We start from the raw sequence: 57671 nt of genomic DNA, 5'->3' as shown, positions 1-57671 counted from the left end.
GTTGAACAGCTGTCGGACAAGGCCGGGCGCTTCCACGACATTTCGTTTTCGGTGAAGGCCGGCGAAGTCTTCGGCATCGCGGGCATTGTCGGCGCCGGCCGCACGGAGCTGGTTCAGGCGATTGCCGGGTTGAGTGCGGTGAATCACGGCAAGGTGATGCTGGGTGACCGGCACCTGCCGGCCAACAACGTGTTGGCGGCGATCCGTGCCGGCGTGGTGCTGATCCCCGAAGACCGCAAGTCCGAAGGTGTGGTGCTGAGCCAGACCATTGCCGAAAACCTCGCCTACTGCAATCTCGACAGCCTGAGCTCCTGCGGCGTCATGGCCAATCAGCGGGTACTGGCGTTTGCCCAGGAGCGCATTGCGACACTGGGGATCAAGGGCCTGGCGGAACAGATGCTCGACAAGTTGTCGGGCGGCAATCAGCAGAAAGTGGTCATCGCGAAATGGATCGCGCGCAACCCGAAAGTCATCATTCTCGATGAGCCGACCCGGGGCATCGACATGGGCGCGCGAGCGGCGATTTACGAGTTGATCATCGAACTGTCGAAGACCGGCGTGTCGGTGATTGTCGTGAGCTCTGACCTTGAAGAAGTCATCGGTTTGTCCCATCGGGTGATGGTCATGGCGCGCGGTTGTTCCCAAGGGATTTTGCACCGACCGCAGATCGCGCCCGACACCATCATGACCCTGGCCACCGCTTGATAACGGGCTGTCACTGAGGAGCTCCATCATGTCTACCCCGTATCAACCGCTACCTTACCGGCCCTTTACCGAGTTGCTCGACTTGCGCGGTAAAACCGCCGTCGTCACCGGCGGTGGCAGTGGCATCGGGTTCGCCATCAGCCAACGGCTGGCCGAAGCCGGGGCCAACGTGCTGATCGGCAGCCTGGCGCCGGAGCGTTGCCATGAACTGATCGAAGCCGGTTTTGCCGTTTCGTTCCTGGCCACCGACGTCTGTCGTCCCGCCGACATCCAGGGCCTGGCAGACACCGCCATCGAGCGTTACGGCCGTCTCGATATCTGGATCAACAACGCGGGTGTTTATCCGCTCAAGGCCGTTGACGACATTGATCCGGGTTTCTGGGACGAACTCCACGCCATCAATACGCGTGCGGTGTTTCTGGGGGCACAGGCCGCTCAACGGCAAATGCGCAAGCAGGCGAGTGCCGGAGCGATCGTCAATCTGTCGTCGATTTGCGGTCACCGGCCAATGGCCAATCACTGCACCTACGACGCCTCAAAAGGCGCGGTGCTGGCGATGACGCGAAGCCTGGCCAAGGACCTGAGCGCCTTCAACATTCGCGTCAACTCGGTATCCCCCGGGCTGACGGCAACGCCAGGCAATCTGGAGCCGGAGCTGCTGGCGCAACACCGACAGAACAACGTGTTGAACAACATTGCACTGGGGCGGCCGGCAGAGCCCTTCGAGATCGCCAATGCGGTGCTGTTTCTGGTGTCGCCACTGGCCTCCTACGTGACGGGTATCGATCTGTTGGTGGACGGCGGCTGGTTGCTGCACGGCAGTTGAAGAGGCGCGGCTGATTGCGCTTGCTCAAGCCGATCGCCGCGAAAAATTGAACGCATCCCTTGAACGTTGCGACTTGCAGCGCCGGCACTGGCACGCCTGCAAAACGAGCGCACGTCCTGAAAGCGGTGTGCTGCGCATAGAAATCAAGCAGCGCACCGATCACTGAAAACAGCAGGAGAACGACATGAAACTTGCCATGTTCATGCAGCCCCTTCATCACAAGGGCTGGGATTATCACGAGATGTACGATCAGGATATTGCCTGCGCCGTCCACGCCGACGCCGTCGGTTTTGATGAGCTTTGGGTTGGCGAGCACACCTCGCAACGCACGGAGCCGGTGACCAATGCCCTGCAATTCATGTCCAGCCTGATTCCGCTGACCCGGCGCATGAAATTGTGCACCGGGGTGCTGAACCTGCCGCATCATTTTCCGGCGCGGATTGCCGCCGATGCCGCGATGTTCGATCACATGTCCAAGGGCCGTTTCATCATGGGCATCGGCCCGGGTGGCCTGGCCTCGGATTTCGAGGTGTTCGGCAGCAACGGCAAGGACCGTGGGCAGATGATGGTCGAATGCTACGAGATGATCCGCGCCATCTGGAACTCAAGCGCCCCTTACGAGTTTTCCTCGGAACACTTCCAGGTCAGCCTCAAGGACTCGGTGAATCACGAGCTGGAAATCGGCTACATGCCGACGCCGTTCCAGAAGCCGTTCCCACGGGTTGCAACCACGGCCATGAGCCCGTTTTCCGGAACGGCGAAACTGGCCGGGGCCAAAGACTGGGACCTGATGTCGGCCAACTTCAACCCGACGGCGACCGTGGCCTCGCATTGGCTGGCTTACTGCCAGGGCGCCGAAAGTGCCGGGATCAAGGCCGATGCGAACAACTGGCGCGTGGCCCGCTCGGTGTTCGTCGCCGACTCCCAGGCCCAGGCCGAAGACTACCTGGCGCAAGACAGCTGCACCCTGCGCCGTTACTTCGATTACATGATCGATAACCTGTCCTCCAACAACTACACCAAGATCTTCAAGACCCGCCCCGACATGACCGACGAGGAAGTGACGGTCGATCACTGCATCAAGGAGATGGTGATTTACGGCGACGTGAATTCCGTGACCGAACAACTGGTCGCGTTCAGTGAGCAGACCGGGCCGTTCGGCACCTTGATGACTGCCTTCCACGAGTGGGATGACGAAGCACTGTGGCGGCGCTCGATGGAGCTGACGGCGCAGCAGGTCATGCCCCGTCTGAACGACTACATGACACCGCGTTTGAAAGCGCAGTAATCGCCTTGTCGCGATTGCGTGCGTGTGTACGGCCACGTCCCGGACGTGGCCGCAACTTTGGTAATGCGCCTGGACACTACACATGACTGATTTGACAAGACAGGACCTGCGCGAAGGTGATCGCGCGTTCGAACTGACCGCCACTGAACTGGCTCGCCTGCGGGAAAAAGCCCAGTTCATTCGCCTGGAAACCATCCGACTGATCGAGATCGCCAAGGTCGGTCACTACACCTCGGTTTTTTCCGCCGCCGAGTTGTTCGCCGCGCTGTATTACGACGTGATGGACTTGCGGTTTGGCGAGCCGAAATGGCCTGATCGCGACCGCTTCATGATGGGCAAGGGGCATGCGGCGGTCGGCCTGTTTCCGGTGCTGGTGGAATGGGGCTTCTTTGCGAAAGAGATCCTCGATAACTACACGCGCCTCGGCAACCCGCTGGGCGATCACCCCGACATGCGCAAAGTGCCGGGCGTGGATTTCTCCTCCGGTTCCATCGGGCACGCCTTGTCCGGCGGCCTGGGCATGGCATTGGCCGGGCGCATGCTTGGCAAGTCGTTCACCACCTACGTGATGCTCGGCGACGGTGAAATGCAGGAAGGGCAGGTCTGGGAAGCGGCGCTGGGAGCGGCTCACCACAAAGTCCACAACCTGGTGGCGATCATCGACCGTAACGGCTACCAGCTCGACGGCAATGTCGACGACGTCATCGGCATCGAACCGCTGGCGGACAAATGGATCGCCTTCGGTTGGGAAACCCACGTGGTCGACGGGCATGACCTGGCGGCGGTCACCCGTCTGTTGCGTCGCCTCAAGGCCGATACCACTCGCACGCAGCCGGTCTGCATCATCGCCAACACGGTGAAAGGCAAGGGCGTTTCCTACATGGAAACCGAGCCCGGCTGGCACCTCGGTTATCTCGATCCGGAAGATGCGCAACGTGCTATCGACGAAATCAAAAGCAAGGTGATTTAACTCATGAATACCGCACCTCTGTCGAACAACTCCTGGCAGTACCGGGAACTGAACAGCCAGACACCCAGCTTGAATGCCTTGTCCGATGCACTGATCGAACTGGTCGAGCAGGGCGAGCCGATTGTCGCCGGCACCGCTGACTTGCAGTACTCCAACGGCCTGTCGAAATTTGCGCAGCTGCACCCGGAGCGCTTCGTGCAGTTCGGGATTTCCGAGCAAAACATGGTGTCGGCGGCAGCCGGCATGGCGGCGGTGGGGATGAAGCCGTTTGTGGCGACGTTTGCCTCGTTTCTGCCGTTGCTGTGCTGCGAGCAGATCCGCATGGACGTGGCGTACTCCGCGTTGCCGGTACGTTTGATCGGTCACCATGCGGGGATTTCCCTGGGCTTTTATGGCACTTCGCACCACGCCACTGAAGACCTGGCGATCATGCGTTCGATTGCCGACATCACAGTGGTCGCCCCGGCGGACGGCAATCAGCTCAAGGCGGCCATTCTGGCGTCGGCCAACTACCCGCAACCGATCTATTTCCGCATTCAGCGCGGGCGTGATCCGGTGGTGTATGACACCGTTCCGGACTTTGTCTTCGGCAAAGCCACTGTGCACTTGACGGGCGATGAGCTGACGATCATTGCCACCGGCTCCACGGTTCACCCGGCCCTTGAAGCGGCTCGGGCGTTGAATGCCGCAGGGCGTTCGGTGGGGGTGATCGACATGACGACCATCAAGCCGCTGGACCGTGAGGCGGTGCTGACTGCGGCGCGCAATAGCCGGGCGATTCTGACGGTGGAAGAGCACAACATCATCGGCGGCTTGGGTGGGGCGGTGTGTGAGGTGATTGCGGAGGAGGGTGTTGGGGTCAAAGTGCGGCGGCATGGCATTTACGACGAGTACAGCCTGATTGCGCCGCCGACTCATCTTTACCGGCATTACCGGCTTGATGCGGCCGGGATTGAAAGTGTGGCGCTGGAAGTGCTGGGTTGATTGCGGTTTTTTGCTGACTGATTGAGGCGGCTTTTGGTGAGGTCGCCTGAGGTTTTTCCCTTTGGGCGTTATGGGCCTGTACGTGTGACCGGGGTGTTCATTGACGAGCGCGCTGGTTGCACGTTTTTTTTTGGCTTGGTGTTTGTGTGCATATCCGTTTTTGCGGTAACGGCCGCTAATGGTTTCGCTTTTACAGCGAGTCACTTTGGAAAAGCCCCAAAGTAACCAAAGGGCTTTTGCCCCTTTCGTTCGGTGCCTCGCTATGGCTCGGCATACCCTCGCTCCGGTCCTGCTCCGTGGGCCCGCCGCGATCGGCCATCCCTGGCCGTGCGCGGCTAACCCGGCATCCATGCCGGGTTGCCCACTGCGCAGAACCTGCGCTCGGCCTCTCGAGGGGGCGTGTACCTCAAGATCAAAAGCAAAAGGCGAGCTAACGCTCGGCCTGATGAGTGGTGAGAAGCGAAAGCGTACGCGATTCCCTGTAGGAGCCGGCTTGCCGGCGAAAAGCGTGTAGGCACCGCGCTCATTCAGACAGCCCGCGTTATCGTTGACGTCCATCGCCAGCAAGCTGGCTCCTACAAGGGAAATGCGTATGCGTTTGGATAAATACGATCAACTGTAGGAGCCGGCTTGCTGGCGATGGCGTCCGTGAAATCGCCATCGCTGGCAAGCCAGCTCCTACAGGGGGAAGGTGGATGTGTTCGGAATGAGTTGACCGCAAAGGAGGAGCAGAACGCGTACTACGTTTTTTCCCTTTGGGCGTTACAGGCTTGAACGTGTGACCGGGGTGTTCGGCCTTGCGAGAGGGCGACTACGGCAACAGCACCGCGAGGCGGCCTGGCTCCTCAGTCGTGCGCGGACTCCAGCATTGTTGTGGCCCACAAATTTCGGACACTTACGCATTCCCCTGTAGGAGCTGGCTTGCTGGCGATGGACGTCAACAATAACGCGGGGTGTCCGAATGAACGCGTCGCCCAAACGCTTTTCGCCGGCAAGCCGGCTCCTACAGGGATCTGCGTACGCTTTTGATTTCCACCACTCATCAGGCCGAGCGTTAGCTCGCCTTCAGCTTTTGATCTAAGCGCCCCCTCGAGAGGCCGAGTGGAGGTTCTGCGCAGTGGGCAACCCGGCATGGATGCCGGGTTAGCCGCCCCCGGCCAGGGATGGCCGATGGCGGCGGGCCCACGGAGCAGGACCGGAGCGAGGGCATGGCGAGCCTTAGCGAGCCACCGAACGAAAGGGGCAAGAGCCCTTTGGTTACTTTGGGGCTTTTCCAAAGTGACTCGCCGTAAGGGCGAAACCAATAGCCGCCGTTACCGAAGAAACGGATATGCACACACCCAGCAGCATCACCGCATAAAGCGAACAATCACCACTGCACACCGCTAGTCTCGATCCACTGCTGAATCGACTCCCGCTTCGGCGCCCAGCCTAGCAACACTCGAGCATTGACCGCACGCACACGGCTATTCGAACCAATGGCAAAGCGCGCCCAATCCCCCAACTCGGCAATCGCCTCATCCGCCGGCCAGCTCTGAATTGCCCCGCCAAAACCCAACGACTTGCTGATCGACGTCGCAATCTCGATAAACGAAGCCTCGCCATTCTCGGCAAAGAACAACGAAGCAGAAGGCGCCTTCTCGATAGCCAGACGATACAACTCCGCCAGGTCTTCGATGTGCACGTTGGACCAGCGATGCACCCCGGCCCCCATATAAGCCCCCGCGCCATACTTGCGCGATTGAGCGAACAGTTTCGGCAGTTGATCGCTTTTCGCCGGCACGCCCAACGTCTCGCCATAAATCATGGTCGGGCAGAACACGATGCTGCGAATACCCAGCTCAACGCCAGCATTACGCACCAGCTGATTGATCTCGACCCGGTCCTTGCGGATGTCCATCGGCGTGAATGGCGTTTCATCGGTGAAGATATCCGGGCGTTCATAGGCGCCGCGAGCATCATCACCGACCACGCTCGAACCGGAGGTGTGCAACAGCACTTTTCCGCTGCCGCTCAGGGCGCTGATAAACGTTTCCACCGAAGCACGATGGTCGGAGTTGGCGGCGTTGACCACCGCGTCGGCAGCGCGCGCCTGTTCGCTGAGAATATAAGCATCATCGAGGGTGCCGAGTACCGGGGTGATGCCCAGTGCCTGCAACGCTGCGCGGTGTTCCGGGTTACGCACCAGGCCGCTGACTTCATGGCCCGCATCCACCAGGTATTTGGCCACGGAACCGCCGATGTAACCGGTCACGCCGGTAACGAAAATTTTCAATGGATTATCTCCCTTGCATCTTTGAGTTATGCCCGGCCTCGCATTAAATGGAAGGCGCAAGTATTCCTGGTCAAGGAATCCGGTCACGATACGATCCACTCCGTATATGAGCTAGACTGCTGGAACTACAAGTATCTGTGAATCAAGTTCATGCTAACGATCAAAGACATCAACCGCTCCGGCGAGATGGAAGTGTTCACCCGGGTCGTCAACGCAGGCACCTTCTCTGAAGCCGCACGACGCCTGGACATGTCGCCCTCGGCGGTCAGCAAACTGATTGCGCGCCTTGAGGCGCGCTTGGGTGCGCGCTTGTTGCATCGTTCGACGCGGCGTCTGGAGCTCACGGCGGAAGGCGAGCGGTTCAACAACGAATGCCTGCGGATTCTCGAACTGATCGATTCCGCCGAGCGAGATATCGCCAACGTGACCCGGCCCAGCGGGCTGATTCAGGTCAACGCCAACCTGCCGTTCGGTCTGCATTGCCTGTTGCCGCTGCTGCCGGATTTTCTTGCGGCCTACCCGGACATCACACTGAACGTCGAACTGACCGACACCGTGGTGGACCTGCTGGAGCGACGCGCGGATGTCGCGATCCGCACCGGCCCGATGAGAGAGTCGAGCCTGGTCCAGCGACGCCTGGGTGAAAGCCGCAAGATCACCGTGGCGTCACCGGGTTACCTCGCCCGCTGGGGGCAGCCGAAAACCCTGGAGGAGTTGCAGCGGCATAACCGCCTCAGTTTTGGTTTTCATCGCCATTCCCAGGCCTGGGTTTTTCGCGGCGCTGACGGTCAACGCATCGAGATCGAGCCCAAGGGCAATGTCCTGCTCAGTGACGGCGAGAGCATGCGTCAGTCGGCGCTGGCCGGATTAGGGATCGCCCGGCTGGCGAATTTCCACATCAGCGCCGACATCGAAGCGGGGCGTCTGGTACCGGTGCTGGAGGCATTCGACAGTGGTGAAACCGAAGCGATTCACGCCGTGTTCATCGGCCCGGGACAGCAATTGCCCCATCGCGTACGGGTGTTCATTGATTTTCTGTTGGAACGAATCGGGCCGCAGTTGACCTCGCCCTGATTGCAACACAACCCCGCGGTTTCGGTTTTTTGCTGAATCAGTCTTCAGCAACCCTTGAAAGTCTTCACGCCAGGCCTGGGGCATGATTGTCCGTATAACAACAAACCAGGGGTGTTCATGGACTATCAACTGACTGGAAAAACCGCGCTGATCACCGGCGGCGCGACGGGGATCGGCAAGGCCATCGCCCAGCGTTTCATCCTTGAAGGCGCCAACGTGGTCATCAGCGGGCTGTTGGCGGAAGAGGTCGACGCAGCCGTCGCAGAACTGGGTGAGCGCAGCAAAGGGCTGGTGGCAGACTTGACCCAGGAAGGCGCGGCGGAACGTCTGGTGGCCTTGGCCCTTGAGTCCGGGCCGATTGATTTCCTGATCAACAATGTCGGCATCTTCGAGGTCCGGGACTTTTTCGAAACGGACGACGCCCAGTGGTTTCATTACTTCAACGTCAATGTCATGAGCGGTGTGCGAATGACGCGGCTGGTCATGAAGCAGATGCTCGAACGCGGGCACGGTTCGATTGTGTTTATCAGCAGTGAATCCGCGGTCAAGCCGCAGCCGTGGATGGTTCATTACGGCGCGATGAAAACCTGCCTGCTGGGGATTTCCAGAGCGTTGGCCGAACTCACCAAAGGCACCGCCGTGCGGGTCAACTCGATCCTGCCAGGGCCGACCTACACCGAGGCGGTCAAGCGTTACCACCGCGAAATCGCCGCCGAGAAAGGCATCACCCCGCAGCAGGTGGTCCACGATTACTTTGACGATACCGAACCGACGTCGTTGATCCGGCGCATGATCGAGCCTGAAGAAGTGGCCTGCAGCGTGCTGCACCTGGCGGCGTCACCGGCGCTCAATGGCATGGCCATGCGCGTCGAGGGCGGCACCATTCGCTCGATTCTTTAAGCGGTCGCATCCCTGCGAACCGGTACACGTTAAAGCAGCGGAATGCTGTAGTTCACGATCAAGCGGTTTTGATCCTGATCACGGCTCGCTTCGCTGTTGGACTTGCCGTTGCGCCAGCCAAACCCGACACCCTTGAGCGCGCCGGACTGAATCGTGTAGTCCAGGCCGAAATCCCGTTCCCATTCCTTCTGGGTGTCGCCGGTGACGGTCTTGATGTTATCGCCGCTGAGGTAGATGACCGAAGCCTTCAAACCGGGCACACCCACACCGGCAAAGTCATACGCATACTGACCGAAAGACGTGCGTTCGCCCGCGCGGGTGAAGGTCTGGATCAGGCGGTCGGTGTACAGGTAAAGGCTGGCGCCGCCGGCACCTTTGTTGGGCAGGTTGCCCTGGCTGAGTTGAGTGAAGTTGCTGCCGCTGGAGACGCTTTGATAACCGGCGGTGAGTGCATGGGCACCGACGGTGTAGATCAGTGCGGCGCTCCAGGTCCGGTTGTCGATTTCGCCATCGGCGCCTTCGGTGTAGCCGCTGATTCGGTAGCCTGACGTGCCCGAGCTGTTAGCGCCCGACGAATCGGTCTTGAAGTAGCGCAGGTCGGTTTTCAGCGATTGATTGTCCGAGATCGCCAGCGTGTGCAACAGGCCGAAAAACTGCTGGGTGTAATAGTTGTCGAGGTTGGCGTAGTAATACTGGGCGGTCAGGTCCTTGGTGATTTTCCAGTCGCCGCCGGCGAAATCGAAGGCGTTGCTTTCACGGGTACCGCCGGTGGCCGCCAGGCCTGTCCGGTCGCTTGAGCCACGGCCCGTCGCATGTTCGATGCGGCCACCCGTGAGGGTCAGGTCCTTGAACTCGCTTGAAGTGATCTGGCCGCCGTCGAATGTCTGTGGCAGCAGGCGCCCGTCGTTGGACACCAGGATCGGCAGTTTCGGCATCAGCGTGCCCAGGCGCAGCTCGGTTTTCGAGACCTTGACCTTGCCGGTCAACCCCAGCCGGCTCCATTCATCGACCGCGCTGTTGTCGCTGTCCGACGGAATCATGCTGCTGCCGACGTGGCGTCCTTTGCCGCTGTCCAGCGTGATCCCCATCAGCCCGAGCGCATCGACACCAAAGCCGACCATGCCGTCGGTGTAACCCGACTTGAAGTCGAGCATGAAACCCTGCGCCCATTCCTCGGTTTTCGACGGCGCGGCCGGGCCGTCGCGGTTGTCGTTGTTGAAGTAGAAATTCCTCATCCCCAGGGTTGCCTTTCTGTCACTCAGGAAATCGGCGTGGGCCTGGGTGCTCAGTGCAATGGCGCCCAGCGCCAGGGTTACAACGGTGTTCTTGTTGCTCATGTAAATCGCCCCTTTTTTTGTAGTTTTTGAATTCAGGAGGGTGGCTCCCGCCGTGACAGGCGGGAGCGTGATGCCTGGATCAGATACCCAGCACGTTGGCGCCGATGCATGGGTCAATGCCACGCTCCAGGCGACGCTGGTGGACGATCACGGTGATTTCCATCGAGCCGGTGGTGACTTCGAAGTCGAGGATGTGGCCGCCATACGCCTGGAACGTGGCGTCGCCGGCCACACCGTGCATATGGATCGAAGGCTGATCGTTTTTCCACGCGACCGAGCCGGTGATGCTCGCCATCTCGACACCGTTCAAGAGCTTGGCGTCGAAGTCCTTCTTGTCCTTGTTCCAGAAACCGAACTTGACGTTGCCGAAGCCTATACCGGTGATGGACGCGCTGGGGATCTTCTCGGCGATGGCCAGTTTGGTCAGCTCCTTGAACGCGTTGTCGCCCGTGCGCAGGACCATGAGGTAACCGGTGGGGGTTTTGGTGTAGCGCGGTGTGGCTTCAGTGGGACATTGCATCGGCGCGGTCGTCGCGGTGGGAGTGGTTTCGGCAAAGGCCAATTGAGCACCTGCAATGTTGATCATCACGGCGGCGGACACGGCCAGCATCAGTTTGCACAGGCGTTGTTTCGGGTGACGTTGGACTTGCATGAGACTTCCTCTGTTTTTGTTGTTGTGTGGGTGTTGCGGTTTTCGGGACGAGCGAATCCGACGCCTGTAGTTCAACAGGCGCGGAAGTTGTCGCTAAACGTGGGTGTTAGTTGAAGCCGTGTGACTTACAGCGCATCGCGGCTGCTGACGCCGTCAACCAGTCGGGCGATGCTCAGCGGGTTGCTATTCTTCAGGGCCTCCGGCAACAGGCTGTCGGGGCAATTCTGGTAACACACCGGCCGCAGGAAACGATCGATCGCCAAGGTCCCGACCGAGGTGCCGCGTGCATCCGACGTCGCCGGGTAGGGGCCGCCATGCACCATGGCGTCGCAGACTTCCACGCCGGTGGGATAACCGTTGAACAGCACGCGCCCGACTTTCTGCTCCAGCAGGGCCAGTACATCGCCGAGGCTATCGAGCTCCGAATCCTCGGTAATCAGCGTGGCGGTCAACTGCCCGCGCAAACCGTGCAGTGCCTGCATCAACTCGGTGTGGTCGGCGACTTCAACGACGAGGGTGGTCGGGCCGAACACTTCTTCCTGAAGCAACTCATCGCCATTGATCAGCAGGCTCGCATCGGCCTTGAACACTTGCGGCCGCGCCTGATTGCCCTGTTGCTCGCTGCCGGCCAGGTGCGTGATGCCGGGGTGAGCGCGCAGGTTGTCGAGGCCATGGCAGTAGCTTTTCAGGGCGCCGGCGTTGAGCATCGTTTGCGCCGGTTGTTCGCTCATCAATCCGGTAAACCGGTCGAGGAAAGCCGTGAATTCCGCCGAGCGAATGCCCAGCACCAAACCGGGATTGGTGCAGAACTGGCCCGCACCCAACACCACGGAAGCGCTCAGCTCGGCGGCGATTTTTTCACCGCGTGCCTTGAGTGCTTCGGGCATCAGCAACACCGGGTTGATGCTGCTCATCTCGGCGAACACCGGGATCGGCTGAGGGCGCGCCGCCGCCATGTCACACAAGGCGCGACCGCCACGCAACGAACCGGTGAAGCCGACCGCCTGAATGGCCGGATGCTTGACCAGCGCTTCGCCGACGCTGCCGTAGAGCAGGTTGAACACGCCTGCGGGCATCCCGGTTTTGCGTGCTGCACGGGTGATCGCATCGGCGACGTAATCGGCGGTTGCCATGTGGCCGCTGTGGGCCTTGAACACCACCGGGCAACCGGCGGCGAGGGCGGAAGCGGTGTCGCCGCCGGCGGTGGAGAAGGCCAGCGGAAAGTTGCTGGCGCCGAACACGGCGACCGGACCGAGCCCGGTGCGGTACTGGCGCAGGTCGGGACGCGGCAGTGGCTGACGGTCCGGCAGGGCACGGTCGATGCGCGCACCGTAGAAATCACCCCGACGCAGCATCGTGGCGAACTGGCGCATCTGGCCGCTGGTGCGTGCCCGTTCACCTTGAATGCGCCCGGCGGGCAGGGCGGTTTCCTGGCACACCAGGGCGATGAACGTGTCATCCAGTGCATCGAGTTCTGCTGCGATGGCATCAAGAAATCCGGCGCGGCGGGCGGCCGACAGGTTACGGAAAGTCGGGTACGCCGTGGCCGCGGCTTCTGCTGCGGCATTCACTTCCTCGGCTGTCGCCTGATGGAAGCGATAGGGCAGTGCTTCGCCAGTGCTGGCGTCGTGGCTTTGCAGGGTGTGCGTGCCGTTGGCCGAGCGCGTGCCGGCGATGTAGTTGTGGCCTGAAACTTCAAACATGTTGGACTCCTGATGAGCTGTTCAAATCGGGTCAAGCGAGCCGGTAGATGCGTCGGGCGTTGTCATGAAACAGCGCAAGCCGATCTTCGAGAGAGCGGTCCCGGACAATGGTTTTGAAACCGTCGAACACTTCGCTGAGGCTGTTCACCACGCCATCGACCGGGTAATTGCTGGCAAACGCGCAGCGGCTGACGTCAAAAATCGATATCGCGTCGTTCACCACCACGCGGTTCGCCTCGATCGGCCACGCCTTGCCGGGAATGCAGATGCCGGAAATCTTCAGCACGACGTTCGGTTCCCGTGCCAGCAGGGCGAGGTTTTCACGCCAACCGGCCAGACCTTCTTTGGAGCGGTCGGCGGGCAGTGCGGTGTGATTGACCACGATGGACACGTCGGGAAAATCCCGGGCCAGCTCGGCGGCTTCCGGCAGATGCCACCATGGCGCCTGCAATTCGAAGTGCAGGCCGTTTTCGGCCAGTTGGGCATAGCCATCGCGCCAGCGCGGATCGCGCATCGAACCGGGGGCGACAAAATCTTCGCGCCAGGCCTCACGGCTGGTTACTGCCGGTTTGTGGCGTATGCCGCGCACCAATGGGTGATCGCCGTACAGGCGCAGCAGATCAAAAGCGTCTTCACGATCCAGCCAGGCCTGCGCGACCATGGCGCCCAGGGTGGACTCGGTTTTCGCCAGCGATTCGACAAACCGCACTTCATCGGCCGGTGTCGCCGGGTCCCACTCACCCTCGATCACGACCGTTTGCACGACGTGATGACGGCCGGTCAGCCGGTGATAGTCGGCCGGCAGGAAATTGCGGCAGATCGACGAGTAGTCGCCATAACGAAACGGTCGCAACGGGCGGTCGTTCAGCCATGGGTAGTAATGGGTTTCGATATCGAAATAGTGTTGATGCGCGTCGACGATGGGCAAATCCGCATCGTCACCGCTGGCCAGAAAACGTGCGCGCCAGTCGATGGCCGACAGGTTATCCATGCTGCTCCTCCAATCGATAAAAGCGTCGAGCGTTGCCGGCGAACACCGCTTCCTGCACCGCACGCCCCATGGGGGCGAGCATCGCGGCCATGCCATCGGCAATCGTGTCGTAGGACGCGCGCAGCCCGGCCACCGGAAAATTGCTGGCAAACATGCAGCGCTCGGGGCCGAAGATTTCCAGCGCGGTCAGGACCACAATCCGGTTGTCGTCATAATTCCAGGGCGAATCTTTAAGCCCGAACTCCGACAGCTTGATGTGCACGTTCGGCTGCAAGGCCAACGCTTCCAGGCCCTTGCGCCAGCGCGCCATGCCTTGTGGGCTGCGGTCCCAGGCGAAACCGGTGTGGTTGAGCGCAATGCGGATCTGCGGAAACATCGCCGCCACTTCAGCCGCTTCGACCAGGTGCCACGGCGGCACCCGCAGGTCCCACGACAGATCGTGCTCGGCCAGCCGCGAAAAGCCTTCCAGCCAGTTCGGATCCTGCATGGTGCCCTTGGCCCCGGCCACCGATACGTCCGGCGATGCCGAGGTCACCGGTTTTGAACGGATGCCTTTCACCAGTGGCCTGGCGGCTTGAGCGGCGAGAATCTCTGCACTGTCTTCGCGATCGAACCAGGCATGGGCAACGATGGCATTCGGGAAGCCGTAACGGGCGTTCACCTGTTCCAGCCAGCGTGTCTCGGCGACTTGCTCATCGCGCGCACGCTCGGCCTCGACGTGCACCGTGCCGACCAAGCGTTGATTTCCGGTCAGGGCAAGGAACTGTTCCGGCAGGAAATCACGGCACAGGCTGTGATAGTCGCCGAGGAAGAATTCCTCGTGATACTCGTCCTGCAACCACGGATAGCGCCCGTTGCCCAAATCCCACAAATGGTGATGGGCATCGACGATCGGCAGCGCATCCCCGGCCGCCAGGTTCGGCATGCCGTTGCGTTCGTGAAGGGTGATCATGACGGCGACCCTGACTCAGCGCGACGCGGAGAATTGCGAAGGGCTGAGCACGCCGTCTTCGACGTCGCCTGCGGCCGCCGCTTCGGCTTTGGCCTGGACGCGGCTGCGCAGTTTGGCGACATTCACCACCACACGGGTATGCGCCGCCGTCGCCACCAGCTCGACGTCATCGCGCACTTCGACATTGAAGGTGACGCTGCGACCTTCGATGCGAGTGACCGTGGCGACAATGTTCACCGACATGCCCAGCAGTGTGGCGCCGACGTGACGGATATCGACCGCCGCCCCCACGGTGTTTTCACCCTCGTCGAGGAAGGTCAGCAGGTAATCGAGGCAAGTCTGTTCAATGTCGTCGACCAGGCGCGGCGTGGCGTAGATGCGCAAGTCTTCGCCCAGAAACGAAATGGTGCGTTGTTTGTCGACGATCAGTGGGCGCTCGGTGGCGGAGCCTGGGTGCAGAGTGGAGAAATTCATACAAAACCTCGTGTTTGAGTGCTGACAGTCAAAGGTTGATTCAGGCAGACGGCAGGAAACCGATGGAAATCCACGGCACGGCGATCAGCACCGCCAGCGCGACGACCAGGGCGCCGAGATACGGCCAGACCCGGCGCATGGCGCCACTTGGGTCGACCTTGGCGATGGCGCACGCGGCGTAGAAACCGACGCCGAATGGCGGGGCGAACAAGCCCAGGCCCATGGCGAAGATCGCGACCATGGCGTAATGCACGTCGTTGATGCCCATGGCTTTGGCAATCGGGAACAGCAGCGGGCCGAACAGCACGATGGCCGGGATGCCTTCCAGGAAACTGCCGAGCAGGATGAACGCCACGGCGGAGATGATCAGGAAGCCCATCGCGCCCCCCGGAACGGTCGCCATCACTTGCGCCAGCTGGTGCGAGAAGCCCGATTGGGTGAGCGCCCAGGCCATCGCGGTGGCGCTGCCGATGATGATCAGGATCGCGCCGGACAACGACGCGGTGCTGACCAGAATCGGGTACAAGCGGCGCCAGTCAAAGCAGCGGTAGCACAGCAAACCGACAATGAAGGTGTAGGCCACGCCGATGGCGGCGACTTCGGTGGCGGTGGCGACGCCTTCGACCACGGCAGTGCGGATCACGAAGGGCAGGGCCAGCGCAGGGATCGCGAGCAGCAGCGAGTGGCCGATTTCCTTGCCCGAGGCGCGTTTGCCGGTGGAGGCCTCACCTTTGCGGTTTTTCCACCAGATGACGGCTGCCATCGCAATCGCGCCCACCACCGCTGGCATGAAACCGCCGGTGAACAGTGCGGAAATCGACACACCGGTCACCGAACCGATGGTGATCAGCACCAGGCTCGGTGGAATGGTTTCCGACATCGCCCCGGAGGCGTTAAGCATCGCCACCAGTTCGTTTTCGTCCTCGCCGCGCTTCTTCATTTCCGGGAACAGCGCCGGGGCGATGGCGGCCATGTCGGCCGCTTTCGAGCCGGAAATACCGGAGATCAGGTAAATGGCGCCGATCAGCACATACGACAAACCGCCGCGCACATGGCCGATCAGCGAGCACAGGAAACGAATCATCGCCCGCGCCATGCCCATGGCTTCGATCAGTGCACCCAAAAACACGAACAGCGGGATGGCCAGCAGGATCAGGCTCGCCATGCCTTCGTCCATCCGCCCGACCACCAGCGTCAGCGGTGTACTGGTCATGGTCGACAGGTACGCCACCGTGGCCAGGCCGAACGCGACCATGATGGGGACGCCGATGACGATCATCGCCATCACGCCGACCATGAAGAAAATCACCAGGTTCCAGTTGCCCATCAGCAACATCGAGCCTTCGGCCACCCACAACAACGCGCCGAGGGATGCGAGCATCGCCACCGAGACCGAGAAGTCGATCAACCGTGCGCTGGTCAACAGCCGGGCGACGCAGGTCATCAACATCAGGCTCAGGCCGACGGCGATGGCGGACACACGAAAGGCGTTGGGGATTTCGAGGGCGGCGGTGGTGATGATCCACTCGTCGCTGACGTACTCCCAGGCCGGGGTGAACAGCAGCCCGATGAAGGTGATGACGATCACCGCGCCCAGGGTGTCGATGAACGCCCGTTTCTCCACGGGCAGCCGCGAGATGAACGAGGTCAGTCGCATGTGTTCGCCGCGTCGCATCGCCACCACCGAACCGAGCATCGCCAGCCACAGGAACAGCAGCGAAGCCAGTTCGTCGCCCCAGACAATCGGCTGGTTGAGCACATAACGCGAGAACACGTTGCAGAACAGCAGCGTGACTTCGATGACCACCAGCAACGCGGCGCTGCCCTCGGTCAGCCAGCGCAGACCGGTGTCCAGCGCGCGGCCGAGACGAAATGTGGTTTGGTGTGGGCTGAGTCCTTCAGCGGGAGCAACATCCGTCATTGGCAGTTCATTTTTCATGACTTTGTCTCCGGCTTAGGACAGTTGACCCGCGTATTGCTCAAGCAAGCTCCAGGCTTCCGGGCCGTACTTATCCTTCCATTGGGTGTAGAAGCCTTTCGATTGCAGGTCTGTCCTGAACAGTGTGCGGTCGACTTTGTTGAAGGTGATGCCGTGGGCGGTCAGCGACGGCTCCAGGCTGGAGTTGAGGTCGATCACCTGTTGGCGCTGAACCAGCGCGGCGGCGTTGATCTGCCGTGAGACGATTTCCTGCACGTCCGCCGGCAGTTTCGGGAAGGTCTTGCCCGAGGCGACGATCCAGAAACCGCCCCAGATGTGGTCGGTCATCGAGCAATATTTCTGCACTTCATAGAACCGTGCGGACTCGACCACCACCAGCGGGTTTTCCTGGCCGTCGACCACTTTGGTCTGCAAGGCCGAGTAGGTTTCGTTGATGCTGATGCCGGTCGGCGAGGCGCCCAGGGCGCTGAACATCGACGTCCACAGCGGGCTGACCAAGACGCGCAGTTTGAAGCCGGCGAGGTCTTGCGGCGTGTTGATCGGCCGCGTCGAACTGGTGATCTGGCGGAAGCCGTTGTTCCAGACTTTTTCCATCGGGATCAGGCCGACCTTCTCGGTCTTGGCGCGCACGTACTCGCCCAGTTTGCCGTCCAGCGCGGCCCAGACACTGTCGTAGTCCTTGAAAGCGAACGGCATGCTTTCAATCGACATGGCCGGCACCAGCGTCGAGAGAATCGCACCCGGCAGTGGAATGAAATCGATCGCCCCGGCGCGCACCTGGGACAGCATGTCGGTGTCGCCGCCCATGGCGCCGTTGGCGTACACCTGCAAGTCCACCGCGCCGTTGGTTTCGGCCTTGATCGCCAGCGAGGCGGCCTTCATCTGTTGGTTCAGCGGATGGGTGTCGGGCAGGCTACTGGTGTAGCGCAGCACGATGGGTTTGGTCGCGGCGAAGACGCTCGAAGGCAGCAGGTTGGCGGCAAATGCGCCACCCACGGTGACGCCGGCAGACACTAGGAAGGATCGGCGGCTGACGGACTCGGTCAAGATACGGCTCATGATGTTCACCTATTGTTTTTGTTGTAGTTGTTCAAAAAAGCAACGCGAACGCTGCTCCTTGTGGGAGCGAGCCTGCTCGCGATGGACCTGAGGGCGCCGCGTTTATCCAGCCAAAAACGCGTTTTCGTTAACGTCCATCGCGAGCAGGCTCGCTCCCACACAGTTCGGTTCAGGAGGCGAGTGCGACCACCGCCTGGGTGCGAATCAACTCGTCGATTTCGTTTTCCGCATACCCGCTTTCCTTCAGCACTTCGCGGGTGTGTTCGCCGAGCAGCGGGGCAGGGCGGCTGGTCGGTGGCGCGGCGTTGTCCATGTCGGAGAAGTGAATCGGCAAGCCCATGCCGCGCACCCGGCCTTCGGTCGGGTGTTCGGTCTCGACGACCATGCCGCGTGCCTTGGTTTGCGGGTGGGCCAACGCAGCGGCGATGTCGAGGACCGGCCCGGCAGGCAGGCCGAGGCTGTCGAACAACACCATCCATTCATCCGTGGTGCGTGCGACCAGCACTTCGTTGAGGATTTCCACCAGCGCCAGGCGATGCTCCATGCGCAAGGCGTTGCTGGCGAAACGTGGGTCGGCTTTCAATTGCGGAACGGCCAGCGCCTCGACCAGTCGTTCATAGTTGGCCTGGTTGGCGGCGCCGATGTTGATCCAGCCATCCGCCGTGCGGAACACCTGGTACGGCGCGCTGGTGGAGTTGGCCGAACCCATTTTTGGCAGGATGGTGCCGTCGGCGAAATACGCCGCTGCTGGCCAGTACATTTGTTGCAGGCCGGCTTCGAACAGTGAGGTGTCGACCATCTGCCCAAGGCCGGTTTTCTGTTTCGCGGCATACGCAGCGCAGATGCCGAGGGCGGCGAGGATGCCGGAGTTGATGTCGGCCACCGGCGAACCGGCCTTGACCGGCTCACGCCCGGCTTCACCGGTCATGCTCATCATGCCGCTCATGCCTTGGGCGATCAGGTCGAAACCGCCTTTTTCGCCGAACGGCCCGCTGCGGCCGTAACCGGAAATCGCGCAATAGATCAGTCCGGGGTTGAGGGTTTTCAGGGTTTCGTAACCGAGGCCGAATTTTTCCATGGTGCCGGCGCGGTAGTTTTCCGTGACCACGTCGGCGTCCATCAGCAGGCGGCGCAGAACGTCGCGGCCGCCCTCGGTTTTAAGGTTCAGGCCGATCCCGCGCTTGTTGCGGTTGACCACCATGAACGAAGCGGATTCACCGCTGGCCATGATCGGCGAGAAGCGCCGCGAATCATCACCGTCCGGGACTTTCTCGACCTTCACCACGTCAGCGCCCATGTCGGCCAGCATCATGCCGCACACCGGGCCGGACATGATGTGAGCCAGTTCTACCACGCGCATTCCTGTCAGCGGTCCCATGTTATTTGCCCTCGAATTGTGGTTTGGCTTTGGCGATGAACGCGTTCAGGCCGATCTGAAAATCGTCGGTGTCGTAGCAGGAGTAACTGCTGTCGATCTGCTCGACGGTGGGGGCGATGCCCGCTTCCAGTTGCCGTGCCGCCTGGCGATGCCAGCGGGCGACGAGCGGGGCGCCGTTAGTGATGCGTTTGGCGGTGGCGAGGGTTTCGGATTCGACTTCGGCATCCGGTACGACGCGGGTCACGAGGTTTTTCACGTAGGCGTCGTTGGCGTCGAGAATGCGGCCTTCAAGGAGAATCTCCAGGGTCGTCGAGCGTCCCGCCAGCGCCACCAGCCCGGCCATTTCGTCATAGGACATGACCAGCCCGAGCTTGCCGACCGGCGCGCCGAAGCGGCTGGACGTGCCACAGATGCGCAGGTCGCAGAGCGCGGCGATTTCCAGGCCACCGCCGACGCACACGCCGTGAATCATCGCGATCACCGGGTGCGGGCATTCGACAACCGCGCGCATCGCCGCTGAAGTGATTTCGGCATAGTGTCGGGCCTGCGCCTGGTTGGCGCGCACGCCCGGAAACTCGCCGACATCGGCGCCGGCGGCAAAGGCCTGTTCGCCCGCACCGCGCAACACCACGCAGCGCACGCTGAGGTCGGCGGACAGTTCGGTCATGACGTCACCCAGGTCTTGCCACATGGACAGGGTCAGGGCGTTCATCTTTCCCGGATGACTGAGGGTGACGATGGCAATGGCGTCTTGCCGTTCGATAAGGACGGTGGGCTTCATGATTGTTCCGCTGCCGTCGGCGTTGCCGACGACGCGGATGCCTCCTGTTTTATTGTTGTTGGGCAGCGGCTGCTTACAGCGATTGTTCGAGCATCGACAGGTAGTCCGCCGAGGATGCTTCGCGCGGATTGGTCTTGTGGCTGTGATCGTGCAACGCGCCCTCGACGATGCCGGCGAACAGGCTTTCATCGACGCCGATCTGGCTCAGGCGGGTCGGCAGGCCCAGGCGTTTGGTCATGTCTTCGATGGCTGCGCCGATGTTCGCGTCGGCCTCAAGGCCCATGGCATGGCGCAGTCTTTCGAGTTTGCGCTCGTCACGGACAGTCGGGGCGTTGGCGTTGAAGTGCACGACCGCCGGTAGAAAAATCGCGTTCAACGTGCCGTGGTGCAGTTTCGGATTGATGCCGCCCAAGGCGTGGGAAAGGCTGTGCACGCAGCCCAGACCTTTCTGGAAGGCCAGCGCGCCTTGCATGGACGCGCTCATCATATTCATCCGCGCTTCGCGATCACCGGGTTCGGCGGTCGCGCGTTCGATGTGTTCCCAGGCGCGCCACAAACCGTCGAGGGCGATGCCGTCTGCGGCAGGGTTGAAGGCCGGGGCCATGAACGTTTCGATGCAATGCGCGATAGCGTCCATGCCGGTGGCGGCGGTGAGCATGGGCGGCAGACCGAGGGTCAACTCCGGATCGCAGATGGCCACGCGAGGCACGACATAGGGGGAGATAACGCCGACCTTGCGACCATCGTCGAGGATCAGGATAGCGCCGCGACCCACTTCGCTGCCGGTGCCGGCCGTGGTCGGAACCGCAATCAGCGGCGCGGTGGCCGAGGTGATGCGATCCAGTCCGCCTTCAATCACCGCGAAGCTTTGCAGAGGACCGTCGTGGGTGGCGCAGACCGCGACGCCTTTGGCCAGATCGATCGATGAACCGCCACCGACAGCGATGATGCCGTTGCACTCGCCGAGGTGGTATTGGGCCACGGCTTCACGCACGGCGTGTTCATTCGGATTGGGCGGGGTGGCGTCGAAGATTGTCGGTGCGCGGTCACCGCCGAGGGCAGCGATGACTTTGTCGACGATGCCGGCATTGCGCACGCCGACGTCGGTGACGATCAGCGGCCGGGTGATGCCGGCGCGCTCGGCTTCGGCGGCCAGGTGCTGCAGGCTGTCGTAGCCGAACTGGATTTTGGTGACGTAATTGATGAGTGACATGATTCACCACAAGTTATACAGGATTGTTATTGTTGCAACCGGTCTGGGGCAGGAGGGCTTTCGCACTCTGGTCAAACCCATTGCATTGCCTGGCTGTGGGGTGGACTATAGGGCCGTCTTGGCCAGCCTCGATACTGACAACTTTCGATACCTCTATAACTTTTAGTTAACCCTGATGACGCCCTCACTGAACTCGATCATGTCCCGCCTGCACGTCAAGCAGCTCCGTTTGCTGATCGCCCTGGATGAGCACGGCTCGTTGCTGGGCGCGGCCAAACAGGTCGCGCTGACCCAGCCCGGCGCGAGCAAGGCGCTGCAAGAAATTGAAACTACTTTCGGCACTGCGCTGTTCACCCGCACTAACCGCGGGCTTGAGCCGAACGACGCCGGGCGTTCGGTCATCCGGTACGCGCGGTTGATCCAGACTGACCTTGCGCACCTGCGCGAAGAGATCATCGGCATCATGAGCGGCGAGGGCGGACGCGTGTCGGTCGGCACCATCATGGGCGCCGTGCCGCTGCTGACCACGGCGATCAGCCGGGTGATCGCCGACAACCCGAAGCTGTCCATCGAGATTGTCGAAGACACCAGCGCCGCGCTGCTCAGCCAGCTCGATGCCGGGCGCCTGGACCTGGCGATCTGCCGTACCACCATCAGCACCACCCCCTACTTGTATGAGAGCTCGACCTTCGTCGAGGAAACCCTGGCGGTGATCGCCAGCACCCAGCATCCGTTCGCCTATGCCCGCCAGTTGTCGTTGAAAGACCTGGTGGATTACCGCTGGGTCGTCTATCGCGCCAACATGCCGATGCGGCTGTTGCTGGAGCGCGAGTTTCATGAGGCCGACCTGCGTTTCCCGGTGCATTTGCTGGAAACCACCTCGGCCTTCGCCACTCTGTCGCTGCTCCAGGAAAACCCGACCCTCGTCGCACTGGTGTCGACCGACGTGGCGAAGTTCTGCTCCGGCTACGGCTTCACCACCACGCTGCCGCTGCCGATCACCTCACGCAGCGAACCCTACGAACTGGTGTCGCGCAAAGGCGTCCCGGACTCGCCAGCGGCCAGGCTGCTGCGCGAGGCACTGCTGAATCCCGCCTGATTGCCGGCGATGGCGGCCTTGAAATCGATGCAAAACCCACGGGCCCCATCGCCAGCAAGCCGGCTCCTACAGTGGATCGCGTTGCTCACCTTTCCCGTGCCCACCACCAAACCCTTGTAGGAGCCGGCTTGCCGGCGATGGCGGCCTCGCAATCGATGCAAAACCAACGGGCCCCATCGCCAGCAAGCCGGCTCCTACAGTGGATTGTGGTATTCACCTTTTCGTGCCCGCCACGAAACCCTTGTAGGAGCCGGCTTGCCGGCGATGACGGCCTCGAAATCGATGCAAAACTCACGGGCCCCATCGCCGGCAAGCCGGCTCCTACAGTGGATCGTGTTGTTCACCTTTCCCGTGCCCGCCACCAAACCCTTGTAGGAGCCAGCTTGCCGGCGATGACGGCCTTGAAATCGATGCAAAATCAACGGGCCCCATCGCCGGCAAGCCGGCTCCTACAGTGGATTGTGGTGTTCACCTTTTCGTGCCCGCCACTGAACCCTTGTAGGAGCCGGCTTGCCGGCGATGGCGGCCTCGCAATCGATGCAAAACCCACGGGCCTCATCGCCAGCAAGCCGGCTCCTACAGTGGATCGTGTTGTTCACCTTTCCGGTGCCCGCCACCAACCCCTTGTAGGAGCCGGCTTGCTGGCGATGGCGGCCTTGAAATCGATGCAAAACCCACGGGCCTCATCGCCGGCAAGCCGGCTCCTACAGTGGGTTGTGTTGTTATGGGAGATAGTGCCCGGCATTGGACGTTTGCATTCGTGCGATTCAGGCAATATTGATTTGTGGCGGGCGCGGTGTTTGAAACGAATCGGCGCCGCGATACTCGACGGGATTTTGCCTATTCCTAAATTGGCCCACGGATGGCCATTGCGAGGTTCGAACCATGACTGTCTCCCGCCGACTGGCGCTCTTGTTGACCACTGCCGCGTTGCTCACCGCGTGTGGTGAATCTTCCAAACTGCCGCCGCAAGCCAGTGTCGGCCCGAGCCCGCAGTTGCCTGAGCCCACGACCACGCTGATCCCGACGTTGAAGGTGTCCAAGGCCATCGGCTGGTCCGGCAGCGACAAGCCGAAAGCGCCCGCCGGTTTCACGGTGACGGCCCTGGCCGAAAACCTCGACCACCCGCGCTGGATCTACAGATTGCCCAATGGCGATCTGTTGGTCGCCGAAAGCAATCACCCGCCGATGCCTGAAGGCGCCACTGACGGTGGCAGAGGTCCGCTGGCCTGGGCGCGGCGCACCGCGATGGGTTTTGTGATGGGCCGTGTCGGCGCCGATGCGCCCAGCGCCAATCGAATCACCTTGCTGCGCGATGCCGACGGTGACGGTCACGCTGAACTGCGCACAGTGTTCATGAGCGGACTGACGTCACCCTTCGGCATGGCGTTGGTGGGCAACGAGCTGTTCATCGCCAACGCCGACGCCCTGGTCAAGGTGCCTTACAGCGAGGGGCAAACCGAGATCACGGCGACGCCGGTGAAAGTCACCGATCTGCCTGCCGGTATCAATCACCACTGGACCAAGAACGTGCTCGCCAACCCTGAGGGCACCAAGCTTTACGTCACCGTGGGCTCCAACAGCAACGTTGGCGAAAACGGTCTGGAGGCCGAAGAAGGGCGCGCGGCCATCTGGGAAGTTGACGTTAAAAGCGCCGACAAGCGTCTGTTTGCCAGCGGTCTGCGCAACCCCAACGGCCTGGCCTGGAAACCCGGTTCGAGCCAGTTGTGGACCGTGGTCAATGAGCGCGATGAAATCGGCAGCGACCTGGTGCCGGATTACCTGACGTCGGTAAAAGACGGCGCGTTCTACGGCTGGCCATGGAGTTACTACGGCAACCACGTCGACACCCGGGTTGAGCCGCCGCGCCCGGACAAGGTGGCCCAGGCTATCGCCCCGGACTACGCATTGGGTACCCACGTCGCACCGCTGGGCCTGGCGTTCTCTGACTCGCGGGCCATGCCCAGCGCTTTCGCCAATGGCGTGTTCATCGGCGAACACGGCTCGTGGAACCGCAATCCGCAGGCCGGCTACAAGGTGGTGTTCATCCCGTTCAGCGACGGCAAGCCTTCAGGTTTACCGGTGGATTTCCTCACCGGTTTCCTCAATGCCGAAGGCGAGGCTCAAGGGCGTCCGGTGGGCGTAGCGCTTGATCAGAGCGGGGCGTTGCTGGTGGCGGACGATGTCGGTAACAAGGTGTGGCGCGTGGCGGTGGCCAAACCCGCGCAATGACGCCTGAGCTGCGCTCTCAGCGCAGACGATAAAAGGCGCGTGCCATGAGGCACGCGCCTTTTTTGTGGTCGGAAGAAGCCGACTCAAACCCCGCCCTGGGTCTTGTGAACCGCCTGGATGATGACTTTGGCCACGTCGGCCGGGCGTGATTGCTGCGGGACATGGCTGGCTTCGACTTCGGTGACCTGCGCTTTCAATTTCTTGGCAAACGCGCGCTGCAGGTCGGGCTGGATCATGCGGTCTTCACGGGCCACGACGTACCACGATGGTTTGCCTTTCCAGGCGGCGGCAGTGGTTACGTCGCCAAACGCCGAGGCTCGAATCGGACCTTGTGTCGCGGTCATGATGTCGGTCTGCGCGGCTGGCAGATCTTGAGCGAAGCCTGTGGCCATACCCTGGCGGGTCATGTACAGAAAGCCGTTTTTATCCGCGGCGATGTCTTTCGTACCGGGTGGTGCCGGGTAATCCTTGCCCAGGTCTTTACTGGCCTGACCGGCATCAGGGGCAAACGCGGCGACGTACACCAGGCCACGAACTTTCTGGTCAGTGCCGGCCTGACTGATTACTGTACCGCCCCAGGAGTGCCCGACCAGCACGACGTCGCCGTCCTGGTTGTTCAGGACCCGTTGCGTGGCCGCCACATCATCGGCCAGCGAAGTCAGCGGGTTTTGCACCACGGTGACCTTGATGCCTTCGGCTTGCAGCAGCGGGACAACCTTGGCCCAGTCGGAGCCGTCGGCGAAGGCGCCGTGTACGATCACCACCGACGGTTGCGCAGGGGCCGCATGGCTGCCGACGGCGAACAGTGAAGCCGTCATGGCGAGTGCGAGGGCGATAGCCTTGGGTTTGAACATGGTTAAATCTCCTGTGGTTGGTGTGATCCAGTTTCAGCAATACGCGAACGGTCCGGTATCGGTCGTTTATCCGAGGCAGACCAAAAAACGAGGGAGGGCAGAACGGTATGCGCGACAGTGACGGCATCGAGCTGGAGAGTGCGATCGTGGCGTTGTCCATGGTCGGGGACCTGAGCATGGGGCAGCCCTTCGACCAGTCACGTCGTACCGCCCGGCTGGTCCAGCTGCTCGCGCAGTCGTGTCACGGTGTCGGTGAACACACCGAAGTCGCGCGGCAAGTCGCCTTGCTGCGCTGGTCGGGTTGTACCGCCAATGCCGAGGGCTTCACCCGTCTGCTGGGCGATGACGTCGAGGGCCGCAACGCCATGCTCAGCCAGACGCTGGGGGCGGCGGGCCTGCGCGCCATGCGCAAGTCGGCGCCGTTGGCGCAGGTGCATTGCGAAGTGTCGGGCGACATCGCGCAGACACTGGGCCTGAGTGCGCCGGTCGAACACGGGCTGCGGCATGTGTTCGAGCAGTTTGACGGCGAAGGCAAACCCGTTGGCCTGCGCCATCCCGAGGTGCCGGAGGTGGTGTATCAGGTACTCCTGGCGGGCGATCTGGAAATTCTCTCGCGGGTTCACGGGCTCGACGCTGCGCTGGAATGGATTGCGACCAAGGGCAATCGGCGCTATCCGGCATCGCTGGCCGCCCGGCTCACGCAACATGCCGCAGACTGGCTGGAGTCGTTGCGCGTGCCAGAGGTCACTCCATCACAACCCCGTGAAAACGCGATCAAGGTGCCGCTTACGCTGGTGGGGGATGTGATCGACCTCAAGCTACCCTGGCTGGCGGGCTATTCGCGTCGCTCCGCCGAGTTGGTGCGCGAAGCCGCCAGACTCTGGGGCTTGTCGGAACAGTCGGGCGACCAGGCCGCGAAGGCCGCGCTGGTGCATGGCATCGGCCGGGCGGCGGTTCCCAACCGGGTCTGGAACACGGCGGGGGCGCTGCTGGACGGTGATCTTGAACAGGTACGCCTGGTGCCTTACTGGACGTCGCGTACCTGCGGCCAGATTCCCGAACTGTCGGTGCCGGGCCGGCTGGCGGCCAACGCTTACGAACGACTGGATGGCAGCGGCTATTTCCGTGGTCTTGAGGGCGATGCCTTGCCCGCCGAGCAGCGCTTGCTGGCGGCGGCGCTGGTCTGGCAGGCGTTACGTTGCGAACGACCCTGGCGACCGGCCTTCACTGACAGTGACGCGGAACGTCTGTTGCTCGACGAAGCCGCCCAAGGGCGTTTCGACCCTCAGGCCTGTCAGGCGGTCATCGCGGCGGCGCGCGGTGAAAGCGCTGTAGCGGCCAGAGTGAACGGCAGTCCGCTGACCGACCGTGAGACGCAAATCCTGCAACGGATCAGCATGGGCGGGAGCAACAAAGAGGTGGCGCGCCAGCTCGGCATCAGCCCGAGTACGGTGCGTACCCATGTCGAGAGCGTGTTCCGCAAACTGCACTGCACCACCCGTGCGGCTGCAACGCTGAAGGCGCTGACCCTCGGACTGATTTGAGCCTCAAATGGGGATGTGGGTTGTCGACAACACCTGGCGCAACCCCATGAACGAACGAATCTGCCGCACACCGGGCAGGTACAACAATTGCTCCGCGTGCAGCCGGTTGAAACTGTTGCTGTCCTTGGTTCGTATCAACATGAAGTAGTCGAATTCCCCCGTCACCACATGGCATTCCATGCAGCCGGAAACCTTTTGCGCGGCGGCCTCGAAGGCAGCGAAGGATTCCGGCGTCGAGCGGTCCAGCACCACGCCGATCAACACCACCATGCCCGCATCCAGCGCGTCATTGTCCAGCAACGCGACGATGCCCTTGATCAAACCCGCCTGCTTGAGGCGCTCGACGCGGCGCAAACACGCCGGCGCACTCAGTTTGACCTTCTCGGCGAGCGCCACATTGGAGATGGAAGCGTCGCGTTGCAGCGCCTTGAGAATGGCGCGGTCGGTTCGGTCCAGCGGGTGTGGCTCCGGGCTGGGTGTTCCGGTTTTCTTGTGAGTATTTGTTGCGTTCATATGGATTTCTACGCAATAAAAAGTTGTTTGAAGTGATAGGTGACGATTTATGTTTCTTTAATGCATTGAAACTTGCAACACATATTTTTGGCTTTGTTCTTAATATTGAACTCATCGAAGCCCCTCTGAAAGAACCTGGAATGCAGCCTGTTTGCCTTTCGGTCTGGCGCTTGGATATCCAATAATCAAGGAGCAGAGTCATGAACCTGAATCGTTTCAAACGCTATCCGTTGACCTTCGGTCCTTCGCCCATCACCCCCTTGAAACGCCTCAGCGAACACCTGGGCGGCAAGGTCGAGCTGTATGCCAAGCGTGAAGACTGCAACAGTGGCCTGGCCTTCGGTGGCAACAAGACGCGCAAGCTTGAATACCTGATTCCCGAGGCCATCGAGCAGGGCTGCGACACCCTCGTGTCCATCGGCGGGATCCAGTCGAACCAGACCCGCCAGGTCGCCGCCGTTGCCGCACACCTGGGCATGAAGTGCGTGCTGGTCCAGGAAAACTGGGTGAACTACTCCGATGCCGTGTATGACCGCGTTGGTAACATCGAGATGTCTCGCATCATGGGCGCGGATGTACGACTGGACGCCGCCGGGTTCGACATCGGCATTCGCCCCAGCTGGGAGAAGGCCATGAACGATGTGGTGGAGCGCGGCGGCAAACCGTTTCCGATCCCGGCGGGCTGTTCCGAGCATCCGTATGGCGGTCTCGGCTTCGTCGGTTTCGCCGAGGAAGTCCGCCAGCAGGAAAAAGAGCTCGGCTTCAAGTTTGATTACATCGTGGTCTGCTCGGTGACCGGCAGCACCCAGGCGGGCATGGTGGTCGGGTTTGCTGCCGACGGCCGTTCGAAAAACGTCATCGGTATCGACGCTTCGGCCAAACCGGAAAAGACCAAGGCACAGATCCTGCGGATCGCCCGGCACACCGCTGAACTGGTGGAGCTGGGGCGTGAAATCACCGAGGAGGATGTGGTGCTCGACACACGGTTCGCCTATCCGGAATACGGTTTGCCCAACGACGGCACGCTGGAAGCCATCCGCCTGTGCGGCAGACTTGAAGGCGTGCTGACCGACCCGGTGTACGAAGGGAAATCCATGCACGGGATGATCGAAATGGTTCGCCGTGGCGAGTTCCCTGAAGGCTCGAAAGTGCTTTACGCACACTTGGGCGGGGTGCCTGCGCTGAATGCCTACAGCTTCCTGTTCCGTAACGGCTGATCACAAACCTGTAGGAGCCGGCTTGCCGGCGATGGCGGCCTTGAAATCGATGCAGAACCAACGGGCCTCATCGCCGGCAAGCCGGCTCCTACAGTGGATTGTGTTGTTCACATTTACGTGTCTGTCACCGAACCCTTGTAGGAGCCGGCTTGCCGGCGATGGCGGCCTTGAGATCGATGCAAAACCCACGGGCCCCATCGCCGGCAAGCCGGCTCCTACAGGAAAGGGGACAACGTTCAATCGCCAGGAGTAGCGCCATGCATGCGATATCGCAATCCGCCGTCTGGATCAAGGAACCTTCGGCGGATGCCGGGGTGGTCATCGTGACCAGTGCCGCGTTGCCCAAATACATGATCGACCAGCTGCACGTGGCCATCGACGACTGGGATCAGGTGGCTTACCTGGCCGTCAAGCAATGCAGGGCATTGATGCTCGACTGGTTGCGGGTCGGGTCCAGCCCCGAGCAAGCGTGCGATGCCCGCCAATTGCTGCGCGGCGTGTGCAAAAGCAGTTTTTTACTGGACGTCGAAGTCGGCACGGTGCCGGGCCTGACCTGGCTGGGATCCGTCTGCGGTCACTCGCTGCGCGTCGTCGACCTGGGAACCGTCGCCTCAACCCACGCAGCGATGGATCGACAGGTGGACGCCGTTTTGTTGGCGACCCGGAGCCTGGCGAAAAGCGTGCTGCAGGAGCGCTACGTCATTTAGCGGATGTCTTCACCCGCTCAATCAAACACACCCAATAAGAAAGGCAACGCCTATGAGCCGATCTGCCGACCGTCGTAATAACACCAGGAAATGGATGCGCGAGCCCTCAAGTGGCACGCGCATTGTGGTGATCACTGCTGGACTGGGAAGTGAACATCTAGAGTTGATTCACCACAGTTTCAGTTGTTTTGAAAACATTGCACTGATGCAGGTTGATGTCGCGCCGATGAGCGCTGGAATGTTTGAAGCGCACACATCCACCTGTGATTACTGCCTTGTGGTGGCTGGCGAACTGGATAAGCGCTTTTTACGCGATTTGCCCAAGCGCAGAATCAATATTTACCCGATAGCCCGGGATGCCCGGACCGAGCGCTCCGTCATCGAAGCGGTCGAGCAGGTCAAAAGCCTGGCCCGGTCAAACCCTCCACCGCGCATTGATAACGAATCAGCCTTTTGCAGGAGATGCCCATGAACCCGTCCGATCTTCATGCCCAGTTACCCGGCCAGACCACGGAAGATGCCGAGGAAATCGCTGAGTGGCGCGATGCCTTGCTATCGGTCATCGCCCACGGCGGTGCCGGGCAGGCCAGGCAGATCATGGACATGCTGGTGACGCTGGCCAGCACCTGCGAGATGAATTGGCGGCCCCGTCACGGCACGCCCTACATCAATACCATCAGCGTTGAGCAGCAGCCGGTGTTCCCGGGGGATCTGGCGCTCGAAGAACGCCTGGCCTCGATCATGCGCTGGAACGCGTTGGTCATGGTGGCGAGAGCCAACCAGGCCTACGGGGAGCTTGGCGGCCACATCGCCAGTTACGCGAGCGCCGCCGATTTGTTTGAGGTGGGCTTCAACCACTTCTTCAGGGCACGCACAGAAACCAGCGGCGGCGATCTGGTGTTCTACCAGCCGCACTCGGCGCCGGGGGTCTATGCACGGGCTTTTCTGGAAGGCCGTCTCGAAGAGAAGGACTTGCAGCATTACCGGCAAGAGATCGGCGCGCGCGCCAATGGCGCCCGGGGCCTGTCGAGTTATCCGCATCCGTGGTTGATGCCGGACTTCTGGCAGTTCCCGACCGGCTCGATGGGCATCGGTCCGATCAGCTCTATCTACCAAGCGCGTTTCATGCGTTACCTGGAACACCGCGGCCTGCAAGACACCGCCGGGCGCACCGTTTGGGGGGTGTTCGGCGACGGTGAAATGGATGAGCCGGAAAGCATGTCGGCCCTGACGCTGGCGGCACGCGAAGGGCTGGATAATCTGGTGTGGGTGGTCAACTGCAACCTTCAGCGTCTGGACGGTCCGGTGCGGGGCAACGGTCGCATCATCGACGAGCTGGAGGCGCTGTTCGGTGGGGCCGGCTGGAACGTCATCAAACTGGTCTGGGGCTCTGACTGGGACGGACTGTTTGCCCGGGATCACGACGGCGCGCTGGTCAAGGCCCTGTCCGCCACGGTCGATGGCCAGTTCCAGACGTTCGCCGCCAAGGACGGGCGTTTCAACCGCGATCAGTTCTTTGGCCAGAACGAGGCCCTGGCACATCTGGCCCAGGGCCTGACCGATGAACAGATCGACCGCCTCAAACGCGGTGGCCACGACGTGGTGAAGATTTTCGCCGCCTACCAAAGCGCGATGCGCGAGGGCAGAAAACCCACGGTAATTCTGGCGCAGACCAAGAAAGGCTTCGGCATGGGCGATGCAGGGCAGGGCAAGATGACCGTGCACCAGCAGAAGAAACTCGACAAGGACGCGTTGATCGCCTTCCGTAACCGTTTCAATTTGCCGTTGACCGATGAACAGGCGACCTCGCTGAGCTTCTTCAAACCTGACGACGACAGCGCCGAAATGCGCTACCTGCATGAACGTCGCCGGGCATTGGGCGGCTATATGCCGTCGCGGCCCACCACGTCGACGTCCTTGGCCGTGCCCGACGTCAACAGCTACGCGGGGTTCGCCATTGCCGCCGAAGGCAAGGAAATGTCCACCACCATGGCGTTTGTGCGGATGCTCAGCGGTTTGCTCCGGGATAAACAACTGGGGCCGCGCATCGTGCCGATCGTGGCCGATGAAGCGCGCACGTTCGGCATGGCCAGCCTGTTCAAGCAGATCGGGATTTATTCCAGCGTGGGTCAGCGTTATGAGCCGGAGGACATCGGTTCGATCCTGAGTTATCGCGAAGCCCTCGACGGGCAGATTCTCGAAGAGGGCATCAGCGAGGCCGGGGCGATCAGTTCCTGGGTAGCCGCCGCGACCAGCTATTCGGTGCATGGCCTGCCGATGTTGCCGTTCTACATCTACTACTCGATGTTCGGCTTCCAGCGCATCGGCGACCTGATCTGGGCGGCGGCGGACCAGCGGGCGCGCGGGTTTCTGCTCGGCGCCACGGCGGGACGCACGACGCTCGGCGGTGAAGGTTTGCAGCATCAGGACGGCAACAGTCACCTGATGGCGGCGATGGTGCCCAATTGTCGGGCCTACGATCCGGCGTTTGCCGGCGAGTTTGCGGTGATTCTCGATCACGGCATGCGCCAGATGCTGGAACGTCAGGTCGACGAGTTCTACTACGTCACGCTGATGAACGAAAACTACCCGCAGCCCAACCTGCCCGAGGGCGTCGAACAGGCAATTATCAAGGGCATGTACCTGTTCGCCCGGCATGAAGTCGAGGATGCACGCGGCAGCGTTCAGTTGTTGGGTTCCGGCGCGATCCTGCTTGAAGTGATCGCGGCAGCCGAGCTGCTGGCCAGTGACTGGAACATCGACAGCGAGGTCTGGAGCGTCACCAGCTTCACCGAGCTGGCCCGTGAGGCCCGTGAGGTGGAGCGCTGGAATCGCCTGCATCCGGGACAACCGGCGCGGCGCAGCCACGTTCAGGAATCGCTCAACGACACGGCGCCGATCATTGCCAGCACCGATTACGTGCGTGCCTTGCCCCAACTGATCGCCAGCTACGCGCCGGCGCGTTACACGGTGCTCGGCACCGACGGTTTTGGCCGCAGTGATACCCGCAGCCGGTTGCGCGCGTTTTTCGAAGTGGACCGCCATCAGATCGTCTTGAGTGCCCTGACGTCACTGGTTCAGGACGGGCGCCTCGATGCCGGCGTGTGTGCCGAAGCGATTGCGCGCTACGGGATTGATGTTGACGCCATCGCGCCTTGGGACGCTTGAAGCCGGGCTTCAGGTCGAGTCGAATTTTCAGGAAATGGTCATGAAGAATGTGCATGAAGTGCGAATGCCCGACATCGGCGATGCCAAGGATGTCGGTGTCATCGAAATACCGGTCAAGGCGGGCGATGCGGTGGTCGAAGGGCAGACCCTGATCATTGTCGAGACCGACAAGGCGTCCATGGAAATTCCATCGCCGCACACGGGCGTGTTGCAATCGTTGGTGGTCAGTCTGGATGACAAAGTCAGCGAGGGATCGCCGATTGCCTTTATCGAGAGTGAAGGACTATCGGCGGCGCCGGCACCCCGCATCGAGCCCGTTGCAACGCTCATAGTGCCTCAGCCGATTGCCTCGCCAGGGTTGCTCATCGAAGCGGTTGATCCGCCAACGGACTTGCCGCTGGCATCGCCGTCGGTTCGCAAGTTTTCTCGAGAACTGGGTGTTTCGCTCAAGGCCATTCAGGGCACTGGCCTGCGTCGACGCATCACCAAGGACGACGTGTTGGCCCATGTGAAAGGCGCACTGACAGTAACTGAAACCCGTGCCCAGCCGTTGGGCGGATTGCTGCCCTGGCCGGTGGTGGATTTTGCCAAGTACGGGCCGGTGGAAACCCGGCCACTGTCGCGCATCCGCAAAATCAGTGGGGCCAACCTGCATCGCAATTGGCTGATGATTCCCCACGTGACCAATCACGACGACGCGGATATCACGCAACTCGAACAGTTCCGCGTGCAGGTGAACAAGGAAAAGGCCGGCAGCGGGGTCAAGTTGACGTTGCTGGCGTTGTTGATGAAAGCCTGTGCGGGCGCGTTGAAAAAATTCCCGGAGTTCAATGCCAGTCTCAACGGCGACGAATTGGTGTTGAAGGGTTATTGCCACATCGGTTTTGCCGCCGATACACCCGAAGGGTTGGTCGTCCCCGTCATCAAGGACGTCGATCAGAAAGGGGTGCTGGCGATTGCCCGGGAAATGTCGGCGCTGGCTGAAAAGGCGCGGGCGGGCAAGTTGAGCGCTGCCGAGATGAGTGGCGGCTGCTTTTCAATCTCGTCGTTGGGCGGCATTGGCGGGACGTATTTCACGCCGATCATCAATGCGCCGGAAGTCGCGATTCTCGGGGTGGGCAAAAGCATGGAGCGACTCGCGCTGGAGGGCGGGGAGGTTGTGACGCGCAACATGCTGCCGTTGAGCCTGAGTTGGGATCATCGCGTGATCGATGGCGCGGCGGCGGGGCGTTTCAACGCCTATCTGAGCAGTGTGCTGGCGGATTACCGCAGGCTGGTTCTGTGAACGGGGGGACGGTTTGTCGGGTTCGTTCAGCCACTTGAACATACAAATTCCCCAATCGCGGACACAATGCAGATACATGAGTGCGGTTTGATGAGGTCGTCCAACACCACAAAGAGGCTTTTGCCATGTTCCGCAAACTGCAGCTTGCCGCCAGGTTCCTCAGCCAGAGCACGCGCCTGATGGTGGGCGTTCCGGATTACGACAACTACGTCGCGCAGATGAAGCTGAATCATCCGGACCAGCCGGTCATGAGTTATTCAGCATTCTTTCGCGAACGTCAGGAAGCACGCTACGGCAAACGCAGCTGCACGACGCGGTGCTGCTGAACGCCGATTGAACGGCGGCTGCCGAAAAGCCTCGTCCTCATTGAGAGGGCGGGGCTTTTTGCGTTACACAGAGCCGAATTGAGGGGCCGGCACACCGAGTGCTAGAACGAGCAGTTCGCGCCCTGAAGCACTACGCGTCCAAACTGCGCATTGTCGTCCAGCGGCGTCACGGCCAGCAGGTGATCCAGACGGATCTCCTGTGGGCCGCCTGCCGTTTCAACGCAGAGAAATTCTTCTTTGTCGCTGGACGTCCGTGTCGTCAACGCTTTGGCCGTCAGGCTTGTGCCATCCATCAACTCGATATGCAGTCGATAACCGCGCAGGCAGGCAATCTCGAGATAGTCGTGCAGATCGCAATCCAAAGGCTGATACGTGTTCATGGCATGACTCCTGGCAATCTTGACGTTTGATGATGCAGGGTTGGCCTGCAACATAGAATCTCCCGCATATTTTGTGCAAGCCCCGCAATCCCTGTGGGAGTGAGACCGGCTTGCCGGCGATGAGGCCCTTACAAACGCAAACAATCGCGCTCCGTGCTCAGCTGTCGCGTGACTAGACTAACCAGGGTTATCGAACGGCAGGGGCGACAATCGTGGCGCTACTCTTATGGACTCATTGATCACAGCCGCAGCGCGGGCGCTTGCGGCAGGTGATCCGCTTGGCGCGCTGGACCGGGTGGCGTTGCGTGACGATGCGCCCGCGCTCGCGTTGCGCGGCATCGCCATGGCGCAGCTCGGCGATCTGGTTCGGGCGAAAGCGCTGGTGAAAAGCGCCGCGCGCGCATTCGGGCCGAAAGAACCGTTGGCACGGGCGCGCTGCGTGGTGGCCGAGGCCGAAATTGCGCTGGCTTCGCGTGACCTGGGCTGGCCAGTGAAGGCGCTCGAAACGGCACGCCTGACGCTTGAGGCCCACGGGGATCGAGTGAACGCCGCTCACGCGCGGTATCTGCAGATTCGGCGATGGGTGCTGATCGGTCGGCTCGACGAGGCGGACGTTCTGTTGGCCGCGCTGGATCCCGCACCGTTGCCGCCGGTGCTGCGCGCCGCCCATGAATTGGTGGTGGCGGGGATTGCCATCCGCCGCCTGCAATCGCAAACAGCCCGGCTTGCCCTGGCGAGGGCCGAACATGTCGCACGCGAGGCGGGTGTCCCGGCGCTTATCGGCGAAGTCGAAAACGCCGTTAACGTCCTGAATTCCCCGGCAGCGCGCCTGATCGCCCATGGCGAAGAGCGACCGTTGTGGCTGGATGAAGTTGAAGCAGTGCTCGGCTCGACCGCGTTGGTGGTGGACGCCTGCCGTTATGCCGTGCGTGGCGTCGGCATGTCGGTTTCCCTCGCCAGGCGCCCGGTGTTGTTCACCCTCGCTCGTGCGTTGGCCGAAGCGTGGCCGGCGGACGTATCGAGGGAAACCCTGATCCGCCGGGCGTTCCGCCTGAAGCTGTCGGACGAGTCCCATCGAGCGCGCTTGCGTGTCGAAGTCGGGCGCTTGCGTTCGGCGCTGAAACCCTTGGCGGGCGTCATCGCCACTCAACGCGGGTTTGCACTGGTGGCGCTGGTTTCATCTGACGTAGTGGTGTTGGCGCAACCGGTCGAAGAACGACACGCGGCGCTGTTTGCCTTGCTCGCCGACGGCGAATCCTGGTCGAGTTCGGCGCTGGCGTTGGCGCTCGACACCAGCCAGCGCACGGTGCAACGCACACTCGACGCGCTGGCGGCGGCCGGCAAAGTGCAGCCATTCGGACGTGGCCGGGCGCGGCGCTGGATGACCCCGCCGGTACCGGGTTTCGCGACGACCTTGTTACTCCCGGCGCCACTGCCGAGTGACTAGGATGAACGCCACGAACCCCTGAAGAGGTAGCCGAGATGAAACACTCAACCGCAGAAATCCTCCGCGAATATGGCCCGTTCGCCGGTGTCGACAGCGTGCATGGCGTGACCTGGGACGGTGAGCGCGTCTGGTTTGCCAGTGGCGAAAAACTCATCGCCCTCGACCCGGCCAGCGGCAAGACCCTGCGTTCAATCGACGTCAGCGCCGATGCAGGCACGGCCTTCGACGGCCAGCACCTGTTCCAGATCGCCGCCGACCGCATCCAGAAAATCGACCCACAGACCGGCAAAGTGCTCAACACCATCCCGGCACCGGGTGGCGGCAACGACTCCGGGCTGACCTGGGCTGAGGGGACGCTGTGGGTTGGCCGCTATCGCGACCGGAAGATCCACCAGATCGACCCCGAGACCGGCGCGATTTTGCGCACGATCGAGTCCAACCGCTTCGTTACCGGCGTGACCTGGGTTGACGGGCAGCTGTGGCATGGAACGTGGGAAGGGGATGAAAGCGAGCTGCGCCGCGTGGATGCCAAAACCGGGGAAGTGCTGCACAGCATCAGGATGCCCGCTGGTGTCGGCGTGTCGGGACTTGAGTCCGATGGCGGCGATCAGTTCTTCTGCGGCGGCGGTGGCAGCGGGAAGGTGAGGGCGGTGCGGCGGCCAGCGTGACGCATCACGCTGGCCGTGGTGTGACCGGCCTCAAGGCGCTCCAAACAACATCGTCCAGTAAACCCCTTGGTCACTGCGCGCGTCCGTCGCGTAGGCGGCGCCCACTTGGGTGAACAGCGGGCTCATCAGGTTGGCGCAATGTCCGGGGCTGGCGAGCCAGCCTGCCATTGCCTTGCTCGGTGAGCCTTGGCCCGCGGCGATGTTTTCGCCGATCTGGCGGCCACGGAATCCGGCAGCCCGCGCCCGGTCGGCAGGCATGTCGCCGTCGGGATCGCGGTGTGCGAAGTAATTTCCATAGGCCATTGCCTTGCTGTGGCCCTGCGCCGCTGCCCCGAGGCTGGCATTCCAGGCCAGTGGCCGGGCGGCGGCAAAGCGCTGGCGCCCACAGAGACGCGGTTTTGCCCGCGCGGCGTTGACCTGGGCGAGCAACGCCTTGCTGACGGCTCGCGCGTCGTTCATTTGACTGTCCAGCACCGGCCGCGCCAGCACCACTTGCCATTCGCTGCGGCTGCGGCTGACGCCGATATCGGCGTATTGGCTATCCAGCAATGCCGAGCAGTAATCGCTCTGCAGCAGGTCGAAGGCCTCTTCGGCATCCTGCGCGCCGACCACGCGCAGGCTACGCACGGTCACTGCCTGATAACCGGACGCTTTCAACCGGTCCCGCAAGCCGCCGCCGTAGCCGACCGGCAAGGCCAGATTCGATTTCAGCGCCAGCGGTGCCAAGCGTTGGGCGGGACGCCGCTCGCAGCGCTGTGGGTGGGCGCGGTAATCGTTGATGGCTTCCACCAGTTGCCGTTCCGCGCCAGCGTGGGCGGGGAGGGTGGTAATGGAAAGCAAGGTAAACAGGCACAGCGAAGTCAAGCGCAAGGCGTGGGCGGTTTGGCGCATGGGGGACAGCTCTGAAGAGTTGGCGGCGGTTAGGGGAGGAATTGGCGCCGCTGTAAGACTGGAGAGTTGAAACAAGGTTCACGGGGCAGGAGCGCATATTTACCGCCGACTTCGTGTGTCCGACGGACGTACCTTCAAATGCCCCATCCCTCGCGCACAGCCGTGCGAATCCCTTCCAGCAACATCGCAAACGCCGGGTTGTCATTGTTCTCACGCCAGATCAGATGCAACTCGCTCTGCACACCTTCCCCCAGGTCGATATCGCGAAACACCACGTTCTTGAACACCACGCTGCTGGCACACCGTGGCACCAGCGCCAGGCCCATGCCGGCGTTGACCAGCGCCAGAATGGTCAGCGACGAACCCAGCCACTGCACGTATTCCGGGGCGACGCGGGCCGAGCGCAGCATGCCGGTCAGCAGTTCGTTGAACGGTGGGTAGGCGGCGTGGGAGTACATTAGAAACGGTTGCGCATCGAGGTCTTTGACCGACACGGTTTCGGCGCTGGCCAATCGATGATGGCTGGGCACGGCCAGGACAAACGGCTCGCGCACCAGGCATTCGGTGGCATACCCCGGTTCCAGCAATGGCGCGCGGACGATGCCCAGGTCGATTCGGCGGGCGCGCAGGGCTTCGTGCTGCTGGTAGGTATTCATCTCCGACAGGTCGATTTTCACGTGCGGTTGCTTGAGGCGGGCTTCGGCGATGACCTTGGGCAGGAATTCATACACCGCGCTGCCGACAAAACTGATGTTGACCGTGCCGATATCGCCCTCGGCAAAACGCCGGGCGGTGGCGGCGGCTTGCTGGGCGCGTTCGAGCAGGTTCTGCGCTTCGATGAAAAAGGCGCGGCCGGCAGCCGTCAGGGCGACGCTGCGGGTGGTGCGGGTGAACAGCTCGACGCCCAGGTGATGTTCCAGCAGCTGAATCTGTCGGCTGAGCGGCGGCTGGGTCATGTTCAACCGTTCGGCGGCGCGCCGGAAGTTCAGTTCGGTGGCCACCGTGGTGAAGCAGCGCAGTTGGGTCAGTTCGAACATTGATCTAATCCAGGTATCAATCGAATGCCAAGTTAGATTAGACGGGATCAATGTCGGCGTCCATGATCGGCGCGTCCCTAAAAAAACAATGAACGGGAGTCGCCCCCTTGAATACCCTCCAGAGTCCGCCCGATCCAACTGTGCTCGCCCGCGCAGCGGCCAAGGTGAAGCGCCAAGTGCTGCCGCTGTTCGTGGTGATGTTCATCGTCAATTACATCGACCGGGTCAACATCGGCTTCGTGCGCAGTCACATGGAAACCGATCTCGGCATTGGCGCCGCAGCCTATGGCCTCGGTGCCGGGCTGTTCTTCATCGGTTACGCAATCTTCGAAGTCCCCTCCAACCTGCTGCTGCAACGCTACGGCGCCCGCGCCTGGCTGACGCGCATCATGTTCACCTGGGGCGCAGCGGCCATGGCCATGGCGTTCGTGCGCGGCGAAACCAGTTTCTATGTGCTGCGCTTCATCCTCGGCGCGGCCGAAGCCGGGTTCTTCCCCGGCATCATTTATTACTTCACCCAATGGTTGCCGTCGACCGAACGCGGCAAGGCCATGGCGATCTTCCTCAGCGGCTCGGCCATTGCCTCGGTGATTTCCGGGCCGGTGTCCGGTGCGCTGTTGCACGTCAGCGGTTTCAGCCTGCACGGCTGGCAGTGGATGTTCCTGATCGAAGGCTTCGCCTCGATCGTGCTCTGCGGGTTTGTCTGGTTCTGGTTGCAGTCCCATCCACGCCAGGCGAATTGGCTGAGCGAGGAAGAAAAGGACGCACTGGTGGGCGCCATCGCCCTCGAACAGCAGGCCCGCGAAGCCACGCAGACGGTCAAGCCGTCGATGTTCAAATTGCTCGCCGACAAGCAGATCGCACTGTTCTGTTTCATCTACTTTTCCATTGCCCTGACCATCTACGGCGCGACGTTCTGGCTGCCGAGCATGATCAAGAAAATGGGCAACCTCGGCGACTTCCAGGTCGGCCTGTTCAACTCGATTCCGTGGATCATTTCCATCGTCGCGATGTATGGCTTCGCCGCCATGGCCAGCAAATGGAAATACCAGCAGGCATGGGTCGCCTTGACCCTGGTGATCGCTGCGTTCGGCATGTTCATGTCCACCACCGGCGGGCCGGTTTTCGCCTTCGTCGCCATCTGTTTTGCCGCGATTGGTTTCAAGGCTGCCTCGGCACTGTTCTGGCCTATTCCACAGGGCTATCTGGATGCGCGCATCGCCGCAGCGGTGATCGCGTTGATCAATTCCATCGGCAACCTCGGCGGCTTCGTCGCCCCGACAGCGTTCGGTTTCCTCGAACAAAAAACCGGCTCCATCGAGGGCGGTCTCTACGGGCTGGCGGCCACCTCGCTGGTGGCGGCGGTGGTGATCTTTTTTGCCCGCACCGCCCCGCGTGGTGATCCCATTCGCGTGTTGAGCGGCCAACCTGCCAACGTCGCAGTGCCAGAAAAAACAGCCAGTCATCAAGCCTTGAGCTCAGGTCCAAAGGGAGCAGCCTCTTGAAAATCAAACGAGTCACCGTCACCCCCATCGCTTTCCGTGATCCGCCGCTGCTCAACGCCAGCGGGATTCATGAACCGTTCGCACTGCGTTCGATCATCGAGATCGAGAGCGACAATGGCTACATCGGTCTGGGTGAAAGTTACGGCGATGCGCCAGCGCTGTTGATCCAGCAGCAACTGCAATCGCAATTGATCGGTCTCGATCCGTTCGACCTCAATCAACTGCGGCGCATCGTCCAGGCCACCGTGGCGGCGCACAAACCGGCGAGCATTGCCGGCGCGGAACTGGCACCGGGCTCCCATGCCAGCAAAGCGGTGAGCAATGCGTATTCGGCGTTCGAAGTGGCGTTCCTGGATTTGCAGGCGCATTCGTTGAATGTGCCGTTGGTGGACTTGCTGGGCGGGGCGATTCGCGACGAGATTCCGTTCAGCGCCTACCTGTTTTTCAAGTACGCGCAGCATGTCGATTCACCGTACAAACCGGACAATTGGGGCGAGGCGCTGAACGAAGAGCAGATCGTTGCCCAGGCACGGCGGATGATCGAGGCCTACGGTTTCAAGAGCATCAAACTCAAGGCCGGCACGCTGCCGCCGGAGCACGAAGTGTCGTGCATCAAGGCGCTGAAAAAGGCCTTCCCCGGTTACCCGCTGCGGATTGACCCGAATGGCAACTGGTCATTGGAAACGTCGATTCGCATGGCTGAATTGCTGGGCGATGACCTGCAATATTACGAAGACCCGACGCCGGGCCTCGACGGCATGGCTGAGTTGCACAAGCGTACCGGGCTGCCGCTGGCGACCAACATGGTGGTCACCGATTTCGACGAGTTCCGGCGTAGTGTGGCGTTGAACAGCGTGCAGATTGTTCTCGCCGATCACCATTACTGGGGCGGGCTGCGCGACACGCAGGCGCTGGCGAAAATGTGCGACACCTTTGGTCTTGGCGTATCGATGCATTCCAACTCGCACCTGGGCATCAGCCTGATGGCGATGGCGCATGTTGCGGCCGCGGTGCCCAATCTGGATTACGCCTGCGACACGCATTACCCGTGGCAGGAGCCGGATGAAGAGGTGATCAAGGGCGGCAAGCTGCCGATCGTCGATGGCTGCGTGAAAATCACGCGCGCGCCGGGGTTGGGTCTGGAACTGGATCACGATCAACTGGGCAAATTGCATGACCAATACCTGACCTGTGGCATCCGCCAGCGCGATGACGTGAAGCAGATGCAGCGTTACAAACCGGACTGGAAGGCGGTCAAACCGCGTTTTTGAGCTCGGTCAGCAGGCGTTCTATCTGCGCCAGTTCCCAGGTGCTGAGCAGACTGACCGGGTCGGTGCCGTAACGTTGCCAATTATCGAACAGGCCCTCGCGGCCGTCCGGGCTCTGGCAGCGTTGGCAGCGGCGCAAGTGGTTGTCGTCGACGTCGAGGGTCAGCTGCCAACCCTCGATGTCGACCTGCACCAGACCGGATGCGGAAGGTTCGCCGATCAGCCGCAGGGGACGAACCTCCAGGGCGGCGTCGCGCAATAGCTGGTAAATCTCGCGGGTGGTCAACGGTGGCACGGGTGTCTCCGGTGGGCTCAGGTAAAAAATCGGCAACGACATCCAACCTGTAGGAGCCGGCTTGCTGGCGATAGCGGTGGGTCAGCCAACCTGTTTTTTGCTGACCCACCGCTATCGCCAGCAAGCCGGCTCTTACAGGGGGTAGTGTTCAGCTGGCTTATGGGGAAATGATCCCGTGGTCGATAGCGTACTTGACCAGCGCCGCCGGTTTGTCGATGTTGAGTTTGCGGCGGATGCTCAGGCGATGGGTTTCAACCGTGCGCACGCTGATGTCGAGGTCACGGGCCATTTCCTTGTTGTTCATCCCCTGGGCCATTTTGTACAACACCTGGCTTTCACGCGGCGTCAGCTCGTTGTCGGTACTTTTGTCAGCAATGAGCCGCTGGGCAATTTCCGCGCTGTAGAACGTGCCGCCGCTGGCAATGGCTTCGATGGCGGCGATGATTTCCCGTGACGGCGCGTTCTTCAGCACATAGCCGCTGGCCCCCGAACGCACGGACTCGCTCACGTATTCATAATTGTCGTACATGCTCAGCACCAGCACTTTGAGCGACGGGTACTGGCTGCGCAGCAATCGGGTCAGCTCCAGCCCGTTCATGTCCTTGAGGCTGATGTCGACCAGCAGCAGGTCAGGCTGGCAGCGTCCGACCATCTCGATGGCGTCCGCGCCATTCTCGGCTTCACCCACCACTTCCAGCGGGGCCATGACGGACAGCAGCGCCTTGATCCCGTCGCGAACCAGGGAGTGATCGTCGACCAGGGCGACGCGGATCGGGGAGGGCAGGTTAATCACGGGCATTCACTCTTGTTGTCTGATCAGCGTTTTGCGCCGGGCATTTTCATGGGCAGCAGCACGTCCAGCTCACTTCTTCCCGGCACCGAGATCAGCTCGAACCGGCCGCCAAAGTGCTCGACACGTTCACGGATATTACGCAGGCCGATGCCGGCATGGCCACGTTCGACCTGGGCGACGTTGAAGCCGATACCGTCATCGATCACCGTCAGCCGGATGGATTCTTCAGAACCGTGCAGGTTGATGGAAACGTTTTTTGCCTGTGCATGGCGTTCAATGTTGGTCAGGCCTTCCTGCACAATGCGAAACAACGAAACCGCCGCGCCATCGACCAGATGGCAGTCGAATTCGTTGTCGTTGTAGGTCACGGTGAGGCCGCTGCGTTGCTCGAATTCCTCGGCAAGTTGACCGATGGCCGCCGACAGTCCCAGGGTGTCGAGCAAGGATGAGCGCAGGTCGTGGGAGAGGCTGCGCACCTCGCCAATCGCCTCGCCGAGACGTTCCGTGGCCTCTCTTAAAATACTCAAACCCTTGTCTTGTCCATTCTCCAGCACATGGCTGGCGAGTTCGAACTGGAACTTGATGGAGACGAGCACCTGACTGATGCCGTCGTGCAGTTCACGGGAAACCCGCGAGCGTTCTTCCTCCTGCAAACTGACGATTCGCTGGGTCAGGCGTTGCAGTTTTTTGTCGGCCAGACGGTGCTCGCTCACGTTAAGCGTCATGCCGCTGGCAAACACGAACAGCACCGCCACGAGGGCCACGGCGGCAATCGCCAGCATGGTTTTGCGGATGCCCTGGGCCACCTCGTCACGCGCCTGTTGGGTCGCGCGTTCGACGTCCTCAAGGTATATGCCGGTGCCGAGCATCCAGCCCCAGCGATCCAGCATCACCACGTAGGCGAGCTTGTCGGTCACCTGACCGGAAGACGGCTTGTTCCAGGCGTAGCGTTGAAAGCCTTCGCCCGATTGCGCACTTTTGAGCAATGCCTGAATCACCGGCAGGCCGTGTGGGTCCTTCATGTCCCACAGGTATTGGCCGACCAGTTCCGACTGCCGCGCGTGCATCAGGCTGCGACCTTCGCGGTCGTACACGAAGAAGTAGCCATTGATGCCAAAGCTGAGTTTGCGCAGTTCTTCCAGCACGCGTTGCTGGGCGTGTTCGTCACCGTGGCCGTCGTCGTACAGCGGCGCGATCAGGCTTTGCGCCATTTCCACGTAGTTTTTCAGTTCGGCGCGCTTGCTCGCCAGGATGCTGTCTTCGATCAGTTGCGCCTGTTGGTCACCCACCTGGCGGTTCAGGGAAATCACCAGCCCGCAGATGACAGCGATCGCCAACACCAGCGGCAAAATCCCGAGCGCGACGATTTTGTGTTTGAGCTGCATCTGGGCTCCTGAGAACTTTGTAGGAGCGAGCTTGCTCGCGATGGTCGTGAACGAAAATGCGTGTTTGCCGGATACACGCGTTGTTCTTGAGACCATCGCGAGCAAGCTCGCTCCTACAGGGGCGGCGTTAGGCGAAGGCAGGCATCATATGCCAAAGATGCGCGCGTCCAGTAGCGTTGCTGGACGGAATGACCTGCGGCGGGGATGTCAGCCAGTTGAAACATAACCCCCCTGTGGGAGCGAGCCTGCTCGCGATGGCGGTGGCACAGTCAACATCGATGGTGAATCTCAGTCCGCTATCGCGAGCAGGCTCACTCCCACAGGGTTTTGCATTTCAGCAGACAGATTGGCGGTTTCTACGTAGAACTACGTAGAGAGCGCGTACGTAGTAACGCGGATTTATTTGTAGACGGCATGCGCGGATATTGGGCCAGCTCCGCACAGCGGACACAATTATAAAAATTACCGCCGCAGTCACAAGCTGTCGGCAGGAGACACGCTATGCCCCGTCTGGCTAAACACCTCGCCTGGTTTGCCGTGGCTGTTCTGGGAGCGTTTGCGCTAAGTGTCGTGGCCCTGCGCCGCGGCGAAGCGATCAACGCCCTCTGGATCGTAGTCGCAGCCGTCGCCATCTACCTCGTCGCATACCGCTACTACAGCCTGTTCATCGCCAACAAGGTGATGCAACTGGACCCCAATCGAGCCACTCCCGCCGTACTCAATAACGATGGTCTGGACTACGTTCCGACCAACAAACACGTACTCTTCGGTCACCACTTCGCAGCCATTGCCGGCGCAGGTCCGCTGGTCGGTCCGGTGTTGGCGGCGCAGATGGGCTATCTGCCCGGCACGCTTTGGCTGATCGCCGGCGTGGTGCTGGCCGGTGCGGTTCAGGACTTCATGGTCCTGTTCATGTCCACCCGCCGCAACGGTCGTTCCCTGGGCGACATGGTCCGCGAAGAAATGGGCCGCATCCCCGGCACCATCGCGCTGTTCGGCTGCTTCCTGATCATGATCATCATCCTCGCGGTGCTGGCGCTGATCGTGGTCAAAGCCCTGGCTGAAAGCCCGTGGGGCATGTTCACGGTGATGGCGACCATCCCGATCGCGATGTTCATGGGCATCTACATGCGCTACATCCGTCCGGGCCGCATCGGTGAAATCTCGATCATCGGCGTGTTCCTGCTGCTGGGCTCGATCTGGCTGGGCGGGCAGATTGCCGCTGACCCGGTCTGGGCCAAGGCCTTCACCTTCACCGGCATTCAAATCACCTGGATGCTGATCGGCTACGGTTTCGTTGCCGCGGTACTGCCGGTGTGGCTGATTCTGGCACCCCGTGACTACCTCTCCACGTTCCTGAAAATCGGCACCATTGTGGCATTGGCGATCGGCATTCTGATCACCATGCCCGAGCTGAGAATGCCGGCACTGACCCAGTTCATCGATGGCACCGGTCCGGTGTGGAAGGGCGGTATGTTCCCGTTCCTGTTCATCACCATCGCTTGTGGCGCGGTATCGGGTTTCCACTCGCTGATCGCTTCCGGCACCACGCCGAAGCTGCTCGCCAGTGAAGGTCATGCCCGCTACATCGGTTACGGCGGCATGCTGATGGAATCCTTCGTCGCCATCATGGCCATGGTTGCGGCATCGGTGATCGATCCGGGCGTGTATTTCGCCATGAACAGCCCAGCGGCGATTGTCGGCGCGGATGCTGTTTCGGTTGCGCAGACTGTCAGCAGCTGGGGCTTTGCAATTACCCCGGAAGCGCTGCAAGCAGTGGCCAAGGACATCGGTGAAACCACCATCCTGGCCCGTGCCGGCGGTGCACCAACCCTGGCGGTCGGTATCGCGCAGATCCTGCACCACGTCCTGCCGGGTGAAAACACCATGGCGTTCTGGTACCACTTTGCGATCCTGTTTGAAGCGCTGTTCATCCTGACCGCAGTCGATGCCGGTACCCGTGCCGGTCGCTTCATGCTTCAGGATTTGCTCGGCTCGTTCGTGCCGGCACTGAAACGCACCGAATCGTGGACCGCCAACCTGATCGCCACCGCCGGTTGTGTGGCGATGTGGGGTTATTTGCTCTACCAAGGCGTGATCGATCCGCTGGGTGGCATCAACACCTTGTGGCCGCTGTTCGGTATCTCCAACCAGATGCTGGCCGGTATCGCGCTGATGTTGGCGACGGTTGTGCTGATCAAAATGAAACGCCAGCGCTATGTCTGGGTGACCATGCTGCCAGCGGTCTGGCTGCTGATCTGCACCACCACTGCCGGTTTCATCAAGCTGTTCGACGCCAACCCGGCCATCGGCTTCCTCGCGCTGGCCAAGAAGTACAGCGATGCCTTGGCCAACGGCCAGGTACTCGCGCCGGCCAAGAGCATCGAGCAGATGCAGCACGTGATCTACAACGCCTACACCAATGCGACGTTGACCGCGCTGTTCCTGTTCGTGGTGTTCAGCATCCTGTTCTTTGCCCTCAAGGTCGGCATTGCCGCGTGGGGAACCAAGGAGCGCACGGATAAAGAAGCGCCATTCCAGGCCCTGCCGAATGCGTGATCGAGGAATGCAGCATGTTCAATGACCTGAGTCGCCTCGGTAAATACCTCGGTCAGGCCGCGCGCCTGATGGTCGGCATGCCTGACTACGATACTTACGTCGAGCATATGCAGACCAAACATCCGGACAAACCGGTGATGAGTTACGAGGTGTTCTTCCGGGAACGCCAGGAAGCGCGTTACGGAAGCAAGGCCGGGCCCAAGTGCTGTTGACCCGGTTGTCGGTTTAACAGCAATCCCTGTGGGAGCTAGCCTGCTGGCGATGGCGGCTGAACATTCAACATCACTGTTGATTGACAGTCCGCCATCGCCAGCAGGCTAGCTCCCACATTGTTTTGCGCAGTAATTTTCAGGGTTTACGTTCGATGAGGGTTCGCCCTGGTTCATTGCGGCACACAAGCTTGTCCCGATAGTTGTCACACAGCGATCTCAGCACATCACTCGCGCAAGCCCCGCTGATCCGCCGATCAATCGCAAAACCCGCCACGTCCCCCTTCAGTTGAATACCCACCCCCGACACCGTCTCCAATCGCTGCTTGATCGGCGCTTCTGCTGTTTGCACGGCCTCGCGGAACATTGAACTGTGCAAATGGCCGCACGTCCAAGCCATTAAGCCGGTTTGAGCATTTCAATGTTTCTGGAGGCGGGTGATGTCGAGGCGAGCGCTGATTAGGTTTTTTGCGGTTTATCTGTCCGCTTTCCTGGTGTTCGGATTGGGCGTGGCCGCGGCGTCTCCCTGGATTGCCACTCACATTCTCCTGAAGTGGATGCTATAACCCGGCACTCGCTTCGAAGCCAACGGACAGACACATGATTGAAGAGGGACTTTCGCTACTGATCGATTACGGCACTTATCTGCTGCCCGGTTTTAGCCTCTGTACTCTCTGGTTCTGGCTGACGCCGAAGACGCAACCCGGTTTGCGTATTGTGATCCTGCTGCTGACCTTCGTCCTGATGCGCGATGTGATGACACCGCTGCGCTTATGGTCCCTGAGTGGCGATGCGCAGATCGGCTTTGTTGCGAATCCGTTTGTCCTGGCCGTGCTGGGTGCGCTGTCGCTGGCGATCGTGGCCGTGCTGGCAAGGATCGCCCCGCAGCTTTGGCAACTCGTCGTCTGGAGGAAGAGCAATCTGGCTGCAGGGCTAGCGCTGGGTGTTGCTGGCGGGTGTGCGATCGGCGTTCCGCTGCGGCTCTATCAAGGCATCGGTGTAAGCGAAATAGCCGGTTACTGGCCCTGGTTGATGGGCATGGTCGTGCTGGCCTACGGCGGGAATGCGTTGGAAGAAGTGCTGTTTCGCGGGTTCCTGCAAGGTCACCTCGAACACCACACCTCTGCGATACGAGCCGCCTTGATCAGCGCTGTCGCATTCTCGGCCTGCCATTCGTTTCTGGCACTGAGCGTCACCCGGATTGGCTGGCCGATTCTACTGTTCACGTTGCTGGAGGGGCTGGTCTGTGCTTTCGTCCGCATGCGCTACGGTGTGATCGCCGCCACCGCTGCACACGGGACGGCGATATTACTCATCGCCGCTCCCACGTGATTGATCAGCACAATTCATCAGCAGGGGCTGATGCAGCAATTTCGGGTTTAGTCTGTTCAGGGCGTGGGTGAAGGCTATTTATGCGATTCACCCTCGCATTCCTTGCACCAGGCTAACGCAACAGATGCACGGTCAAACCAACGAGCGCGCAGGCCATCAGCACCTGAATGACGCCCCGCTTGAAGCGGAACAAGGCAACCGCCGCGGCGATCGCGATCAGCGCGGAGGGCCAGTCCAGGTTGCCGCTGAAGCCTGTTGGCCAAAGCACGTGATAGCCGAAGAAACACGCCAGATTGAGGATCACTCCAACCACGGCGGCTGTTATGGCGGTAAGCGGTGCCGTGAACTTGAGTTCGTTGTGGGTCGACTCCACCAGCGGGCCACCCGCGAGGATGAACAGGAACGAGGGCAGGAAGGTGAACCAGGTCACCAGCGAGGCCGCCACGGCCCCGGCCATAAACACCTGATCGGCTCCGAACACTTGCGAGACATAGGCGCCGACAAAGCCGACGAAGGCCACGACCATGATCAGCGGCCCCGGCGTGGTTTCCCCCAGGGCCAGCCCGTCGATCATCTGTGTCGGGGTCAGCCAGCCATAGTGTCCGACCGCGCCCTGGTAGACATACGGAAGCACGGCATACGCACCGCCAAAGGTCAGCAACGCGGCTTTGGTAAAGAACCAGCTCATTTGAGTCAAGGTGCCTTCCCAGCCGAAGAGGAGGGTCAAGATGCCCATCGGCAATGCCCAGAGCGTGGCGCCGATAAGTGCGAGCGACGCCAGTTTCAGCCAGTTAAAACGGGCATGCTCAGGGGTGGGGGTGTCGTCATCGATCAAGGCTGGCCCGAAGGATTTTTTGGCGGAACCATGGCCCCCGGTCCTGAACTTCTCGGGCGCCAGACGCCCTCCGACATAGCCGATCAAAGCGGCGCTCAGCACGATCAGCGGGAATGGAACGTTGAATGCGAAGATCGCGGTAAATGACGCCGCCGCTATCGCCCACAGCCAATTGTTCTTCAGTGCCCGAGAGCCGATCCTGTGTGCCGCTTGCACCACGATGGCCGTCACGGCGGGCTTTATCCCATAGAAGAGCCCGGCCACCACGGGTATTTCGCCGAACGCGATGTACATCCACGACAACGCAATCAGGATGAACAGCGAGGGCAACACAAACAGTGCACCTGCAATGACTCCTCCCCATGTCCGATGCATCAGCCAGCCAATGTAGGTCGCCAACTGCTGAGCCTCAGGCCCGGGCAGCAACATGCAGTAGTTGAGGGCATGCAAAAATCTCCGTTCCGAAATCCAGCGCCGCCGCTCTACCAACTCCTGGTGCATGATCGAGATCTGTCCTGCCGGCCCGCCGAAACTGATGAAGCCGAGCTTTAGCCAGAACCAGAACGCCTCACGCAAACTGACCGGCTGAGGCCTCGACAGATTCTCGTCAACGTCCAATGTGGAAACCTTACTCATCGGGTTGTTCCTCTTTCACAAATTCGTCGAGCAGGCCGTCGAAGATGGCGCTTGCCGCAGCGAGCAAGTAGTCGTCATGGGAAATGGTTTCACGCAGTCCTGCCAGCACCCGTTCGAGAGCTGATGCAGGCAGGGCCAAATCGCCCTCAAGCGGCGCTATCCAGCACCGAGCCTTGTTGTACGAACCGGTCGATCAACCACCTTGCCGCAGGGCCCGGTGGCAGATCCGTACGGTAGATGACGTCGAAGGTATATTGGCCGCTTTTGTATTCCGGTATGTTCAATTGCACGAGCCGGCCGCTCTCCAGATCTTCCTGGACCATCGGCAACGGCATGTTCCCCCAACCGATGCCTTCACGCAGCAGCATGTGCTTGGCACCCAGGTCCGCCAGGCGCCAGGTGCGGTTACTGAGCACGGCGAAATCCTTGCCTTTGGTCAGAAGCGAGCGATCGGACAGCACCAGTTGCGTGAACTCTCGCCCGGCACCGGGCACATTCGAGTCGCTTGAAGCCAGTGGATGATTCGGGGCTGCCACCGGAATCAACTCCACGCTGCCGACGCCAATTCTTTCGATACCGTCGATGCCTTCGTTCATCGGCCCACTGACGCCGACGATTGCACCACGGTTGATCACCAGTTCGGTGACGGCACCGAGCGCTTCCATATGCAAGTGCAGGGCAACCGTAGGGAATTCTTCGCGAAAGGATTTGAGTGCGTCGACCACGCGCTCCGGGGGAAGCATCACATCGAGCACCACGTGGACTTCGGCTTCAAGCCCCTGAAGCAGCCCTTTCACTTTGGCGCGTAAACCATGAATGCCGTTGGCGATGGTCCGGGCTTCGGCCAGAACGGTGCGGCCGGCGTCGGTGAGCTGCGGCTTGCGTGTCGTCTGACGGTCGAACAGCGACACGCCGAGCTGCATTTCCAGGTTGGCAATCGAGTAGCTGATGACCGAAGTGGCTCGATGCAGCTTTCTGGCAGCCGCTGCAAAACTGCCAACTTCAACGACCGTCAGGAACACGCGCAGTTGGTCCAGTGTCGGTGTTCCGGGATCAGAAATCATGCGTGTTTCCTCGAACGTAATGGCCAATATTATCCCGGTATTGCTAACCGTTTCATCAGCCTGGATTGCCTGCCCGGCTTGCGCTTTCAACCCGACCTGCACCGCGTCGAAAGGGGCACTGGCGCAGTTGACTCGAACCCGGGCGCTGACCCCGAATGTGCGATTCCAGGCCTGTTGCAGAGGTTCGCTCAACGATTTGCACGATTGAACTTCCTGTTGATGGGGGGGATTTACTTGCCTATTTATTCGAATCTAATGATCTAAATTAGTCGGCTATTCAGATGAGATGGCGAGGCGCAAGATTTCTTCACAGCAGCGATTCATGGCGAGTCGCACAAACTTTGAAGGAAATACCTCATGACTACTTCTGCAAACATCGCTCATTCCACCGGCTCTGAACAGAGCCGCCGCGACGTAACCCAAGCCTCGGCTTCGTTGATCGGCCGCGTACTGCTCAGCGCAATCTTCATCCTCTCCGGTTTTTCGAAACTGGCCGCTCCCGCGATGATGGCCGGCTACATCAGCTCCGTGGGTCTTCCGCTTCCGGAACTGGCGCTGGCGTTGGCGATCATTGTCGAAGTCGGTGGTGGCCTGGCACTGATCGCCGGTTACCGCACTCGCACCGTTGCCGCTGTACTGGCGGTGTTCAGCGTATTTACCGCACTGGCTTTCCATAACGCACTGGGCGATCAAAACCAGTTCATCCACTTCTTCAAGAACATCGCGATGGCCGGTGGCCTGTTGCAGGTCGTGGCCTTCGGTGCCGGTCGCTTCAGCCTCGACGCTCGCCGTCGTTGAACCGGTAAGTCGCAGCCCGTTATCCCGACAGGATCAGGCAAGTTGTCAGAAGGATCTGACTAACTGGCTGCCCACCGTTATCCCTAATCTGGACTGGCAGCGAGACGCTATCGCTTACGCCATCGAACAGCCTGCCGATGTGGATGTCAGTGAGCTGATTGTCCGCCCGACTTCCAGCGCGTACTGAACCGAGGACTTGAACATGACGGTAAAAAAATCCGCTGATCAGGACAAGTACATCGGTATGTGGGTCACGGCAGACGGACTCATCCGCCATGAGCTCTTGCCGGGTGGCCGGTACGATGAAGCCCGGGGCCGGAAGGCGAGTGCCTACCAGGGGCGGTATTGGCTGGAAGGTGACCACATCGAGTACGTCGATGACACCGGGTTCACGGCTGATGGTGACTTCCGCGACGGGATTCTGTACCACGCGGGCATGATTCTTTATCGCGAGGTGTAGAGGCCTGGCAGCGCGATGCCAAGGCCTGCCACGGCGGCCTTGCGCCGGCACGTGCACCCGTCCGCTGGGCTCGTTGCTGCCCGTCATCAGCTGCCGCTTAAAAGCGGCAGATTCTTGATGCCTTGAAGGCTCCAGAAAATTCACCTGGAGCCAGCTTTCAAGACTTCATCCCTGCACTTAGTGACGATCCAGCCACACCGTCTGCGCGTTGCAGAATTCCCGCACGCCGAAGTGCGAAAGCTCGCGACCAAAACCGCTCTTCTTCACGCCGCCGAAGGTGACGCGTGGATCGGAGGCGCAGTAACCGTTGATGAACACGCCACCGGTTTCCAGTTCGCCGGCCATCTGTTGGGCACGTTCTACGTTGCCGGTGTAGATAGTCGCAGCGAGGCCGAATTCACTGTCATTTGCCAGTTCCAGCGCGTGGGCGGCATCGCGTGCGGTGATGATCGACGCGACCGGGCCAAACAGTTCCTGCTTGAACGAGGTCATCTGGTCGGTGACATCAGCGAAAACCGTTGGCTCGTAGAAGTTGCCGGGGCCTTCTGCTTTCTTGCCACCCAGCAACAATGTCGCGCCTTCTTCCAGGGTATCGCGCACTTGTTGATCCAGTTCATCACGCAGATCAAAGCGGGCCATCGGGCCGACGTACGTGGTGGCGGCAAGTGGGTCACCGACCACCAGTTTGCGCGTGGCTTCGACGAACTTGCGTGTGAACTCCTCGACGATACCTTGCTCGACAATCAGGCGTTTGGCCGCTGCGCAGACTTGCCCGGTGTTTTGATAACGGCCAATGACGGCGGCTTTTACGGCATCGTCGAGGTCGGCATCGTTGAGCACGATAAAAGGGTCGGAACCACCGAGCTCCAATACACATTTTTTCAACGCTGCACCAGCCTGCGCGCCGATGGCCATGCCGGCCCGCACGCTGCCGGTGAGGGTCACCGCTGCAATGCGTGAGTCTTTGATCGCCGTGGAAACGCCGTCCGGCGTGACGTTGATGACTTCGAAAACCCCTTCAGGGAATTCGGCTTGCTTGAAGGCATCCAGCAACAGGTAAGCGCTGCCCATCACGTTTGGTGCGTGTTTGAGCACGTAGGTGTTGCCGGCGAGCAGTACCGGAACGGCGCCGCGCAGAACCTGCCAGATCGGGAAGTTCCACGGCATCACCGCGAGAATCGGGCCGAGCGGGCGGTATTCAATGCGCGCTTTCCCGCCCTCAACCAGTGTCGGTTCAGCGTTGAGCATGGCCGGGCCGTGCTCGGCGTACCATTCGCAGAGCTGCGCACACTTTTCGATTTCGCCACGGGCCTGACTGATCGGCTTCCCTATCTCCAGTGTGATCATGGTTGCCATCGCTTCTGCGTTGTTGCGCAAGACGTTGGCCAGGGCGATCAGCCGTTGCGCGCGTTGCGCCACCGGTGTGCCGCGCCAGACACGAAACCCGGCCGCAGCGCGTGACAGTGCGGATTGCAGCGCCGCATCGGATTCAAAAGGGTAGTGGCCGATCTGCTCGCCGTTGGCGGGGTTGATCGAAATGGCATGGGTGAGGCTGGAAACATGGGTCATGGCACCGTCCTGCGGGGTGGGGATGGGTTCAGACTACGGTGGCATTTGTTTTCTGGAAACTGAATAATACTGATCGTACCGTTCACGTTTGGAGAATAACTTGGATCTGGTTCAGCTCGAAATTTTCAAAGCTGTCGCCGAGCACGGCAGCATCAGCGTGGCCGCTCAGCATATCCATCGGGTGCCGTCGAACCTGACGACGCGGATCAAGCAACTGGAGCAGGATCTGGGCGTGGATCTGTTTATCCGCGAGAAAAGCCGCCTGCGGCTGTCGCCGGCCGGTTGGAGTTTTCTCGACTATGCCCGACGCATCCTCGATCTGGTCCAGGAGGCCCGCGCGACGGTTGCCGGGGAAGAGCCGCAAGGATCGTTTCCCCTGGGGTCGCTGGAGAGCACGGCGGCGGTGCGCATTCCTGAGCTGTTGGCCGCCTATAACCAGAAGCACGCCAAAGTCGAGCTGGCCTTGTCCACGGGACCTTCCGGAACCATGATTGACGGCGTGCTCTCGGGTCGATTGGCCGCTGCGTTTGTCGACGGTCCGGTGTTGCACCCGGCACTGGAGGGCGTGCCGGCCTTCGAGGAAGAGATGGTGCTGATCGCGCCGCTCAACCATGCCCCGATCCACCGCGCGCAAGATGTGAACGGTGAAAACATCTACGCCTTTCGTTCCAATTGCTCTTATCGCCACCACTTTGAAAGTTGGTTCGCCAAGGACGCCGCAGTGCCCGGCAAGATTTTCGAAATGGAGTCCTATCACGGCATGCTGGCCTGTGTCAGCTCCGGTGCTGGCCTGGCGCTGATGCCGCGCAGCATGCTCGAAAGCATGCCGGGCTGCACCACCGTGAGTGTGTGGCCGTTGTCTGAGTCCTTTCGCTATTTGCGAACCTGGCTGGTGTGGCGCCGGGGCACGGTGTCGCAAAGCCTGACCATGTTCGTGCGTTTGCTCGAGGAGCGATGCGCAGCGGCGGACCCGCTGACTTGAGCGAATCGCGCCGCCATCGATCAGCAGATTCTGCCCGGCCGAAATAGCAGGGCTGCGCAAAAAACGTCAGTGCGAATGACGCGGCTCGCCGCCACTTCGAGCGATGACCCGCATATGAAGGGTGGCCGGCTCCAGGCAGCCGCCCGTCGATAACTGTCCAACCAATTGCCGGTACAGCTCTTGCCACGGCGTTTGGGACGCAGGGATGTTAGGCGTCCACTCGGCGCGACGGCGGGCCATTTCGGCTTCGTCGACCAGCAGGTTTACCGATCTTGCGTTGAGGTCCACACGCAGGCGGTCGTCGGTTTTCAGCAGCGCCAAACCTCCGCCGACAGCGGCTTCCGGGGACATGTTGAGGATCGAAGGGCTGGCCGAGGTGCCGCTCTGGCGACCGTCGCCCAGGCACGGCAGAGAGTCGATGCCTTGCTTGATCAGTGCTGCCGGTGGCGCCATGTTCACCACTTCGGCGCTACCGGGGTAGCCCACGGTGCCGGCACCACGAATCACCAGGATGCAACGTTCGTCGATTTCCAGCGCCGGGTCGTCGATTCGGGCGTGATAGTCCTCCGGTCCTTCGAACACAATTGCCCGTGCTTCAAAGCTGTTTTCTGCGCCTGGCTCGGATAGATAGGTCTTGCGGAACGCCTCACCGACCACCGACATTTTCATGATTGCGCTATCGAAGAAGTTACCGCTGAGAACGATGAAGCCCGCGCGATGTTTGAGAGGGGTCTCGAAGGGATAGATCACGTCAGCGTTGCTGGTCAGACTGCTGCTGACGATTTCGCCGATCGTCTTGCCGCTGACCGTGGCGCAGTCTTCGTGCAGGCGCCCGGCTTTTTGCAGTTCATGCATGACCGATGGCACGCCGCCCGCGCGATGGAAACCTTCGCCCAGGTATTTGCCGGCCGGCATGCAATTGACCAGCAGCGGCACGTCTTCACCAATCCGTTGCCAGTCATCCAGGCTCAACTCGACGCCCATGTGCCGGGCGATGGCGATCAGGTGCGGAGGGCAGTTGCTTGACGCGCCGAGCGCCGACGCGACGGCGATGGCGTTTTCGAAGGCTTCGCGGGTCATGATGTGTGACGGGCGTACATCCTGCATCACCAGTTCGCAAATGCGCTTGCCGGTGGCGTAGGCCATTTGACCGCGCTCGCGGTAGGGCGCCGGAATACTTGCGCAACCCGGCAACGACATGCCCAGCGCTTCGGCCAGTGCGTTCATCGACAGTGCGGTGCCCATGGTGTTGCAGTGACCCACCGAAGGCGATGCCGCGGTGGTCATTTCCATGAAGCCTTCGTAATCGATTTCACCGGCCGCCATCAGGTTGCGCGCATGCCAGAGCACGGTGCCGGAGCCGATCAGTTCGCCCTTGTGATGACCGTCGAGCATCGGCCCGCCGGACAGCACAATGGACGGCAGGTCAGTGGTGGCGGCGGCCATCAGGCAGGCCGGGGTGGTCTTGTCGCAACCGGTGGTGAGTACAACACCATCCAGCGGATAACCGTGGAGAATCTCCACCAGTCCCAGATAGGCCAGGTTCCGATCCAGTGCGGCAGTAGGCCGGCGTGACTGTTCGGCGATCGGGTGGACGGGGAATTCCATGGGGATGCCACCGGCATCACGAATGCCGGCCTTGACCCGCTGCGCGAGTTCCAGGTGATGACGGTTGCAAGGTGTCAGGTCGCTGCCGGTTTGGGCGATGCCAATGATCGGGCGACCCGATTGCAGCTCTTCTCGGGTCATGCCGTAGTTCATGTAGCGTTCGACATACAGGGCAGTCATGTCCGCGTGGGCAGGGTCGTTGAACCATTGCTCGCTGCGCAGGCGGCGTTTAGGGGTGTCACTCATGATTCATGTCTCTCTTGTAATTGGATGAATCGACAATCTGTTCTGGCTCAGCGTGGCAGCAGTCCTCGGGACGCCAGGTTACGCAGCAAGGCGCTCACGCCAAAGGTCCATGGCGTCGCCTCGCAGCTGTGGGTCACCTGATTGTGCAGGCCGCCGAGCAACGGGCTGCTGATGCTGACCCGGTCCCCCAGTTTGTGGGTGAAACCACTGCCGACATGATCGCGATCTTCGGTGGGCGCGAACAGGGTACCGAGAAACAGCAGGAAACCATCGGGGTATTGGTGATTGGCGTTGAGGGTCTGGCCGGCGAGGTCCTGCGGGTCACGGCTGATCTGGCTCATGGAACTCGATCCGTGCATCCGGTAACCGTCCTCACCTTGCACCTCAAGGTCGACCACGCAGGCGCGGACATCGTCCAGGCTGAAGTGCTCGTCGAACAGGCGAATGAACGGCCCGATCGAGCAGGATGCATTGTTGTCCTTGGCCTTGCTCAGCAGCAGCGCGCTGCGGCCTTCAAAGTCCCGCAGGTTGACGTCGTTGCCCAGGGTCGCACCGTGAATCTGCCCGCGACTGTTCACCGCCAGCACCACTTCCGGTTCCGGGTTGTTCCACTGCGAACCCGGATGAATGCCAATCCGGCTGCCGCTGCCAACAGAGGCCAGAACCGGTGCCTTGGTGAAGATTTCCGCGTCCGGGCCGATGCCCACTTCCAGGTATTGCGACCACATGCCTTGTTCGATCAACAAGGCTTTCAGACGCATGGCCTGCTCTGAGCCAGGAACGATCAAACGCAGGTTGTCACCGATCACGCCGTGCACGGTGGCCCGCACGGCTTCGGCTTTGGCGGCGTCGCCACCGGCCTGCTCCTCGATCACACGCTCGATCATGCTGGCGGCGAAGGTCACGCCGGCGGCCTTGATCACCTGCAAGTCCAGAGGGGCCAGCAGGTAAGGTCGGGACGGGTCGGCGTCAGGTCCGGTGTTGGCGAGCAGGTCCTCGATGCTGGCAATGAAGGTGCCCGGCGTCTCGCGCACTGCCGACAGAGGAGCGTCCGATTCCAGCAAGTCACTCAGGGTCGCGAAGCGCTCCGACAGATCGAACACGCCGTCGGCGCGCAGGACGATCGGCGAAGGTCCGGCGATCTGGCCCGGTACCCAGGCGCGACCGATCAAGGTACCGGCGACGCCATCGACGGGCAGGGTGTTTTCGGGAGTAAGCAATAGCGACATGGGGCATCTTCCTGGTTCGTAAAGACTTC

At 61.2% G+C, this 57671-nt stretch carries 51 protein-coding genes and 2 pseudogenes (1 of these 53 only partly in view); 27 read left to right on the top strand and 26 right to left on the bottom strand.

The genetic code is table 11. The features are described 5' to 3' along the window. From KGB24_RS01185 to KGB24_RS01165, 5 genes are all read left to right on the top strand, one after another. A protein-coding gene (locus KGB24_RS01185) for a sugar ABC transporter ATP-binding protein (RefSeq protein WP_008033229.1) crosses the window boundary here: on the top strand, positions 1-705 show its 3' portion. 795 nt of this gene lie to the left of the window's left edge; the window shows 705 of its 1500 coding nt (coding positions 796-1500); its start codon lies beyond the left edge, outside the window; the stop codon is at positions 703-705. Positions 706-733: 28 nt separating this feature from the next. Then, positions 734-1531, top strand: coding sequence for an SDR family NAD(P)-dependent oxidoreductase (locus KGB24_RS01180; RefSeq protein WP_207286420.1), 798 nt, complete (start codon positions 734-736; stop codon positions 1529-1531). A 184-nt stretch (positions 1532-1715) separates the two neighbouring features. Then, positions 1716-2819 (top strand): LLM class flavin-dependent oxidoreductase, encoded by a 1104-nt coding sequence (locus tag KGB24_RS01175; RefSeq protein WP_223416357.1) that lies wholly within the window; start codon positions 1716-1718, stop codon positions 2817-2819. An 82-nt stretch (positions 2820-2901) separates the two neighbouring features. Next, a complete protein-coding gene (locus KGB24_RS01170) occupies positions 2902-3789 on the top strand; it encodes a transketolase (RefSeq protein WP_008042088.1) in 888 nt (295 codons plus the stop codon). Between the two features lie 3 nt (positions 3790-3792). Then, positions 3793-4773, top strand: a complete 981-nt coding sequence (locus KGB24_RS01165) for a transketolase family protein (protein ID WP_192228383.1) — start codon at positions 3793-3795, stop codon at positions 4771-4773. A gap of 1369 nt (positions 4774-6142) precedes the next feature. On the opposite strand, the gene KGB24_RS01160 is transcribed toward KGB24_RS01165, so the two are convergent. Further along, a complete protein-coding gene (locus KGB24_RS01160; protein WP_008035828.1) occupies positions 6143-7048 on the bottom strand; it encodes an NAD-dependent epimerase/dehydratase family protein in 906 nt (301 codons plus the stop codon). 150 nt (positions 7049-7198) lie between these two features. Between KGB24_RS01160 and KGB24_RS01155 the strand changes: the two genes are divergently transcribed. Both KGB24_RS01155 and KGB24_RS01150 read left to right on the top strand, forming a co-directional pair. Continuing rightward, entirely contained in the window at positions 7199-8122 is a 924-nt protein-coding gene (locus tag KGB24_RS01155; protein ID WP_008043103.1) for a LysR family transcriptional regulator, read from the top strand. Positions 8123-8239: 117 nt separating this feature from the next. Continuing rightward, positions 8240-9022 (top strand): SDR family NAD(P)-dependent oxidoreductase, encoded by a 783-nt coding sequence (locus KGB24_RS01150; protein WP_008043101.1) that lies wholly within the window; start codon positions 8240-8242, stop codon positions 9020-9022. A gap of 29 nt (positions 9023-9051) precedes the next feature. On the opposite strand, the gene KGB24_RS01145 is transcribed toward KGB24_RS01150, so the two are convergent. The 11 genes from KGB24_RS01145 to KGB24_RS01095 form a co-directional block, all read right to left on the bottom strand. Then, a complete protein-coding gene (locus KGB24_RS01145) occupies positions 9052-10359 on the bottom strand; it encodes an OprD family porin (RefSeq protein ID WP_223416056.1) in 1308 nt (435 codons plus the stop codon). A gap of 79 nt (positions 10360-10438) precedes the next feature. Beyond that, positions 10439-11011: a PPC domain-containing DNA-binding protein gene (locus tag KGB24_RS01140; protein ID WP_008043099.1), complete on the bottom strand. Its 573-nt coding sequence runs from the start codon at positions 11009-11011 to the stop codon at positions 10439-10441. 125 nt (positions 11012-11136) lie between these two features. Next, the gene (locus KGB24_RS01135) at positions 11137-12714 is read right to left on the bottom strand and encodes an aldehyde dehydrogenase (NADP(+)) (RefSeq protein ID WP_223416055.1); all 1578 of its coding nucleotides are present in this window, start codon (positions 12712-12714) and stop codon (positions 11137-11139) included. A gap of 31 nt (positions 12715-12745) precedes the next feature. Continuing rightward, entirely contained in the window at positions 12746-13705 is a 960-nt protein-coding gene (locus KGB24_RS01130; RefSeq protein WP_223416054.1) for an amidohydrolase family protein, read from the bottom strand. Then, positions 13698-14657 carry an amidohydrolase family protein gene (locus KGB24_RS01125; RefSeq protein WP_223416053.1) on the bottom strand — a complete coding sequence of 320 codons (960 nt, stop codon included), beginning with the start codon at positions 14655-14657 and terminating at the stop codon, positions 13698-13700. The genes KGB24_RS01130 and KGB24_RS01125 overlap by 8 nt, the downstream gene beginning before the upstream one ends. Positions 14658-14672: 15 nt before the next feature. After that, on the bottom strand, positions 14673-15131 hold the full coding sequence (locus KGB24_RS01120; protein WP_008033805.1) for a thioesterase family protein: 459 nt from the start codon (positions 15129-15131) through the stop codon (positions 14673-14675). A gap of 40 nt (positions 15132-15171) precedes the next feature. After that, on the bottom strand, positions 15172-17070 hold the full coding sequence (locus KGB24_RS01115) for a TRAP transporter large permease subunit (protein ID WP_008033807.1): 1899 nt from the start codon (positions 17068-17070) through the stop codon (positions 15172-15174). A 15-nt stretch (positions 17071-17085) separates the two neighbouring features. Beyond that, positions 17086-18129 carry a TRAP transporter substrate-binding protein gene (locus tag KGB24_RS01110; RefSeq protein WP_008033809.1) on the bottom strand — a complete coding sequence of 348 codons (1044 nt, stop codon included), beginning with the start codon at positions 18127-18129 and terminating at the stop codon, positions 17086-17088. A gap of 169 nt (positions 18130-18298) precedes the next feature. Beyond that, a complete protein-coding gene (locus tag KGB24_RS01105; protein ID WP_008033811.1) occupies positions 18299-19507 on the bottom strand; it encodes a CaiB/BaiF CoA transferase family protein in 1209 nt (402 codons plus the stop codon). Position 19508: 1 nt separating this feature from the next. Then, positions 19509-20288 carry an enoyl-CoA hydratase-related protein gene (locus tag KGB24_RS01100; protein WP_223416052.1) on the bottom strand — a complete coding sequence of 260 codons (780 nt, stop codon included), beginning with the start codon at positions 20286-20288 and terminating at the stop codon, positions 19509-19511. Between the two features lie 73 nt (positions 20289-20361). Next, positions 20362-21501, bottom strand: coding sequence for an iron-containing alcohol dehydrogenase (locus KGB24_RS01095; protein ID WP_008033814.1), 1140 nt, complete (start codon positions 21499-21501; stop codon positions 20362-20364). 175 nt (positions 21502-21676) lie between these two features. Between KGB24_RS01095 and KGB24_RS01090 the strand changes: the two genes are divergently transcribed. After that, a complete protein-coding gene (locus tag KGB24_RS01090; protein WP_008033815.1) occupies positions 21677-22600 on the top strand; it encodes a LysR family transcriptional regulator in 924 nt (307 codons plus the stop codon). Positions 22601-23485: 885 nt separating this feature from the next. Next, positions 23486-24832, top strand: coding sequence for a PQQ-dependent sugar dehydrogenase (locus tag KGB24_RS01085; RefSeq protein ID WP_223416051.1), 1347 nt, complete (start codon positions 23486-23488; stop codon positions 24830-24832). A gap of 83 nt (positions 24833-24915) precedes the next feature. On the opposite strand, the gene KGB24_RS01080 is transcribed toward KGB24_RS01085, so the two are convergent. Further along, on the bottom strand, positions 24916-25686 hold the full coding sequence (locus KGB24_RS01080) for an alpha/beta hydrolase (protein WP_008033820.1): 771 nt from the start codon (positions 25684-25686) through the stop codon (positions 24916-24918). Positions 25687-25793: 107 nt separating this feature from the next. Between KGB24_RS01080 and KGB24_RS01075 the strand changes: the two genes are divergently transcribed. Continuing rightward, positions 25794-27230 (top strand): HD domain-containing phosphohydrolase, encoded by a 1437-nt coding sequence (locus KGB24_RS01075; RefSeq protein WP_008033822.1) that lies wholly within the window; start codon positions 25794-25796, stop codon positions 27228-27230. Between the two features lie 3 nt (positions 27231-27233). Here KGB24_RS01075 and KGB24_RS01070 read toward each other — a convergent pair whose 3' ends face one another. Beyond that, positions 27234-27743 (bottom strand): Lrp/AsnC family transcriptional regulator, encoded by a 510-nt coding sequence (locus KGB24_RS01070; protein ID WP_008033823.1) that lies wholly within the window; start codon positions 27741-27743, stop codon positions 27234-27236. A gap of 200 nt (positions 27744-27943) precedes the next feature. Here KGB24_RS01070 and KGB24_RS01065 point away from each other — a divergent pair, with 200 nt between their 5' ends. From KGB24_RS01065 to KGB24_RS01040, 6 genes are all read left to right on the top strand, one after another. Further along, positions 27944-28960, top strand: coding sequence for a 1-aminocyclopropane-1-carboxylate deaminase (locus KGB24_RS01065; protein ID WP_008045265.1), 1017 nt, complete (start codon positions 27944-27946; stop codon positions 28958-28960). A 257-nt stretch (positions 28961-29217) separates the two neighbouring features. After that, positions 29218-29667 (top strand): transketolase, encoded by a 450-nt coding sequence (locus tag KGB24_RS01060; protein WP_223413722.1) that lies wholly within the window; start codon positions 29218-29220, stop codon positions 29665-29667. 52 nt (positions 29668-29719) lie between these two features. Then, entirely contained in the window at positions 29720-30139 is a 420-nt protein-coding gene (locus tag KGB24_RS01055; protein WP_223413721.1) for a hypothetical protein, read from the top strand. Continuing rightward, the gene (gene mdeB, locus KGB24_RS01050) at positions 30136-32835 is read left to right on the top strand and encodes an alpha-ketoglutarate dehydrogenase (protein ID WP_223413720.1); all 2700 of its coding nucleotides are present in this window, start codon (positions 30136-30138) and stop codon (positions 32833-32835) included. Before KGB24_RS01055 ends, mdeB begins: the two co-directional genes overlap by 4 nt. A gap of 40 nt (positions 32836-32875) precedes the next feature. Further along, positions 32876-34120 carry a dihydrolipoyllysine-residue acetyltransferase gene (locus tag KGB24_RS01045; protein ID WP_223413719.1) on the top strand — a complete coding sequence of 415 codons (1245 nt, stop codon included), beginning with the start codon at positions 32876-32878 and terminating at the stop codon, positions 34118-34120. Positions 34121-34245: 125 nt separating this feature from the next. Beyond that, the gene (locus KGB24_RS01040; protein ID WP_008033844.1) at positions 34246-34446 is read left to right on the top strand and encodes a YbdD/YjiX family protein; all 201 of its coding nucleotides are present in this window, start codon (positions 34246-34248) and stop codon (positions 34444-34446) included. Between the two features lie 101 nt (positions 34447-34547). On the opposite strand, the gene KGB24_RS01035 is transcribed toward KGB24_RS01040, so the two are convergent. Further along, on the bottom strand, positions 34548-34826 hold the full coding sequence (locus KGB24_RS01035) for a Rho-binding antiterminator (protein ID WP_223413718.1): 279 nt from the start codon (positions 34824-34826) through the stop codon (positions 34548-34550). A 226-nt stretch (positions 34827-35052) separates the two neighbouring features. Here KGB24_RS01035 and KGB24_RS01030 point away from each other — a divergent pair, with 226 nt between their 5' ends. Continuing rightward, complete coding sequence (locus KGB24_RS01030; RefSeq protein WP_223413717.1) at positions 35053-36273, top strand: helix-turn-helix domain-containing protein; 1221 nt, start codon at positions 35053-35055, stop codon at positions 36271-36273. Between the two features lie 35 nt (positions 36274-36308). Beyond that, positions 36309-36941: a glutaminyl-peptide cyclotransferase gene (locus KGB24_RS01025; RefSeq protein ID WP_008036364.1), complete on the top strand. Its 633-nt coding sequence runs from the start codon at positions 36309-36311 to the stop codon at positions 36939-36941. A 30-nt stretch (positions 36942-36971) separates the two neighbouring features. Here KGB24_RS01025 and KGB24_RS01020 read toward each other — a convergent pair whose 3' ends face one another. Both KGB24_RS01020 and KGB24_RS01015 read right to left on the bottom strand, forming a co-directional pair. Beyond that, positions 36972-37832 (bottom strand): CAP domain-containing protein, encoded by an 861-nt coding sequence (locus KGB24_RS01020; protein WP_008033859.1) that lies wholly within the window; start codon positions 37830-37832, stop codon positions 36972-36974. 134 nt (positions 37833-37966) lie between these two features. Continuing rightward, positions 37967-38869: a LysR substrate-binding domain-containing protein gene (locus tag KGB24_RS01015; RefSeq protein ID WP_223413716.1), complete on the bottom strand. Its 903-nt coding sequence runs from the start codon at positions 38867-38869 to the stop codon at positions 37967-37969. A gap of 107 nt (positions 38870-38976) precedes the next feature. Between KGB24_RS01015 and KGB24_RS01010 the strand changes: the two genes are divergently transcribed. Together KGB24_RS01010 and KGB24_RS01005 are read left to right on the top strand one after the other, a co-directional pair. Next, positions 38977-40374: an MFS transporter gene (locus KGB24_RS01010; protein WP_223413715.1), complete on the top strand. Its 1398-nt coding sequence runs from the start codon at positions 38977-38979 to the stop codon at positions 40372-40374. Beyond that, complete coding sequence (locus KGB24_RS01005) at positions 40371-41645, top strand: glucarate dehydratase family protein (RefSeq protein ID WP_008033863.1); 1275 nt, start codon at positions 40371-40373, stop codon at positions 41643-41645. Before KGB24_RS01010 ends, KGB24_RS01005 begins: the two co-directional genes overlap by 4 nt. Here KGB24_RS01005 and KGB24_RS01000 read toward each other — a convergent pair. The 3 genes from KGB24_RS01000 to KGB24_RS00990 form a co-directional block, all read right to left on the bottom strand. Then, the gene (locus tag KGB24_RS01000; RefSeq protein ID WP_223413714.1) at positions 41629-41937 is read right to left on the bottom strand and encodes a hypothetical protein; all 309 of its coding nucleotides are present in this window, start codon (positions 41935-41937) and stop codon (positions 41629-41631) included. The two genes, KGB24_RS01005 and KGB24_RS01000, sit on opposite strands and share 17 nt — an antisense overlap. Positions 41938-42094: 157 nt before the next feature. Next, positions 42095-42727, bottom strand: coding sequence for a response regulator (locus KGB24_RS00995; protein ID WP_017339266.1), 633 nt, complete (start codon positions 42725-42727; stop codon positions 42095-42097). Positions 42728-42753: 26 nt separating this feature from the next. After that, entirely contained in the window at positions 42754-44115 is a 1362-nt protein-coding gene (locus KGB24_RS00990) for a cache domain-containing protein (protein ID WP_223414841.1), read from the bottom strand. A gap of 501 nt (positions 44116-44616) precedes the next feature. Between KGB24_RS00990 and KGB24_RS00985 the strand changes: the two genes are divergently transcribed. The 3 genes from KGB24_RS00985 (at position 44617) to KGB24_RS00975 (ending at position 48215) form a co-directional block, all read left to right on the top strand. After that, positions 44617-46674, top strand: coding sequence for a carbon starvation CstA family protein (locus KGB24_RS00985; protein WP_223414839.1), 2058 nt, complete (start codon positions 44617-44619; stop codon positions 46672-46674). Between the two features lie 14 nt (positions 46675-46688). Then, a complete protein-coding gene (locus KGB24_RS00980; protein WP_007900300.1) occupies positions 46689-46886 on the top strand; it encodes a YbdD/YjiX family protein in 198 nt (65 codons plus the stop codon). A gap of 597 nt (positions 46887-47483) precedes the next feature. Further along, entirely contained in the window at positions 47484-48215 is a 732-nt protein-coding gene (locus KGB24_RS00975) for a CPBP family intramembrane glutamic endopeptidase (protein ID WP_223414837.1), read from the top strand. 112 nt (positions 48216-48327) lie between these two features. Here the strand turns inward: KGB24_RS00975 and chrA are convergent, their stop codons facing one another. From chrA to KGB24_RS00960, 3 genes and pseudogenes are all read right to left on the bottom strand, one after another. Beyond that, the gene (gene chrA, locus KGB24_RS00970) at positions 48328-49686 is read right to left on the bottom strand and encodes a chromate efflux transporter (protein WP_223414834.1); all 1359 of its coding nucleotides are present in this window, start codon (positions 49684-49686) and stop codon (positions 48328-48330) included. Continuing rightward, positions 49679-49813 (bottom strand): annotated as a pseudogene (locus KGB24_RS00965) (chromate resistance protein); the annotation flags it as partial. The pseudogene KGB24_RS00965 and the gene chrA, both read right to left, overlap by 8 nt. A 19-nt stretch (positions 49814-49832) precedes the next feature. Beyond that, on the bottom strand, positions 49833-50750 hold the full coding sequence (locus KGB24_RS00960) for a LysR family transcriptional regulator (protein WP_008024727.1): 918 nt from the start codon (positions 50748-50750) through the stop codon (positions 49833-49835). A 357-nt stretch (positions 50751-51107) separates the two neighbouring features. Here KGB24_RS00960 and KGB24_RS00955 point away from each other — a divergent pair, with 357 nt between their 5' ends. From KGB24_RS00955 to KGB24_RS00945, 3 genes and pseudogenes are all read left to right on the top strand, one after another. Further along, the gene (locus KGB24_RS00955) at positions 51108-51548 is read left to right on the top strand and encodes a DoxX family protein (protein WP_223414832.1); all 441 of its coding nucleotides are present in this window, start codon (positions 51108-51110) and stop codon (positions 51546-51548) included. 106 nt (positions 51549-51654) lie between these two features. After that, positions 51655-51735 (top strand): annotated as a pseudogene (locus KGB24_RS00950) (oxidoreductase); the annotation flags it as partial. Positions 51736-51750: 15 nt separating this feature from the next. Next, positions 51751-52008, top strand: a complete 258-nt coding sequence (locus KGB24_RS00945; RefSeq protein ID WP_223414831.1) for an Atu4866 domain-containing protein — start codon at positions 51751-51753, stop codon at positions 52006-52008. A gap of 177 nt (positions 52009-52185) precedes the next feature. Here the strand turns inward: KGB24_RS00945 and KGB24_RS00940 are convergent, their stop codons facing one another. Beyond that, positions 52186-53577, bottom strand: coding sequence for an aldehyde dehydrogenase family protein (locus KGB24_RS00940; protein WP_223414829.1), 1392 nt, complete (start codon positions 53575-53577; stop codon positions 52186-52188). Between the two features lie 100 nt (positions 53578-53677). On the opposite strand from KGB24_RS00940, the gene ptrR reads away from it, so the two are divergent. Next, positions 53678-54559 (top strand): putrescine utilization regulator PtrR, encoded by an 882-nt coding sequence (gene ptrR, locus KGB24_RS00935; protein ID WP_223414827.1) that lies wholly within the window; start codon positions 53678-53680, stop codon positions 54557-54559. A 66-nt stretch (positions 54560-54625) separates the two neighbouring features. On the opposite strand, the gene KGB24_RS00930 is transcribed toward ptrR, so the two are convergent. Together KGB24_RS00930 and KGB24_RS00925 are read right to left on the bottom strand one after the other, a co-directional pair. After that, positions 54626-56413, bottom strand: coding sequence for an IlvD/Edd family dehydratase (locus KGB24_RS00930; RefSeq protein ID WP_223414826.1), 1788 nt, complete (start codon positions 56411-56413; stop codon positions 54626-54628). A 47-nt stretch (positions 56414-56460) separates the two neighbouring features. After that, positions 56461-57642 (bottom strand): fumarylacetoacetate hydrolase family protein, encoded by a 1182-nt coding sequence (locus KGB24_RS00925; RefSeq protein ID WP_223414824.1) that lies wholly within the window; start codon positions 57640-57642, stop codon positions 56461-56463. Between the last annotated feature and the right edge of the window lie 29 nt (positions 57643-57671).

Source organism: Pseudomonas sp. BF-RE-25 (assembly GCF_019956105.1).
GTDB classification, from domain to species: Bacteria; Pseudomonadota; Gammaproteobacteria; order Pseudomonadales; family Pseudomonadaceae; genus Aquipseudomonas; species Aquipseudomonas migulae.
The sequence above is the reverse complement of the archived record's forward strand: the minus strand, read 5'-3'. Positions and strand labels throughout refer to the sequence as shown.

Coding starts and splice junctions, on each gene's coding strand:
- KGB24_RS01180 (WP_207286420.1), top strand. CDS start 734: ATGTCTACCCCGTATCAACCGCTACCTTACCGGCCCTTTACCGAGTTG.
- KGB24_RS01175 (WP_223416357.1), top strand. CDS start 1,716: ATGAAACTTGCCATGTTCATGCAGCCCCTTCATCACAAGGGCTGGGAT.
- KGB24_RS01170 (WP_008042088.1), top strand. CDS start 2,902: ATGACTGATTTGACAAGACAGGACCTGCGCGAAGGTGATCGCGCGTTC.
- KGB24_RS01165 (WP_192228383.1), top strand. CDS start 3,793: ATGAATACCGCACCTCTGTCGAACAACTCCTGGCAGTACCGGGAACTG.
- KGB24_RS01155 (WP_008043103.1), top strand. CDS start 7,199: ATGCTAACGATCAAAGACATCAACCGCTCCGGCGAGATGGAAGTGTTC.
- KGB24_RS01150 (WP_008043101.1), top strand. CDS start 8,240: ATGGACTATCAACTGACTGGAAAAACCGCGCTGATCACCGGCGGCGCG.
- KGB24_RS01145 (WP_223416056.1), bottom strand. CDS start 10,359: ATGAGCAACAAGAACACCGTTGTAACCCTGGCGCTGGGCGCCATTGCA.
- KGB24_RS01140 (WP_008043099.1), bottom strand. CDS start 11,011: ATGCAAGTCCAACGTCACCCGAAACAACGCCTGTGCAAACTGATGCTG.
- KGB24_RS01135 (WP_223416055.1), bottom strand. CDS start 12,714: ATGTTTGAAGTTTCAGGCCACAACTACATCGCCGGCACGCGCTCGGCC.
- KGB24_RS01130 (WP_223416054.1), bottom strand. CDS start 13,705: ATGGATAACCTGTCGGCCATCGACTGGCGCGCACGTTTTCTGGCCAGC.
- KGB24_RS01125 (WP_223416053.1), bottom strand. CDS start 14,657: ATGATCACCCTTCACGAACGCAACGGCATGCCGAACCTGGCGGCCGGG.
- KGB24_RS01120 (WP_008033805.1), bottom strand. CDS start 15,131: ATGAATTTCTCCACTCTGCACCCAGGCTCCGCCACCGAGCGCCCACTG.
- KGB24_RS01115 (WP_008033807.1), bottom strand. CDS start 17,070: ATGAAAAATGAACTGCCAATGACGGATGTTGCTCCCGCTGAAGGACTC.
- KGB24_RS01110 (WP_008033809.1), bottom strand. CDS start 18,129: ATGAGCCGTATCTTGACCGAGTCCGTCAGCCGCCGATCCTTCCTAGTG.
- KGB24_RS01105 (WP_008033811.1), bottom strand. CDS start 19,507: ATGGGACCGCTGACAGGAATGCGCGTGGTAGAACTGGCTCACATCATG.
- KGB24_RS01100 (WP_223416052.1), bottom strand. CDS start 20,288: ATGAAGCCCACCGTCCTTATCGAACGGCAAGACGCCATTGCCATCGTC.
- KGB24_RS01095 (WP_008033814.1), bottom strand. CDS start 21,501: ATGTCACTCATCAATTACGTCACCAAAATCCAGTTCGGCTACGACAGC.
- KGB24_RS01090 (WP_008033815.1), top strand. CDS start 21,677: ATGACGCCCTCACTGAACTCGATCATGTCCCGCCTGCACGTCAAGCAG.
- KGB24_RS01085 (WP_223416051.1), top strand. CDS start 23,486: ATGACTGTCTCCCGCCGACTGGCGCTCTTGTTGACCACTGCCGCGTTG.
- KGB24_RS01080 (WP_008033820.1), bottom strand. CDS start 25,686: ATGTTCAAACCCAAGGCTATCGCCCTCGCACTCGCCATGACGGCTTCA.
- KGB24_RS01075 (WP_008033822.1), top strand. CDS start 25,794: ATGCGCGACAGTGACGGCATCGAGCTGGAGAGTGCGATCGTGGCGTTG.
- KGB24_RS01070 (WP_008033823.1), bottom strand. CDS start 27,743: ATGAACGCAACAAATACTCACAAGAAAACCGGAACACCCAGCCCGGAG.
- KGB24_RS01065 (WP_008045265.1), top strand. CDS start 27,944: ATGAACCTGAATCGTTTCAAACGCTATCCGTTGACCTTCGGTCCTTCG.
- KGB24_RS01060 (WP_223413722.1), top strand. CDS start 29,218: ATGCATGCGATATCGCAATCCGCCGTCTGGATCAAGGAACCTTCGGCG.
- KGB24_RS01055 (WP_223413721.1), top strand. CDS start 29,720: ATGAGCCGATCTGCCGACCGTCGTAATAACACCAGGAAATGGATGCGC.
- mdeB (WP_223413720.1), top strand. CDS start 30,136: ATGAACCCGTCCGATCTTCATGCCCAGTTACCCGGCCAGACCACGGAA.
- KGB24_RS01045 (WP_223413719.1), top strand. CDS start 32,876: ATGAAGAATGTGCATGAAGTGCGAATGCCCGACATCGGCGATGCCAAG.
- KGB24_RS01040 (WP_008033844.1), top strand. CDS start 34,246: ATGTTCCGCAAACTGCAGCTTGCCGCCAGGTTCCTCAGCCAGAGCACG.
- KGB24_RS01035 (WP_223413718.1), bottom strand. CDS start 34,826: ATGAACACGTATCAGCCTTTGGATTGCGATCTGCACGACTATCTCGAG.
- KGB24_RS01030 (WP_223413717.1), top strand. CDS start 35,053: ATGGACTCATTGATCACAGCCGCAGCGCGGGCGCTTGCGGCAGGTGAT.
- KGB24_RS01025 (WP_008036364.1), top strand. CDS start 36,309: ATGAAACACTCAACCGCAGAAATCCTCCGCGAATATGGCCCGTTCGCC.
- KGB24_RS01020 (WP_008033859.1), bottom strand. CDS start 37,832: ATGCGCCAAACCGCCCACGCCTTGCGCTTGACTTCGCTGTGCCTGTTT.
- KGB24_RS01015 (WP_223413716.1), bottom strand. CDS start 38,869: ATGTTCGAACTGACCCAACTGCGCTGCTTCACCACGGTGGCCACCGAA.
- KGB24_RS00990 (WP_223414841.1), bottom strand. CDS start 44,115: ATGCAGCTCAAACACAAAATCGTCGCGCTCGGGATTTTGCCGCTGGTG.
- KGB24_RS00985 (WP_223414839.1), top strand. CDS start 44,617: ATGCCCCGTCTGGCTAAACACCTCGCCTGGTTTGCCGTGGCTGTTCTG.
- KGB24_RS00980 (WP_007900300.1), top strand. CDS start 46,689: ATGTTCAATGACCTGAGTCGCCTCGGTAAATACCTCGGTCAGGCCGCG.
- KGB24_RS00975 (WP_223414837.1), top strand. CDS start 47,484: ATGATTGAAGAGGGACTTTCGCTACTGATCGATTACGGCACTTATCTG.
- chrA (WP_223414834.1), bottom strand. CDS start 49,686: ATGAGTAAGGTTTCCACATTGGACGTTGACGAGAATCTGTCGAGGCCT.
- KGB24_RS00960 (WP_008024727.1), bottom strand. CDS start 50,750: ATGATTTCTGATCCCGGAACACCGACACTGGACCAACTGCGCGTGTTC.
- KGB24_RS00955 (WP_223414832.1), top strand. CDS start 51,108: ATGACTACTTCTGCAAACATCGCTCATTCCACCGGCTCTGAACAGAGC.
- KGB24_RS00945 (WP_223414831.1), top strand. CDS start 51,751: ATGACGGTAAAAAAATCCGCTGATCAGGACAAGTACATCGGTATGTGG.
- KGB24_RS00940 (WP_223414829.1), bottom strand. CDS start 53,577: ATGACCCATGTTTCCAGCCTCACCCATGCCATTTCGATCAACCCCGCC.
- KGB24_RS00930 (WP_223414826.1), bottom strand. CDS start 56,413: ATGAGTGACACCCCTAAACGCCGCCTGCGCAGCGAGCAATGGTTCAAC.
- KGB24_RS00925 (WP_223414824.1), bottom strand. CDS start 57,642: ATGTCGCTATTGCTTACTCCCGAAAACACCCTGCCCGTCGATGGCGTC.